This window comes from Veillonella nakazawae (assembly GCF_013393365.1).
Classification (GTDB): domain Bacteria; phylum Bacillota; class Negativicutes; order Veillonellales; family Veillonellaceae; genus Veillonella; species Veillonella nakazawae.
In genome coordinates this window covers 1,617,844-1,675,514 of the sequence record NZ_AP022321.1, presented here as the reverse complement: position 1 = coordinate 1,675,514, position 57,671 = coordinate 1,617,844, and the positions used below count along the sequence as shown (strand labels likewise).

The 57,671-nt window shown below is 40.4% G+C and carries 54 protein-coding genes and 8 tRNA genes (2 of these 62 only partly in view); 56 read left to right on the top strand and 6 right to left on the bottom strand.

Going from position 1 to position 57,671, the window contains the following annotated elements; translation table 11 throughout:
* The 16 genes from VEIT17_RS07775 to VEIT17_RS07700 form a co-directional block, all read left to right on the top strand.
* A protein-coding gene (locus VEIT17_RS07775) for a phosphoglucomutase (RefSeq protein ID WP_178885514.1) crosses the window boundary here: on the top strand, positions 1–411 show its 3' portion. It extends 1,227 nt beyond the left edge of the window; 411 of the gene's 1,638 nt are visible here — the last part of the coding sequence; the start codon falls outside the window, past its left edge; its stop codon occupies positions 409–411.
* Between the two features lie 134 nt (positions 412–545).
* Positions 546–821 carry an ACT domain-containing protein gene (locus VEIT17_RS07770; RefSeq protein ID WP_024065891.1) on the top strand — a complete coding sequence of 92 codons (276 nt, stop codon included), beginning with the start codon at positions 546–548 and terminating at the stop codon, positions 819–821.
* Between the two features lie 8 nt (positions 822–829).
* Positions 830–2,188 carry a PFL family protein gene (locus VEIT17_RS07765; RefSeq protein ID WP_024065892.1) on the top strand — a complete coding sequence of 453 codons (1,359 nt, stop codon included), beginning with the start codon at positions 830–832 and terminating at the stop codon, positions 2,186–2,188.
* A gap of 32 nt (positions 2,189–2,220) precedes the next feature.
* Entirely contained in the window at positions 2,221–3,372 is a 1,152-nt protein-coding gene (locus tag VEIT17_RS07760) for a glycosyltransferase family 4 protein (protein ID WP_178885511.1), read from the top strand.
* 57 nt (positions 3,373–3,429) lie between these two features.
* A complete protein-coding gene (wecB, locus tag VEIT17_RS07755; protein ID WP_156720008.1) occupies positions 3,430–4,572 on the top strand; it encodes a non-hydrolyzing UDP-N-acetylglucosamine 2-epimerase in 1,143 nt (380 codons plus the stop codon).
* A 1-nt stretch (position 4,573) separates the two neighbouring features.
* Positions 4,574–4,768 (top strand): AtpZ/AtpI family protein, encoded by a 195-nt coding sequence (locus VEIT17_RS07750; RefSeq protein WP_024065895.1) that lies wholly within the window; start codon positions 4,574–4,576, stop codon positions 4,766–4,768.
* 142 nt (positions 4,769–4,910) lie between these two features.
* The gene (locus VEIT17_RS09815; RefSeq protein WP_009352291.1) at positions 4,911–5,147 is read left to right on the top strand and encodes a hypothetical protein; all 237 of its coding nucleotides are present in this window, start codon (positions 4,911–4,913) and stop codon (positions 5,145–5,147) included.
* Between the two features lie 170 nt (positions 5,148–5,317).
* Positions 5,318–6,016 carry a F0F1 ATP synthase subunit A gene (atpB, locus tag VEIT17_RS07740; RefSeq protein ID WP_105094205.1) on the top strand — a complete coding sequence of 233 codons (699 nt, stop codon included), beginning with the start codon at positions 5,318–5,320 and terminating at the stop codon, positions 6,014–6,016.
* Positions 6,017–6,036: 20 nt separating this feature from the next.
* The gene (gene atpE / locus VEIT17_RS07735; RefSeq protein WP_004695064.1) at positions 6,037–6,264 is read left to right on the top strand and encodes a F0F1 ATP synthase subunit C; all 228 of its coding nucleotides are present in this window, start codon (positions 6,037–6,039) and stop codon (positions 6,262–6,264) included.
* Between the two features lie 18 nt (positions 6,265–6,282).
* A complete protein-coding gene (gene atpF, locus VEIT17_RS07730) occupies positions 6,283–6,780 on the top strand; it encodes a F0F1 ATP synthase subunit B (RefSeq protein WP_060924369.1) in 498 nt (165 codons plus the stop codon).
* Between the two features lie 4 nt (positions 6,781–6,784).
* Positions 6,785–7,336 carry an ATP synthase F1 subunit delta gene (atpH, locus tag VEIT17_RS07725; protein WP_105094204.1) on the top strand — a complete coding sequence of 184 codons (552 nt, stop codon included), beginning with the start codon at positions 6,785–6,787 and terminating at the stop codon, positions 7,334–7,336.
* 16 nt (positions 7,337–7,352) lie between these two features.
* Positions 7,353–8,891: a F0F1 ATP synthase subunit alpha gene (gene atpA / locus VEIT17_RS07720; protein ID WP_105094203.1), complete on the top strand. Its 1,539-nt coding sequence runs from the start codon at positions 7,353–7,355 to the stop codon at positions 8,889–8,891.
* A gap of 3 nt (positions 8,892–8,894) precedes the next feature.
* Complete coding sequence (atpG, locus tag VEIT17_RS07715) at positions 8,895–9,749, top strand: ATP synthase F1 subunit gamma (protein ID WP_105094202.1); 855 nt, start codon at positions 8,895–8,897, stop codon at positions 9,747–9,749.
* An 18-nt stretch (positions 9,750–9,767) separates the two neighbouring features.
* Positions 9,768–11,192 (top strand): F0F1 ATP synthase subunit beta, encoded by a 1,425-nt coding sequence (gene atpD, locus VEIT17_RS07710; RefSeq protein ID WP_105084942.1) that lies wholly within the window; start codon positions 9,768–9,770, stop codon positions 11,190–11,192.
* A gap of 3 nt (positions 11,193–11,195) precedes the next feature.
* Complete coding sequence (atpC, locus tag VEIT17_RS07705) at positions 11,196–11,603, top strand: ATP synthase F1 subunit epsilon (protein ID WP_178885508.1); 408 nt, start codon at positions 11,196–11,198, stop codon at positions 11,601–11,603.
* A gap of 148 nt (positions 11,604–11,751) precedes the next feature.
* Positions 11,752–12,108, top strand: coding sequence for a hypothetical protein (locus VEIT17_RS07700; RefSeq protein ID WP_005385439.1), 357 nt, complete (start codon positions 11,752–11,754; stop codon positions 12,106–12,108).
* 70 nt (positions 12,109–12,178) lie between these two features.
* On the opposite strand, the gene VEIT17_RS07695 is transcribed toward VEIT17_RS07700, so the two are convergent.
* From VEIT17_RS07695 to VEIT17_RS07680, 4 genes are all read right to left on the bottom strand, one after another.
* On the bottom strand, positions 12,179–13,087 hold the full coding sequence (locus tag VEIT17_RS07695) for a hypothetical protein (protein WP_178885506.1): 909 nt from the start codon (positions 13,085–13,087) through the stop codon (positions 12,179–12,181).
* A gap of 107 nt (positions 13,088–13,194) precedes the next feature.
* Positions 13,195–13,270 (bottom strand) — tRNA-Val (locus VEIT17_RS07690).
* A gap of 3 nt (positions 13,271–13,273) precedes the next feature.
* Positions 13,274–13,348, bottom strand: a tRNA-Glu gene (locus tag VEIT17_RS07685).
* Positions 13,349–13,352: 4 nt separating this feature from the next.
* Positions 13,353–13,428, bottom strand: a tRNA-Asn gene (locus VEIT17_RS07680).
* Positions 13,429–14,170: 742 nt separating this feature from the next.
* Here VEIT17_RS07680 and VEIT17_RS07675 point away from each other — a divergent pair.
* The 4 genes from VEIT17_RS07675 (at position 14,171) to VEIT17_RS07660 (ending at position 18,292) form a co-directional block, all read left to right on the top strand.
* Positions 14,171–15,013, top strand: coding sequence for a fumarate hydratase (locus VEIT17_RS07675; RefSeq protein ID WP_009660830.1), 843 nt, complete (start codon positions 14,171–14,173; stop codon positions 15,011–15,013).
* Positions 15,014–15,032: 19 nt separating this feature from the next.
* Positions 15,033–15,593, top strand: a complete 561-nt coding sequence (locus tag VEIT17_RS07670; protein WP_005385442.1) for a Fe-S-containing hydro-lyase — start codon at positions 15,033–15,035, stop codon at positions 15,591–15,593.
* 266 nt (positions 15,594–15,859) lie between these two features.
* Positions 15,860–16,411, top strand: coding sequence for a TIGR01440 family protein (locus tag VEIT17_RS07665; protein WP_105094198.1), 552 nt, complete (start codon positions 15,860–15,862; stop codon positions 16,409–16,411).
* 9 nt (positions 16,412–16,420) lie between these two features.
* Positions 16,421–18,292, top strand: coding sequence for an LPO_1073/Vpar_1526 family protein (locus VEIT17_RS07660; protein WP_178885505.1), 1,872 nt, complete (start codon positions 16,421–16,423; stop codon positions 18,290–18,292).
* A 162-nt stretch (positions 18,293–18,454) separates the two neighbouring features.
* Here the strand turns inward: VEIT17_RS07660 and VEIT17_RS07655 are convergent, their stop codons facing one another.
* Positions 18,455–19,180, bottom strand: coding sequence for a Crp/Fnr family transcriptional regulator (locus VEIT17_RS07655; protein WP_105094196.1), 726 nt, complete (start codon positions 19,178–19,180; stop codon positions 18,455–18,457).
* 274 nt (positions 19,181–19,454) lie between these two features.
* On the opposite strand from VEIT17_RS07655, the gene hcp reads away from it, so the two are divergent.
* The 26 genes from hcp to VEIT17_RS07525 all read left to right on the top strand — a co-directional run bounded on the left by hcp (position 19,455) and on the right by VEIT17_RS07525 (position 40,111).
* Positions 19,455–21,020, top strand: a complete 1,566-nt coding sequence (gene hcp, locus VEIT17_RS07650; protein WP_005377073.1) for a hydroxylamine reductase — start codon at positions 19,455–19,457, stop codon at positions 21,018–21,020.
* A gap of 296 nt (positions 21,021–21,316) precedes the next feature.
* Complete coding sequence (gene sdaAB, locus VEIT17_RS07645; RefSeq protein ID WP_005385446.1) at positions 21,317–21,979, top strand: L-serine ammonia-lyase, iron-sulfur-dependent subunit beta; 663 nt, start codon at positions 21,317–21,319, stop codon at positions 21,977–21,979.
* Between the two features lie 11 nt (positions 21,980–21,990).
* The gene (sdaAA, locus tag VEIT17_RS07640) at positions 21,991–22,863 is read left to right on the top strand and encodes an L-serine ammonia-lyase, iron-sulfur-dependent, subunit alpha (protein ID WP_178886035.1); all 873 of its coding nucleotides are present in this window, start codon (positions 21,991–21,993) and stop codon (positions 22,861–22,863) included.
* A gap of 68 nt (positions 22,864–22,931) precedes the next feature.
* Positions 22,932–24,350, top strand: coding sequence for a CCA tRNA nucleotidyltransferase (locus VEIT17_RS07635; RefSeq protein ID WP_178885503.1), 1,419 nt, complete (start codon positions 22,932–22,934; stop codon positions 24,348–24,350).
* Entirely contained in the window at positions 24,350–26,317 is a 1,968-nt protein-coding gene (locus VEIT17_RS07630; RefSeq protein ID WP_178886033.1) for a penicillin-binding transpeptidase domain-containing protein, read from the top strand. The genes VEIT17_RS07635 and VEIT17_RS07630 overlap by 1 nt, the downstream gene beginning before the upstream one ends.
* A 118-nt stretch (positions 26,318–26,435) precedes the next feature.
* Positions 26,436–27,263, top strand: a complete 828-nt coding sequence (locus VEIT17_RS07625; protein WP_060924355.1) for a bifunctional 5,10-methylenetetrahydrofolate dehydrogenase/5,10-methenyltetrahydrofolate cyclohydrolase — start codon at positions 26,436–26,438, stop codon at positions 27,261–27,263.
* Positions 27,256–27,597: a hydrogenase maturation nickel metallochaperone HypA gene (gene hypA / locus VEIT17_RS07620; RefSeq protein WP_005385455.1), complete on the top strand. Its 342-nt coding sequence runs from the start codon at positions 27,256–27,258 to the stop codon at positions 27,595–27,597. Before VEIT17_RS07625 ends, hypA begins: the two co-directional genes overlap by 8 nt.
* A gap of 14 nt (positions 27,598–27,611) precedes the next feature.
* Positions 27,612–28,265 carry a hydrogenase nickel incorporation protein HypB gene (hypB, locus tag VEIT17_RS07615; protein ID WP_005385456.1) on the top strand — a complete coding sequence of 218 codons (654 nt, stop codon included), beginning with the start codon at positions 27,612–27,614 and terminating at the stop codon, positions 28,263–28,265.
* The gene (locus VEIT17_RS07610; protein ID WP_105084933.1) at positions 28,262–29,677 is read left to right on the top strand and encodes a hypothetical protein; all 1,416 of its coding nucleotides are present in this window, start codon (positions 28,262–28,264) and stop codon (positions 29,675–29,677) included. Before hypB ends, VEIT17_RS07610 begins: the two co-directional genes overlap by 4 nt.
* 28 nt (positions 29,678–29,705) lie before the next feature.
* A complete protein-coding gene (brxF, locus tag VEIT17_RS07605) occupies positions 29,706–30,170 on the top strand; it encodes a BREX-3 system P-loop-containing protein BrxF (protein ID WP_005379848.1) in 465 nt (154 codons plus the stop codon).
* Between the two features lie 74 nt (positions 30,171–30,244).
* Positions 30,245–30,739 (top strand): undecaprenyl-diphosphate phosphatase, encoded by a 495-nt coding sequence (locus tag VEIT17_RS07600; protein WP_242013248.1) that lies wholly within the window; start codon positions 30,245–30,247, stop codon positions 30,737–30,739.
* Positions 30,740–30,847: 108 nt separating this feature from the next.
* Positions 30,848–30,923, top strand: a tRNA-Thr gene (locus VEIT17_RS07595).
* 9 nt (positions 30,924–30,932) lie between these two features.
* A tRNA-Tyr gene (locus tag VEIT17_RS07590) sits at positions 30,933–31,017 on the top strand.
* A 5-nt stretch (positions 31,018–31,022) separates the two neighbouring features.
* A tRNA-Met gene (locus tag VEIT17_RS07585) sits at positions 31,023–31,098 on the top strand.
* Between the two features lie 32 nt (positions 31,099–31,130).
* Positions 31,131–31,206 (top strand) — tRNA-Thr (locus VEIT17_RS07580).
* Between the two features lie 5 nt (positions 31,207–31,211).
* Positions 31,212–31,288 (top strand) — tRNA-Met (locus tag VEIT17_RS07575).
* A gap of 242 nt (positions 31,289–31,530) precedes the next feature.
* Entirely contained in the window at positions 31,531–32,718 is a 1,188-nt protein-coding gene (tuf, locus tag VEIT17_RS07570) for an elongation factor Tu (RefSeq protein WP_105084932.1), read from the top strand.
* A 177-nt stretch (positions 32,719–32,895) separates the two neighbouring features.
* Complete coding sequence (locus VEIT17_RS07565; RefSeq protein ID WP_178885501.1) at positions 32,896–35,133, top strand: nitric-oxide reductase large subunit; 2,238 nt, start codon at positions 32,896–32,898, stop codon at positions 35,131–35,133.
* Between the two features lie 208 nt (positions 35,134–35,341).
* Positions 35,342–35,491: a 50S ribosomal protein L33 gene (gene rpmG, locus VEIT17_RS07560; RefSeq protein WP_004693530.1), complete on the top strand. Its 150-nt coding sequence runs from the start codon at positions 35,342–35,344 to the stop codon at positions 35,489–35,491.
* Positions 35,492–35,532: 41 nt separating this feature from the next.
* Complete coding sequence (secE, locus tag VEIT17_RS07555; protein ID WP_060924347.1) at positions 35,533–35,754, top strand: preprotein translocase subunit SecE; 222 nt, start codon at positions 35,533–35,535, stop codon at positions 35,752–35,754.
* Positions 35,755–35,766: 12 nt separating this feature from the next.
* Positions 35,767–36,303, top strand: coding sequence for a transcription termination/antitermination protein NusG (gene nusG / locus VEIT17_RS07550; protein WP_005385471.1), 537 nt, complete (start codon positions 35,767–35,769; stop codon positions 36,301–36,303).
* Positions 36,304–36,406: 103 nt separating this feature from the next.
* On the top strand, positions 36,407–36,832 hold the full coding sequence (rplK, locus tag VEIT17_RS07545) for a 50S ribosomal protein L11 (protein WP_004693535.1): 426 nt from the start codon (positions 36,407–36,409) through the stop codon (positions 36,830–36,832).
* 76 nt (positions 36,833–36,908) lie between these two features.
* Complete coding sequence (gene rplA, locus VEIT17_RS07540) at positions 36,909–37,619, top strand: 50S ribosomal protein L1 (protein ID WP_005385473.1); 711 nt, start codon at positions 36,909–36,911, stop codon at positions 37,617–37,619.
* 174 nt (positions 37,620–37,793) lie between these two features.
* On the top strand, positions 37,794–38,300 hold the full coding sequence (gene rplJ / locus VEIT17_RS07535) for a 50S ribosomal protein L10 (RefSeq protein WP_060924345.1): 507 nt from the start codon (positions 37,794–37,796) through the stop codon (positions 38,298–38,300).
* Positions 38,301–38,370: 70 nt separating this feature from the next.
* A complete protein-coding gene (gene rplL / locus VEIT17_RS07530; protein ID WP_005385476.1) occupies positions 38,371–38,739 on the top strand; it encodes a 50S ribosomal protein L7/L12 in 369 nt (122 codons plus the stop codon).
* A 259-nt stretch (positions 38,740–38,998) separates the two neighbouring features.
* On the top strand, positions 38,999–40,111 hold the full coding sequence (locus VEIT17_RS07525) for an IS1249 family transposase (protein WP_105085552.1): 1,113 nt from the start codon (positions 38,999–39,001) through the stop codon (positions 40,109–40,111).
* Here VEIT17_RS07525 and VEIT17_RS07520 read toward each other — a convergent pair.
* Positions 40,083–41,750, bottom strand: a complete 1,668-nt coding sequence (locus tag VEIT17_RS07520; protein ID WP_178885499.1) for an ArnT family glycosyltransferase — start codon at positions 41,748–41,750, stop codon at positions 40,083–40,085. The genes VEIT17_RS07525 and VEIT17_RS07520 overlap by 29 nt on opposite strands.
* Before the next feature lie 261 nt (positions 41,751–42,011).
* Between VEIT17_RS07520 and VEIT17_RS07515 the strand changes: the two genes are divergently transcribed.
* The 10 genes from VEIT17_RS07515 to rplC form a co-directional block, all read left to right on the top strand.
* Positions 42,012–43,427 (top strand): aspartate ammonia-lyase, encoded by a 1,416-nt coding sequence (locus VEIT17_RS07515; protein WP_178885497.1) that lies wholly within the window; start codon positions 42,012–42,014, stop codon positions 43,425–43,427.
* A 329-nt stretch (positions 43,428–43,756) separates the two neighbouring features.
* Complete coding sequence (rpoB, locus tag VEIT17_RS07510) at positions 43,757–47,911, top strand: DNA-directed RNA polymerase subunit beta (protein WP_178885495.1); 4,155 nt, start codon at positions 43,757–43,759, stop codon at positions 47,909–47,911.
* A gap of 29 nt (positions 47,912–47,940) precedes the next feature.
* Positions 47,941–52,143 carry a DNA-directed RNA polymerase subunit beta' gene (gene rpoC, locus VEIT17_RS07505; RefSeq protein WP_178885493.1) on the top strand — a complete coding sequence of 1,401 codons (4,203 nt, stop codon included), beginning with the start codon at positions 47,941–47,943 and terminating at the stop codon, positions 52,141–52,143.
* 453 nt (positions 52,144–52,596) lie between these two features.
* Entirely contained in the window at positions 52,597–52,842 is a 246-nt protein-coding gene (locus VEIT17_RS07500; protein WP_005385487.1) for a ribosomal L7Ae/L30e/S12e/Gadd45 family protein, read from the top strand.
* A 76-nt stretch (positions 52,843–52,918) separates the two neighbouring features.
* Positions 52,919–53,293, top strand: a complete 375-nt coding sequence (gene rpsL / locus VEIT17_RS07495; protein ID WP_004693554.1) for a 30S ribosomal protein S12 — start codon at positions 52,919–52,921, stop codon at positions 53,291–53,293.
* Positions 53,294–53,345: 52 nt separating this feature from the next.
* Positions 53,346–53,816: a 30S ribosomal protein S7 gene (gene rpsG, locus VEIT17_RS07490; RefSeq protein WP_004693556.1), complete on the top strand. Its 471-nt coding sequence runs from the start codon at positions 53,346–53,348 to the stop codon at positions 53,814–53,816.
* A 15-nt stretch (positions 53,817–53,831) separates the two neighbouring features.
* Positions 53,832–55,907 (top strand): elongation factor G, encoded by a 2,076-nt coding sequence (gene fusA / locus VEIT17_RS07485; protein ID WP_005385490.1) that lies wholly within the window; start codon positions 53,832–53,834, stop codon positions 55,905–55,907.
* Between the two features lie 50 nt (positions 55,908–55,957).
* The gene (tuf, locus tag VEIT17_RS07480) at positions 55,958–57,145 is read left to right on the top strand and encodes an elongation factor Tu (RefSeq protein WP_105084932.1); all 1,188 of its coding nucleotides are present in this window, start codon (positions 55,958–55,960) and stop codon (positions 57,143–57,145) included.
* Between the two features lie 180 nt (positions 57,146–57,325).
* A complete protein-coding gene (rpsJ, locus tag VEIT17_RS07475) occupies positions 57,326–57,637 on the top strand; it encodes a 30S ribosomal protein S10 (RefSeq protein WP_004695100.1) in 312 nt (103 codons plus the stop codon).
* A 12-nt stretch (positions 57,638–57,649) separates the two neighbouring features.
* Positions 57,650–57,671: the beginning of a 50S ribosomal protein L3 gene (rplC, locus tag VEIT17_RS07470; RefSeq protein WP_004695102.1), read on the top strand. The gene runs 620 nt beyond the window's last position; only the first 22 of its 642 coding nucleotides appear in the window; its start codon is at positions 57,650–57,652; its stop codon lies off the right edge, out of view.

Below are 57,671 nucleotides of genomic sequence, written 5' to 3'. Positions count from 1 at the left end.
ATGGTAATGGCTTTATTGGCGATGGAAATATATGCCGTAATGGGAGCCACTGTTGATAGATTGTATAACAATATTGTTGAAGGTTGTGGAGATCCTCGCTTTGGTCGTATTGATGCGGCGTGCACAAAGGCGGCAAAGGCTAAGTTGAAGCAGTTGAATGCAAGCTCCATTACCGCTACTGAGGTAGACGGAAATCCTATTACTAATATACGTACTACTTCCTTGTATAAGGATATGCCAATCGATGGTGTTCGTGTAGAAACGGAAACAGGTTGGTTTGTAGCGCGTCCGTCTGGCACAGAAGATTTGTATAAAATCTATGGTGAAAGCTATAAAGGGGATAAAGGTTTAGTTGCGTTATTGACAGCAGGAGAGGCTATTGTAACGGCTGCATTATCCGACGAAGTATAAAATACCGTCTTCGGGTGAAAACTCATGAAGATTTCACCGTAGAAAAGTAATAAATATGATATAATATATTAATATAGTTTATTGAATACCCTATGGGGGTTAAATAGTTTGTAGTGCTCAGAAAAGGTGATGTTATGAAATTAGTTGTTACCGTTGTCGGCGTTGACCGCGTTGGTATCATTGCTGGGGTTAGTACAGTACTTGCTAATCACGGTGTAAATATTATGTCTATTAATCAAACCATTCTTGACGGCGTTTTCAATATGATTATGATGTGTGAAACAAAGTCTGAAGATATAAAAGATTTGACCTCCATTCAAGAGGCTTTAACTACACTTGGTAAAGAACTTGGTGTTGAAATCCGTGCACAACATGCTGATATTTTCTTAAGCATGCATCGTGTAGGATAGGAGGCACTATGTTATCTATCGACAATATTTTAGAAACGAATCAGATGATTCATGACAACAAGCTTGATGTTCGTACTATTACGATGGGCATTAGCTTGCTAGAATGCGCATCTAGTTCTGGTAAAGAACTATGTGATCGCATTTATGATCGCATTACAAAAGAAGCTGAACATCTTGTGTCCACTGGTGAGGATATTGAGCGCGAGTTTGGTATTCCTATCATTAATAAACGCATCTCTGTAACGCCTATCTCTCTTGTTGCAGGTGGTAGTGATTTAACATCCTATGTACCAATTGCAGAAGCGATGGACCGTGCTGCTAAAACAGTAGGTGTTAACTTTATCGGTGGTTACTCCGCTCTTGTAACAAAAGGTGCTACACGAGCTGATCGCATTTTGATTGATTCTATCCCAGAAGCATTGGCAACTACAGATATCGTATGTAGCTCTGTAGGTGTTGGTTCTACTAAAACTGGTATCAACATGGACGCAGTTCGCGACATGGGGATTATCGTTAAGAAAACGGCAGAACTTACAAAGGATAATGATGCTCTTGGCTGTGCTAAGCTCGTTATTTTCTGTAATCCTGTAGAGGATAATCCATTCATGGCAGGTGCTTTCTTTGGGGTCACTGAAGGTGATAGTGCTATTTCTGTAGGCGTATCTGGTCCAGGCGTTGTAAAACACGCACTTGAGTCTGTGCGTGGTCAGTCCTTTGACGTTGTAGCAGAAACGATTAAACGTACTGCTTTCAAAATTACTCGTGTAGGCCAATTAGTAGCACAAGAGGCATCTCGTCGTCTTGGTAAACCATTCGGCATTATCGATTTGTCCTTGGCGCCAACACCAGCGGTAGGCGATTCTGTTGCTCACGTTCTTGAAGAAATGGGCTTATCATCTTGTGGTTGTCATGGTACGACTGCGGCACTTGCATTACTTAATGATGCGGTGAAAAAAGGTGGTCTTATGGCATCCTCTCACGTAGGCGGCCTCAGTGGTGCATTTATTCCAGTGTCTGAAGATGCTGGTATGATTGATGCCGTATCTTGTGGCAGTTTATCCCTCGATAAATTAGAGGCTATGACATGCGTATGTTCTGTTGGCCTTGACATGATTGCTATTCCTGGAGACACAACAGCGGATACAATTTCTGCAATTATTGCTGATGAATCTGCTATTGGTATGATTAATAATAAGACAACTGCGGTTCGTGTAATTCCTGTACCTGGCAAAACCGTAGGTGAGGTTGTTGAATTTGGTGGCCTTTTAGGTTACGCTCCAATTATTGAAGTGAGTCCATATAGTGCAGCTGAGTTCATCGCCCGTGGTGGTCGTATTCCTGCACCTATTCGTAGCTTAACGAACTAATATTGTTTTAACCCAGTTGTTGGAGGTGTCTTATGAGTGATTATGTGCTCGATTATGTATGGGCCTTTGCTCTGGCGCTCGTCATAACCTTTGCACTTACCCCTTTGGTGAAACGCTTTGCCGTTGCTGTTGGGGCAATAGATAAACCTGATGCCCGCAAGGTACATCATGGTGCTATTCCACGACTTGGTGGGTTAGCAATCTTTCTCGGTTATGTCGGGTCGGTCCTCTTTAATGGATCTATCCCACATGACCATAAACTATTTGGCTTTGTACTTGGTACAGTTATTCTTGTGCTCGTTGGCATTTGGGATGATATTAAACAGATTGAGCCAAAGACTAAGTTAATGGGCCAAATCATAGCAGCTGCAATTTTGGTGGCTTATGATATTCGGGTGGACTTTATCAACCTTCCTTGGGGTGGTGTAGTGTACCTTAAATATTGGGCTGCTCCATTGACTATTTTCTGGATCGTAGGATTTACGAATATCGTAAATCTTATCGATGGCCTTGATGGCTTGGCAGCAGGGATTTCCTTCATTGCTTGTATTGCTGTTTGCGCTATGACATTACAACTTGGCCAAACTGACTTAGCATGTATATCTCTTGCACTGGCAGGTGCAACAGTAGGGTTCTTGCGGTATAACTTTAACCCAGCGAAAATTTTCATGGGTGATACGGGTTCTATGCTCCTCGGTTATACTTTAGCAGCTATTTCTGTAATGGGTGCTGTTAAAACGGCAGCTACTATTGCATTGGTAGTTCCTGCAATCGTACTTGGCTTACCAATTCTCGATACATTATTTGCTATCGTACGCCGTAAAATCAGCGGTCGTCCGATTTTCAAGCCTGATAAAGGCCATGTGCATCATCGTTTGTTAGCACAAGGCTTATCTCAAAAGCAAGCGGTGCTAATGATGTATGCCGTAACAGCTCTCTTTGGTGGCGTATCCGTCATCGTAGCAGAGGTCAATGCTTGGATTGGTATCGCATTAGTACTCGTTATCTTCTTAGGTAGTATTTATGTGGCTCGTCGCCTTGGTGTTATTACTCACAGTGATGCGGCAGGTCATCCACTACCACGTCCTACAATTGAACGCAGCGATTCAGATGAAACTATTTCCTTTGATCGTGAAGAATTGGCAAAAGCTTTAGAGGAATCCGAGGATTCCCATAAGAAATAACCATATGTGGGGCGCACGGCGCCCCATTTTTTCTATCCTACTATGTTGGAGGCAACTATGTTAAAAGTTATGACAATCTTTGGTACAAGACCTGAAGCTATCAAGATGGCTCCTCTTGTAAAAGCACTAGAAGCAGCACCAGATATGGAGCCGATTGTAACCGTTACGGCACAACATCGCGATATGCTCGATCAAGTACTAAACTTGTTCAATATTACCCCTGATTACGACTTAAATATTATGAGCCAAGGCCAAACATTGTACGATGTAACAAATCGTGCATTGATGGGCCTTAAAGATGTATTAGAAGAAGCTAAACCTGATGTAGTTCTTGTACATGGTGATACAACAACAACCTTTGCAGGTGCTTTGGCGTCCTTCTATCAAGAAATTCCTGTAGGTCACGTAGAGGCAGGTCTTCGTACTGGAGATATTTATTCTCCGTTCCCAGAGGAAATGAATCGTAAATTGACTGGCTCTATTGCAACCTATCATTTTGCACCAACAGCTAGTTCTGAAAGCAATCTTAAGAAAGAAAATATCAATACAGATCATCTATATGTAACAGGTAATACTGTTATCGATGCCCTTGATACAACAGTGCAAGATAATTATGTTTTTGATGATGCTGCTATCAATGCATTGGATCCTGAAAAACGTACAGTTCTTGTTACTACACATCGACGTGAAAACTTGGGTGAACCTATGCGCCACGTGTACCAAGCTATTCGCGATTTAATTAATGAATTTGAAGATATTCAAGTGGTCTTCCCTGTACATAAGAATCCTAAGGTTCGCCAAGTTGTACAAGAGGAACTTGGTTCTGTAGAACGTGTTACCTTAATTGATCCGCTTGATTATGAACCATTTGCGAACTTAATGGCTAAATCTTATTTGATTCTTACTGACTCTGGTGGGATTCAAGAGGAAGCACCAGCCCTTGGTAAACCGGTTCTCGTATTGCGGGATACCACAGAACGCCCTGAAGCTGTTGAAGCTGGTACGGTTCGCCTAGTAGGTACTGATAAAGATGCAGTACACGCAGCGGCTCATGAATTGTTGAGCAATGCAGCAGCTTATAAATTGATGTCGAATTCCGTTAACCCTTATGGTGACGGCAAAGCATCTGAACGCATTATTCAAGCGTTGCGCCATGAGTTCTTAGGCGATCCTAATCGTCCTGAACGGTTTGGTAAATAATATGGATAAGGACCTTGTGAAAGCCCTCGCCATGGCAACATCGGCGGGGCTCACACTCGTTTTCTGTATAGGTGGTTTCATTTGGATTGGATATACACTGGATGGTTGGTTTAGAACTGAACCGTTATGTATGATTGTATTTGGTCTTATTGGAGCTATAACAGGTTTTTATATGTTATATAAACAAGTTAAGTAGTGAGGTATATATGAATCAATATATTAAATTCATAGTGCGTGTGCTACTAACTTGTTTTTTTATTGCCTTTTTAGGCGGTATAATACAAGTTTTATGTGGCCTAGAACAGTATCTATGGGGATGGTTTTGGGGGATTTTTATAATGGTACTCTACTTGCTAAGTTTAGCTTTGCATGGTCAATCCATTGTATCAGGGGATCCTTACAAAGCCGTTCGTAAAGCTCGTAGACAGATGATTTGGCGCCTTATGTTAGTAGGCTCATTAGTAGTCTTAGGATTAAAGATTCCCGGCATAGAGGCTATTAGCATGTTTGTTGGTGTCGCACTTATTCAGCCCGCATTATATGTTGTTTACTGGTGGCTTAGTCGACATTTCTAAGCTTATGATGTGTTAAATTATAGATACATTCCAATAATGCATTATACACAATACATTCATGAGAAATTAGAATTGTTTACCTTTCAAGTGTTGATTATATATCTATAACGATGTATGATGATACATATATATTATATTTATATTTATTGTAAGTATATTAGTTTTTTATTATGTCTATGGAAGGGGTTGAGAACGTGGAATTACATGCGGGACACCATGAAGTCGTGCAGTGGTTAGGGTTGACATTTAATTTGGATACTCTAATTGCTACATGGGTTACTATGGCTATTGTAATACTGATAACAGTACTAGCCACCCGGGGACGAAAATTGGTGCCTGTAGGCTTGCAAAATATAGTTGAATCTATATTGGAAGGCTTAGAGGGGCAATTAGCTCCGAACTTAGGTCGTCATTGGCCGATGGTGAGTTCCTTGTTATTTACGTTTTTCTTATTTATTTTTGTAGGAAATGAATTAGGTTTAATGCCTACGCTTAAGGCTTTAACATCACCGACATCCGATATTAATACTACTGTTGCATTAGCTCTATGTAGCACATTGGTAGTATGGGTTATGGGGATTAAAGTTAAAGGCTTATCCTATTTCAAGCATTTCGTACGACCTTATAAGGCTTTGCTAATACTGAATATCTTTGAAGAGATTGCTAGACCTGTTACACTTGCCTTCCGTCTATTTGGTAATATCGTAGCTGGTGAAATTCTGTTAGAAGTATTGTACAATTTGCCTTGGTTTGTACCGGTACCATGGGTATGGATTGCTTTTAGTTTATTTATTGGTATTATTCAAGCCTTTATTTTTACCGTTCTTACTGCCTCCTACTTGGGGATGGCTCTTAGTGAGGAACATTAATTTTTTACGGAGGATATATTATGGAAGCTCAAGGTTTATTCGCATTAGCAGCAGCAATCGCAGTAGGTTGTGGTGCCATTGGTGCAGGTATCGGTGACGGTCTTGTATCTAGCAAAGTAATTGAAGGTATTACGCGTCAACCTGAATTGCGTGGTCAATTGATGTCTACTATGTTCGTAGCGATTGGCTTGATCGAAGCGATGCCTATCATCGGTGTAGTAGTAGCATTTATTTTGTTATTCAGATAATAACGAGGAGGAATAACCTTGGTTGACTTAAGCCTTGGAACGATTCTTGCTCAAATGTTGAACTTTTTTATATTAGTTTGGCTATTAGCTCGTTTTGCATATAAACCATTATTGGCTATGATGACAGAACGTAAAGAACGTATTGCTAAAGACTTAGAAGCTGCAGAAAAAGCTCGCGTAGAGGCAGAGGGCTTTAAAGCTGATTATGCTGCTCAAATTGCTAAAGCACGTCAAGAAGCACAACAAATTGTTGAAAAAGCAGTTCAAGAAGCAGAAAATACAACACGCGAACAATTAGCGACAGCACGCGAACAAATTGAACAAGAAAAAAATCGTGCTCGCCAAGATATTGCAATCGAACGTGATCGTGCTATGAATAGTTTACGCAATGAAGTTGTTTCTTTGTCTGTAGCTATGGCTGGTAAAGTTGTTGCTAAAGATATGAACAGCGAAACTAATACAAAATTGATCGAAGACGCTATTCGTCAACTTGATAGTAAAACGATAGGGTTGTGATACGATGAGCATAGAAATTGTAGCAGATAAATATAGTTCGGCTATGTTTGAATTAGCTCAAGAACAAAATAAGTTGGAACTCATGGAGGAGCAATTAGGTTATGTAGCATCCGTAATGGTTGATCAACCTGAGTTGCGTTCCTTTCTAGAGAATCCAATCGTTACAGAAGATGCAAAGATTAAGCTTATTGGTAAAATTTTTGACTCTAGTATCGATAAAGTTGCTCTACACTTTATTTATGTGATGATTAAGCGCGGTCGTTATCGCTATATAGCATCGACTATCGAAGCGTTTATTAAGAAATCACGTGCAGCACGTGGTATTTTGGAAGCTACTGTAACAGTAGCTGAACCAATTACAGCTGATGTAGAAGCATCTGTACAAGCTAAACTAAGAGAAGTAACAGGAAAAGATGTCATCTTATCTGTGCGTCAAGATCCATCCATTATGGGTGGTATCGTTATCCAAGTAGGGGATAAACGCATCGATGGCTCTGTAGCTCGCCGTTTAGAGGAATTAGAAAAATCTTTATTAAGAACGAACTCTATTAGATAGGGGTGAATGGGTATATATGAAAATGAAGCCTGAAGAAATCACTGCTATAATTAAACAGCAGATTCAGGACTATGATGTTGACCTCAATGTCGATGACGTAGGTACTGTTCTTGACGTAGGGGATGGCATCGCCCATATTTATGGTCTTGAAAGAGCCATGGCTGGTGAGTTGTTAGAGTTACCACACGGCGTATATGGCTTGGTTTTGAACTTAGAATTAGATAATGTTGGTGCCGTACTATTAGGTGACGACTTCTTGATTAAAGAAGGCGATGAAGTACGCCGTACTGGTAAAATTATGGACGTACCAGTAGGTGATGCTCTTATTGGTCGTGTAGTAAATCCATTGGGGCAGCCTATCGATGGCAAGGGTGCTATTCAAGCGACTGAACGTCGTCCTGTAGAACATCCAGCGCCTGGTATTGCGGATCGTCAATCTGTAAACGAACCATTGCAAACAGGTTTGAAAGCTATCGATGCGATGGTGCCAATTGGCCGTGGCCAACGTGAGCTTATCATTGGTGACCGTGGTACAGGTAAAACTGCAATTGCTCTTGATACAATTATCAATCAAAAAGGTAAAGATGTAATTTGTATCTATGTAGCAATTGGTCAAAAAGAATCTACCGTAGCTCGTGTAGTACAAAAATTGGAAGAAACAGGTGCGTTGGAGTATACAATCGTCGTTTCTGCTAGTGCTTCTACAGGGGCTCCACTACAATACATCGCTCCGTATGCAGGTGTTGCTATGGGTGAATACTTCATGTACAAAGGCAAACATGTACTTTGTGTATATGATGACTTAACTAAGCAAGCGGCTGCTTACCGTGCTATGTCTTTATTATTACGCCGTCCACCAGGGCGTGAAGCGTATCCAGGCGACGTATTCTACTTACACAGCCGTCTATTAGAACGTGCTGCGAAACTTTCACCAGAACTTGGTGGTGGTTCCATTACTGCGTTGCCAATCATTGAAACACAAGCAGGTGACGTATCTGCATACATCCCAACAAACGTAATTTCCATTACTGATGGTCAAATTTTCTTGGGTACAGATATGTTCTACTCTGGCATCCGCCCAGCGGTTGATGTAGGTTTGTCCGTATCCCGTGTAGGTGGTAGTGCGCAAACTAAAGCGATGAAACAAGTAGCAGGCCAATTGCGTTTGGACCTTGCTCAATATCGTGAGTTAGCTGCCTTCGCTCAGTTCGGTTCCGATCTTGATGCGGCTACTAAAGCACAATTAGACCGTGGTGAACGTTTGACTGAAATGTTAAAACAAGGTCAATATGAACCTATGAGCGTAGCAGAAATGGTTATTAATCTTTACGCTGGTACAAAAGGGTATTTAGCAAGTATTCAAGTGGATGATATTTTAGCATTTGAAGCTGAACTTTTACGTTATATAAAAGCTAACTATCCTGAAATCATCACAAATATTGAAACGTCTAAGAAAATTGACGAAGATACTGAAAATCTATTGAAACAAGCAATCCCAGAATGTGTAGAAGCATTTGGTTCTACGCATACATTAGTGTCTCATAAGGAGGCGTAATGTATGGCTAGTGCACAAGATTTGCGAAAACGCATAAAAAGTGTTACCAATACGCAACAAATTACAAAAGCGATGAAGATGGTAGCCTCTGCTCGTCTTCGTAAGGCGCAAACGAAAGCGGAAGGTACTCGTCCTTACGCAGAGAAGATTGGGCAAATCTTGCGTCATATGTCTAATAGTGATTTAGAAGGCTTTAGCAGCCCTTTGTTAGAGGTACGCCCTATAAAACGCACATGCTATATCGTAATAGGTGCCGATAAGGGCCTTGCAGGGGCATTCTCGTCTAATGTGTTGAAGTTTGCTATGGAACAATTGCATGGTAAATCTTCCGATACATACCGTGTTATCACGGCAGGTAAAAAGCCTAGAGACAGCATGAAATCTAGAGGAATTCATATCGATAAGTCCTATGCAGGCTTCTCTGATAAACCTTCTTATGAACATGCCCGTGCCATTATGCATGAAGCACTTTCACTATACGAACGTCATGAAGTTGACGAAGTCATCATGATCTATACACGTTTTGTAAATTCTATGACGCAAATTGCACAGGCTGAGCGCTTGTTGCCGATAGAGCAACCACAAGATGAGGTAAAGGGCGAAGAGTATGATTTCATGCCATCTGCTGTATCTGTCTTGGAGGCGTTGTTACCAAAATATTTAGAGATTACTGTTTATAATGGATTGTTGCAATCTGCAGCAAGTGAATTGGGTGCTCGTATGACAGCTATGACATCTGCTACAGATAATGCAGGGGAACTCATTGATTCCTTAGGTCTTGAATATAACAAGTTACGTCAATCTAGCATTACAAACGAAATTTCTGAAATCGTTGGTGGCGCTAATGCCTTGCAATAAATAAGGAGACATTTGTCGATGAGTAATAATATTGGTAAAGTTGTGCAGGTCATTGGCCCAGTTGTAGACGTGCGCTTCGATGCTGGTCATTTGCCAAGCATCTACAACGCCATCAACATCTACCATGATCATAAGGCACATGATAGACAAAAAATTGTAGTAGAGGTTATGCAACACTTAGGCGACGATACTGTACGTTGTGTTGCGATGAGCTCTACTGACGGTATGACCCGTAATATGGATGCCGAAGATACTGGTGCTGCAATTGCGGTTCCTGTAGGCGAAGGCGTGTTGGGTCGTATCTTTAACGTATTGGGTGAAACTGTAGACCATGATCCAGCTCCAGTTGTAGCTGATGAAAAATGGCCTATTCACCGTCCAGCACCTAAATTTGATGACCTTTCTCCAGATACTAAAATCTTGGAAACAGGTATTAAGGTCGTTGACCTTATCGCTCCATATGTAAAAGGTGGTAAAATCGGCCTCTTCGGTGGTGCCGGTGTAGGTAAAACCGTATTAATTATGGAATTGATTCACAATGTTGCCACAGAGCATGGTGGTTACTCCGTATTCTCCGGCGTAGGCGAACGTACTCGTGAAGGTAACGACTTGTGGAACGAAATGAAAGAGTCCGGCGTTATCAACAAAACAGCTCTTGTATATGGCCAAATGAATGAGCCACCTGGGGCACGTATGCGCGTAGGTCTTACAGGCCTTACAATGGCTGAATACTTCCGTGATGTGAAGAAACAAGACGTGCTCTTGTTCATCGATAACATCTTCCGCTTTATTCAAGCGGGCTCTGAAGTATCTGCCCTCTTAGGTCGTATGCCATCCGCCGTAGGTTACCAACCTACATTGGCTAATGACGTAGGGGCATTACAAGAACGTATTACATCTACTAAAGAAGGTTCTATTACGTCTGTACAAGCTGTATACGTACCTGCCGATGACTTAACTGACCCTGCGCCAGCGGCGACATTCGCTCACTTGGATGCGACAACAGTATTGTCTCGTTCCATTGCGGAACTTGGTATCTATCCAGCGGTGGATCCGTTAGATTCTACAAGCCGTATTTTGGACCCACATGTACTTGGTGAAGAACACTATGAAGTAGCGCGTGGCGTGCAAGAAGTATTGCAAAAATATAAAGATCTTCAAGATATTATCGCAATCCTTGGTATGGAAGAATTGTCTGACGAAGATAAATTGACTGTATCTCGTGCGCGTAAGATTCAACGTTTCTTGAGTCAACCGTTCTTCGTAGCTGAAGTATTTACTGGTTCTCCTGGTAAATACGTACCATTGTCCGAAACATTGAGAGGCTTTAGAGAAATTCTTGATGGTAAACATGATGATTTACCTGAAGGTGCATTCTACATGGTTGGTACCATCGATGAAGCCGTTCAAAAAGCAAAGGAAATGCAAGAGAAGGGGGAATAATCCATGGCGGAACCTATGACCCTACAAATAATCACACCTGATGCAATTGTCTTTGAAGGCAAGTCTACATTCTTTGTAGGTAAAGCTATCGATGGTCAATTTGGTATTTTGCCAAATCATGCACCTATGATTATCGCATTAGATTTAGCGCCATTACGCATAGACCAACCAGATGGAACATCTCGTGAACTTGCCGTATTTGGTGGCTTCTGTGAAATCGAACATAATAAGGTGAGTATTGTAACACCAGATTGCCAAGATCCAGAATCTATTGATGTGGAACGTGCTCAGCGTGCCAAAGAGCGTGCTGAAGGCCGTTTGGCTAATCCTACACCTGATATTGATGTAGAGCGAGCAGAAGCGGCATTGCAACGTGCATTATTGCGCTTGCATGTAACTAAACAACTATAAAGAAAAAGGCTAGCCATAGGGCTAGCCTTTTTCTATAGAATTTCATTTTGTTTATAGGAAACACTCATCTAACATTAAGGTCATCTGCTTATACTAAAATTTGTCATTTAAATTTAATGACTTATTGTGTTAATTTGGAGGTTTTCTAATGAACGTATCTAAAAAATCTTTCATTGCTTTTGCTGTATTAGCATGCTGTTTTGGTGCATCTACACTAGGAACACATGTAGACGCATCTTATGGTTATAAATATACTGACTCGGTTCGCCCACCAGTAGAAACTCCTACAAATGATGCTTTTAGAGCTAACATGGTTAAACAAAATGAAGCTAATAATGCTAAATATGCTGCGACTACTAATACAAGTACAGCAAGTGCAAAAGATGATGATTCAATTTATTACGTAAGCGATTTATCTGATTCCTTCCGTAGTTCATTTACTGCACTTTTAAGAAATGCTGGTTTTACAGAGCATCAACTTAGATTAATCGGCTTGATTCACTAAGTTATGTATCATTAATAGGTGAATACAAAAAGACCGTTAAGCAATTGCTTAACGGTCTTTTTATTGTCTCTTATAATACGCTAACACCTTTTAAGGAGTAAGCAGTATTTCTAGGTTGTTCTACTTGGAAATCAAGTACTACTGGAGACTCAGAGTTAATACCAGGTGCTTGATAGCGGTCGCGGTCTGTTGGAATACGTTTGTATGGTAATTTATCAAGTAATACAGTCATAACTTTGTTCCATACAGCCTTATGTGTTGGCATTGTTAAGGAATCATCAGTTTGATTGAATCCACTGCGTACAGTGTGAATTACTTGATCATTCACATCGTAATAATATAAAAGTGCATTTACCTTTGCGGCGATGTACATTTCACGATCATCATTATTATATGCATATGGGCTATTAACACCATTGATTTGTACATATACGTCTTGTAATGGTACAGGCATAATAACGATTTCAGAATTTTGTGCAGCTGCAATTTGTGCAAGGTCAACAGCTCTAATTTCAGCTGTTGGCGTATTAGTACTTACGATTGCTGTATCATAGTATGGATACTTAAGCGTATTAGATAGACGGTCTGTCATGTAACGACCTAATTGGGCTGTGTTTTCGTTGCGCAATTTTGCAGGTACAACAATTGTAACTTTGCGACTAGGGAAATTATCTAAGTGACCATCATAATTAGAATTAGAAGTATTGATAGTCGCTTTTTCAGGTGTTCTAACAATTGGAGTTGAAACAGGTGTATTTGCAACCTTCAAAATAGGTTGACCATTATTATCGGCTTGTAATGTAGGGGTAGTCGTATCTACATTGGATGGCATAGAGTTGATGACTACCGGTTGAGCGGTATTTGATGTTAACTGGCTCATATTAATAGTGGCAGCACTTGCTGTAGCGAGCGTAGATGCCAATAGTACACCTAGTACTGTAAGTAGCGAACGTTTATAGCGTCCGAATGTATAAAACATAATTCCTCCTCTAAATAAGACTCTTTAAAATTCACAAACAAAACAACTGGTACTATTATATCACATATACAAAAAAAAGAAGCAAGCTTTATGCTTGCTTCTAGGTTTGGTGGACGATGACAGGATCGAACTGCCGACATCCTGCTTGTAAGGCAGGCGCTCTCCCAGCTGAGCTAATCGTCCATATGGTGACCCGTCCGGGAATCGAACCCGGGATACCGCCGTGAAAGGGCGGTGTCTTAACCGCTTGACCAACGGGCCAGAATGGCTCCTCGAGTAGGACTCGAACCTACGACCGATCGGTTAACAGCCGATTGCTCTACCAACTGAGCTATCGAGGAATGGTACGATTGTTATTATATGTTAGATTAATTATAAAAGCAAGCGTTTTTTTTAAAATTACTATAAATCAAAAGACGTTAACTATGACTAAAACACATAACGTTATACAAAAAATCAATTATTAAAAATTTTGATAAGTAAGTCATTAAAATTAATATAATCTATATAAATGAATAAACACAGATAAATACTGTGTTTATAGAGATATCTTGAGGGATATTTTACTAAGAGTTAGCAATATAAGTATATTGAATATAATCGGTATACATATGCATTACAAAAAAGTTTAAACCTTTTATTTGAAAAATAATATCAAGTAGTCTGAAAGTGTATTTATCATCTTAGATATACTCTGCATTTATACGGTGATTTCAACCTAATTTTGGCCTCTAAAAGTGGATTAATATATAGGGTATAAAAATTCTTTCAACCTATGATTAACTATGACTTTTATCACATTGAAAATATAGTTTTTATAGTCGAAAATATGATGAAAAAGAACTATTGAAATACCGAAATATATACAGCGATATTCATGAAAATAATTCTCAAAACATGAAAAAGCATTGAGAAAACTGTATAGTTAAGCCGTTGAAAGCATGTATGTTGTGTGTTACGATTGATGCATAGAGTTAATCTCGATGTGTATGAGAAACATATGTCTTATACACTTGAGAGTTAAAAGTTATCTCACGGTAATTTAGAATTAATATTCAACTATGTTCCTGAGGAGGGATTATCTTGCGCGAGATTCAAGTATCTGAAATCACAAAAACAGTCCGTCAAATGTGTATGGACGCAGCTTACCACTTGCCAAAAGACATCTATGAAGGCTTGAAAAAAGGCCGTGAAACAGAAGAGTCTCCAGTTGGTTGCATCGTTCTCGATCAAATCATCAAAAATGCAGAAATTGCTGATGCTGAAGATCGTCCATACTGCCAAGATACTGGTATGACATTGGTATTCGTAGAAGTAGGTCAAGATGTTCATTTCGTTGGTGGCGATCTTAAAGAAGCTATCAATGAAGGTGTTGCTCAAGGTTATGTAGAAGGTTACCTTCGTAAATCCGTTGTAGCAGAACCATTGTTCAACCGTAAAAACACTCAAAACAACACACCTGCAATCATCTACATCGATATCGTTCCTGGCGATAAAGTAGAAATCAACGTAGAACTTAAAGGCTTCGGTTCTGAAAATAAATCTGACGTAGCTATGTTGGTACCTGCAGATGGCGTTGAAGGCGTTAAAAATGCAGTTCTTGAAATCGTAAAACATGCTGGCCCTAACCCATGCCCTCCAATCGTACTTGGCGTTGGTATTGGTGGTACTATGGACCAAGCAGCTGTTATGTCCAAAAAAGCTTTGCTTCGCGATATTAGCACTCCTCACAAAGATCCTGAGTATGCAAAATTGGAAGAAGAAATTTTGGAAATGGTTAACAAAACTGGTATCGGTCCACAATTGGGCGGCACAACAACTTGTATCGGTGTAAACATCGAATGGGGTGCAACTCATATCGCCGGCCTTCCTGTTGCTGTTACTATTATGTGTCATGCTGCTCGTCATAAACACGTAGTACTTTAATCGGTAGGAGGTAATTACAATGGCTGAAACAATTCGCATTAATACTGAAGAATATAATGAAGAGTTTTCCCGTAAATTAAAAGTTGGTGATAGTGTTCTTATCACTGGCAAAATTTACTCCGCTCGTGACGCTGCTCATAAAGTTATGACTGAAGCTTTAGCACGTGGCGAAAAATTACCAATCGATTGGACTAACAAATTCGTTTACTACCTTGGCCCAACACCTGCAAAACCTGGTGACCCAATTGGTTCCGCTGGTCCTACAACTTCTGGTCGTATGGATGCTTATACACCAACAATGCTTGATCAAGGTATCAAAGGCATGATCGGTAAAGGTTCCCGTAAACCAGCAGTAGTTGAATCCATGAAGAAAAATGGTTGCACATACTTCGCAGCAGTTGGTGGCGCTGCAGCATTGATTGCAAAATCCATCAAAAAATACGAAGTACTTGCTTATGGTGAACTTGGTCCAGAAGCTTTGGCTGAATTGACAGTTGAAGATTTCCCTTGCATCGTAGTTGGCGATACTGAAGGTAACAACTTCTACGAACAAGGCCAAAAACCTTATAGAAAAATCTAATATCACCGTTGAGTGATTGAAAGAGGCTTGCTAATGCAAGCCTCTTTTTTATCTACAGAGATTCAATAATTATCACTGTACATGTATATATTTAATGATTATTACATTGTTTATTAGTATGATAGTAATATATGAAATTACTTTTATAGTTTATATATTATTATGTTAGATTCACTTTTGTTTAGTAGAGTAAAGTCTACCGATTCTGTCCATTTTGTGATAATATACATATAGATTTATACATTCAAAGTGAGTGAGGCGATATCATGACTTCTGTAGAAACTATTCGTCAGTCAGTGCGTACAGCGATGGCTGAATTGCTAGATTTGGCAAAGGTTCGAGAAGGTCAATTATTCGTGGTGGGTTGTTCCACTAGCGAAGTTATGGGTAAGAAAATTGGCACTGATTCCCACATTGATGTGGCTCAGATCCTATTTGATGAAATATATAAAGCTGTTAAAGCTAAAGGTCTTAATTTGGCCGTTCAATGCTGTGAGCATATTAATCGAGCTCTTGTTATGGAACGTAGTGCAGTAACATGGGAGGAAGAGGTTAATGTAGTACCTCAACGTCATGCAGGTGGAGCCATGGCTGTTACTGCCTATGAACGTTTTGACGATCCAGTGATGGTTGAATTTATTAAAGCTGATGCAGGTATCGACATCGGGGACACTTTCATAGGTATGCATATGAAGCATGTTACTGTACCAGTGCGCCTCAGTATTAAAGAAATTGGTGAGGCTCATGTAACTGCTTGTCGTGTTCGACCTAAGAGCATTGGTGGTGAACGTGCTGCATATAATGAAGCGTTGATGTAGGGGGATAGTATGTCAAACGTAATACCATATTTTGTATTAGCTGTTGTAGCGCTTGGATTTTTTGCCATTTGTTACGCCGTTTTTAATCGTAATGATAGTGAAAGCCAAGCTAAAGATGAGCACCATGATAGATCTGTTACTAAATTTGATGGTGAACATCATAGAGAAAAGTCCGTTAATGAATCTAGGGTAGGCGATGTGACTGTTACACATGAAGGTGGAACCAATGTGTATACGGCCTCTGTGTTAGAGAATAATGAGGATTCTAATGCTTCTGAACCTGTGGAAGCTCATAAAGATACATCTTATAACCGACGAGATGGTAATCAATTACATGTGGAAAACTCCGAAATAGGATATTCCTTGGCCTTAGGTCATCATGCAGGCGAGACTGAGACTAAATCAAGTCAAGCTGACTTAAAAGGACAAGAACCTGTTCAAGATACATCTGTTTCTGCTGATTCTATTCCGCATGAATCTGTTTCACATGAATCTATTCAAGTAAATTCTGGTTCTCTAGAGAAGACAGAATCTGCTCCAACAGAACATAGTAATGATGAAACTATTATAATGCCTGCAGTTTCTGATGGTAAACGCTCTAATAGTGAGCATCATTCCACTCCATTGATGGATAAGACTATTGTTCTTGATGCTGTTACAGATGAACTTCGCAATCGCGCTAATTCTGTAGAGGATACGATTGCTATGGGCGAATCTGTAGAGGCTCTTGAAGCTGATGAAGCAGAACATATTGAGGCTACACAAATGATTGGTGGTGTCGATGAGATTAAAACAGCAGAAGGCCCATCTGTATTGGATGAAACACGCTTGTTTGATGCTTCAGAAATAGAGGCTCAATTGGCAGCCGCTAGTATGGTTGAAGAAGAGGTACCAACAGGGCAATGGGCTAAAGCGGCACATGAAGATAAATGTATTGAATTGGCAATCGCACCATTTGTTCATGCCTTCGGCGTGTTGCATGGAGATACACAACATTATGTGGAATCCATTACAAGAGATGCATTAGCAGCTCTTAATATTACAAAGTTAGCTGAAGTCAACGCACTTCTTGATAATATTGTTATTCAAGAAGCCTTGATGAGTATGCAAAAGGCCTATGCTGCTACGAATACAGAGTGGATGAAATCCGCCGCCTTAGGTGCGTTCTTAGATGTGGTGCAATCACCTAAGTCTAGCACCCCGTACCTTGTAGCCTTTGATGCGTTACGTGTATTGCCACATTTGACATTAGGTCATTTCCAAGTCATGGCATTGACCCTATTGCTACAATATTCTAGAAACTCTAATAACTATGGATTAATTCACTTCCAACATTATGTAGAAAAATATATTGAGCCATTCATTTCTGATTTGCCTCAAAACAATTCTTTCTACCGTCAGCTAGACTATTTACGCTGTACACAAGAGGAACGTGAACCGATTACATTAGCTCAAGTATTATCCAATTCTTATCCATTCGTGTTCAACTATCGTGGTTTCTCCAAGGAGGAACTCTTCCGTGCTACCGATGGTCATGGTGTGGATCCGCGCTATGTAGTGCGTAGCTTGAACTCCAATCTATATAAATTGGCATTGGTTGATGAGTCTTTAGCACCACGATTCTTTAGACAAACTCGCATTTCTGATTCTATGGTACAACGAGATCTCATCGCTCTTATGAAGAGTAAACCGACTGCTTTCAGAGGTCAAGAAGCACGTGATATTATGGATGATATTTCTCCAGTTCTCTTAGATTTAGCAGATGTATTTGATCATACGCCTATGTCTAAAATCAGTTTAACATTACTTGGCCTATATTTAGGCCGTGCTCATGTGAAAGCTACGATTGGTGAAGAATTCGATTTATCTCATTGGTTCTAATGTGTAAAATTAATTGTAAAGAATTAATACTAAAGAACTAATACTAAAGAACTAATACTAAAGAAATAATAACTGTATACTAAAAGGTCTCCCTAGATTATATAGGGAGACCTTTTTACGTTTATTGTATATTTTTAGTTTTATTATAGGTTAAAAGATATGCTAGAAGCTATTAAAACCGAATTCTTCGATTCCTTCCACGTCTTTTAGTGTTACTGTACGGCCTGTAATATCGATAATGCCTTCATCTCTTAGGCGCCCGAGTTCGCGGCTAAGTGCTGTGCGAGATACATTGAGTACCTCTGCCATTTGCTCGCGGTTATGTGGTAAATGGATTGTTGTAGACTGCTGACGTTTATAAATGTCTGTTAAGTACGCGAAAATCTTCTCGCGCATACCTTTCAAGGTAAGATAATGAACCTTTCTTGTGAGGAGAATAGCTTTTTCAGACAAATCCTCCAATAGGTTGGACAAGATTTTGGTTTGGCATTGTTGGCAATCTGGCAATGTATCAATAAATGTTTCAAGAGGAATGAACATAATTTTACTAACCTTTGTAGCTTTAATCGTAGCAGGCCATAATGGTTGTTTACTAAATAGTAATGCTTCACCAAAAATATCAGATTGTTCAAGGTTAGCCATAATAACGCGTTGGCCCATAACATTTTCACGTGTCAGTAACGCACTGCCTTCGAGAATGACCCCAATGCCTTCCATCGGATCCCCAGAGAGGGCAATAAAATCATTTTTCTTATAGCTATGCACAATAACCTTCGCATTATGTAAATAGCTGCGTAGTTCAGGTTCGCCCAACTTATTAAATAAAGGGCATTTAATTAGGGTAGGTAGATATTGGTTGATAATGTCATTTGAAAGTATTTGTTTCATGGTCGCCTCCGATGTGACGAAGTCTATAGTAAATTAAATTGATTATTGTATAATAATAATATAAGGTCAAATGACCTACCTGTTCCGAAAGGGGAGCCAGGTAAAAATTTTGAAAAAGTTTTTTATTTGTTGCTCAAGCTACAGAAATTGTATCATCTTTACGTTATACTTTCAAATGTAATCAATCAGACACCTGATAATTCATCAGTGTAATGTATAGGTTTTATATTATCTAGCTTGAATGCGAGGAAGTCTCGCAAAGGAGGATTTTTAAATGAGCATGTTCTGTTATCAATGCGAACAATCTGCAGCACCAGGCGGCTGTACTGTACAAGGTGTATGTGGTAAAACTGCACCAGTTGCTAACTTACAAGACGAATTAACTGCTGCTTTAGTTGGTTTAGCACGCGCTTTAGACGTAAAAGGCCAAACTAAAGAAGGCGTTGACTATTTAATGCGTGGTTTGTTCATGTGTGTAACAAACGTAAACTTCTCTGAAGACCGCGTTCAAGAATTCATCGACGAAGTAAACGCTTATCATGCAAAAATCGATAGCGCAGCTCAAAACTTCGATTGGGAACAATTGTGGAAAGGTGAAGAAGATATCGTATCCCTTCGTTCCACATTATTGTTAGGTATGCGTGGTATGGCTGCTTATGCATGGCATGCTGCACGCCTTGGTTTCCATGATCCTGAAGTTGATGCTTGGTTCATCAAAGGCATGGTAGAATTCGCTAAAGACCACAGTGCTGAAGAATGGTTGAACTTGTTGATGGAATTCGGTCAAATCAACTTGAAATGCATGGCTATTCTTGATAAAGCTAACACTGAAACATATGGTACTCCAGTACCAACTACAGTACCTTTGACTGTAGAACCAGGTCCTTTCATCGTTGTAACTGGTCATGACCTTCACGACTTGAATCAATTGTTGGAACAAACTGATGGTAAAGGTGTAAACATCTATACTCATGGTGAAATGTTACCTTGCCACGCTTACCCTGAATTGAAAAAACATCCTCAATTGAAAGGTAACTTCGGTACTGCATGGCAAAACCAACAAAAAGAATTCGTTGACGTTCCTGGCGCATTCTTGTTCACTACAAACTGCATTATGCCACCAAAAGAAAACTACAGAGCTAATATCTTCACTACAGATATGGTAGGTTTCGACGGCTGTGCACACGTAGAAGAAAAAGCTGATGGCACTAAAGACTTCTCCGCTGTTATTGAACGCGCAATCGAATTGGGCGGCTACAAAGAAGCTCAAGAATTCACTGGCATCAACGGTGGTCACGAAGTAACTACTGGTTTCGGTCACGGTACAGTATTGGGTATTGCTGATAAAGTAATCGACGCTGTAAAAGCTGGCGCAATCAAACACTTCTTCTTAGTTGGTGGTTGTGACGGTGCTAAAGTAGGCCGTAACTACTACACAGAATTCGTAAAACAAACTCCAGATGATACTGTAGTATTGACATTGGCTTGTGGTAAATTCCGCTTCAACGACCTTAACATCGGTGAAATCGGTGGTATCCCTCGTATCCTTGATATGGGTCAATGTAACGATGCTTACTCCGCTATTCAAGTAGCAGTAGCTTTGGCTGGTGCATTTGAATGTGACGTAAACGACTTGCCATTAACATTGGTATTGTCCTGGTACGAACAAAAAGCAGTATGTATCTTGTTAACATTGTTGGCATTGGGTATCCGCAACATCTACATCGGACCTTCCTTGCCTAAATTCTTCTCCAGCAATGTATTGAACATTTTGGTAGAAAAATTCCAATTACATCCAATTACAACTCCAGAAGCTGACATGAAAGCTATCTTGGGCTAATAGGATCCATTAACTTATTAACTACAGTCCTACTTCCCCTCTCTTTTATGATTTAGGACTGTTGTTATAAATAACGCACCTAGGGTTATCCTTAGGTGCGTTTTTTACTATTTTTGTGAAAGCTATCTATCGAGTGTTTGTATATTGATGGGGCCCAGTTTTCTATCTACAACTTAGTCCTCCGTATGTGTACAAAAATACTGCTAATGTGCATATAGACATTGATCAATATCGATTGTTATACTATAGGTAAAGTAAGATTTTTTCACATTATTTATGTGTATATAGAGGCGTGTATGAATAGTATTTTTGATATTATAGGGCCTGTCATGATTGGCCCGTCTAGTTCGCATACAGCTGGTGCTGCGCGGCTAGGTAAGATGGCGCGGTGCATATTCCGTTCCACACCTAAAAAGGTAGATTTAACCTTATATGGCTCTTTTGCTAAGACTTATAAAGGCCATGGTACAGACCGTGCCTTGATTGGGGGCTTATTAGGTTTTAAAGAGGATGATACGAATATTCGTGTTGCTCATAAATTAGCTGAAAAAGAGGGCATGGAGTATAATTTTATCGAGTCTCCTCTTGATGTAGGTCATCCTAATGTAGTTCGTTTTGATATGTACGATGAACATAATCGTCATATGACTGTGATTGGTCGATCTCTTGGGGGCGGTCAAATTATGATTACCGAAGTAGATGGCAATGATATGTCTATTACTGGCGATGAGTTTACTCTTGTTGTATTCCATGAAGATAGACCTGGCGCCATCTCTTTGGTGAGCCAAGCATTGAGTGAGTCTGATATTAATATCGCTACCATGCGCGTGTTTCGGAAGGGTAAGCACAAGGATGCAGTGATGGTCATTACTACAGATACAGTAGTAAATCCTATTACCGTTCAGTTTATGCGCGAGTGTCCAGGCATTCAAGATGTGATGACCTTTGAAGCGTTATAGGAGGGCGAATGATGAGTTATGCATATGATACAATTGCAGATATTATTCGCTTAGCTGAGGAAAATAACATTTCCTTTGGCGATGTAGTACTGCGCTATGAATTAGAGAATTATGATCGCAGTGAAGAAGCGGTTATTCGTGAAATAGAGCATCGTTTAGATATCTTTGAAGGTTCTATTCAGGATGGTATAGACTATGCAGAAAAAACGGCCTCTGGTATGTCTGGTGGCCAGGCGGCACAGCTTAATGGCCAAGCACCAAGATTTATGAGTGATATTGCGTACAAGGCTATGACCTATGCTATTGCTGTTAATGAAGCAAATGCAAAGATGTTCCGCATTGTTGCGTGCCCTACGGCTGGCTCTTGTGGTGTTATGCCTGGCGCGGTGAAAGCAGTAGCGGACCATTACAAGCTAGATAGAGCAACTATGGTAAAGGGCTTCTTGGCTGCCTCTGGCATTGGCAATGTCGTAGCGAATCGCGCTTGTGTGGCCGGTGCCGTTGGCGGTTGCCAAGCAGAAATTGGTACGGCCGCTTGTATGGCTGCCGGTGCCATTGTAGAAATGATGGGTGGTACGCCTCGTCAAGTAGGACATGCTATTGCATTGTGTATGAAAAACTTATTAGGCCTTGCTTGTGATCCAGTAGCAGGACTTGTAGAGGTACCGTGCGTTAAACGTAATGGTTTCTATGCAGTTCATGCCATTACTGCATCTGAATTGGCTTTGATGAATATTGAAAGTCAAATTCCACCAGATGAAGTTATTGAAGCAATGAATAATATCGGTCGCGCTATGCCAGCAGCCTTGCGTGAAACAAGTGATGGCGGCCTTGCGGTAACACCGACGGGTACAGCTATTGCAGAACGAGTGCAATCCTTATAGGATTGCACTTTTTTCATGCTTTCATTTGTAGTAAAATAAAGGTTAGACTAGTTCAGAAAGGAGTGTGCATGATGGAACAAGCCAATCGAATATTGACTGTATTGGAAGAAGCAGGTTATGAAGCCTATATCATTGGCGGAGCAGTGCGTGATATTTTGATGCATCAAAAGCCTCATGACTTTGATATTGTGACGTCTGCACGCCCTGATACGGTAATTGAAGTCCTACGCGGTCAAGATATTCAAACGACAGACTTAGTAGGAAAATCCTTTGGTGTAGTAGTAGCTACACTAGAAGGAAAGCAATATGAAATTGCAACGTATCGCACTGAACGATATGGAGCGGATAGTCATCGACCAGAAGAAATCGCTTATGCCGATACCTTGGAGGAAGACGTGTTGCGTCGCGACTTTACGGTCAATGGCATGGCGATGAATCGTTTTGGTGAGGTCATAGACCTAGTAGGGGGACGTCGAGATATCAAGCATAAGACATTGCGAACCATTGGCAATGCACAGCAACGCTTCGAAGAAGACGCATTGCGATTATTTAGAGCATGCCGCTTTGTGGCAAAGCTAGATTTCTTACCTACCGAAGATTTATTAGAAGCTATGCCAAAGGCATTCCATCGTGTGCCTGGGTTATCTCTCGAGAGAGTTCGTAGTGAACTGGACCGACTCATGTTAGAGCCTGCTGTGGCTAAGGGCCTTGATGTATTAGTACAATCTCGCTTGGCCGAGTGCTCTTGTCGCGTTGTAGAAAATGGCATCGCTCGTGAAGTGCCTATTTTACCAGAGCTATACCATCTTGTGAATTTACCACAAGAAAAAGACTTTCACGAATTTGATGGTTGGTATCATACATTAGCCGTTGTATCTCATACAGAACCAGATTTAATATTACGTTGGGGTGCACTGTTACACGATGTAGCAAAGGGGATGCCGGCGGTACGAGCTGTTATTAACGGACGTTTAACGGATCGTGGCCATGATACATTAGGTGCTGAAATGACAGAAACCTTGCTTACTCGTTTAGGTTACCCTAAGGCTTTTGTGCGCCGTGTAGCTTGGATTGTAAAAAATCATATGCGCTTTCACTATTTTGTACAAAATGGGGAAGCTAATGAGAAAAAGTGGATCCGTAAAGAGGCTCGCAGCGGTGAGTTTCGAGATAGTCAAATTATGCGAATTGCATGGGAGCAATTATCTAAGGTTTGCGCTGCCGATGTGTTAGGCTGTGGGAAGCCTTATGCATCGACTGATGGCACCTTAGCCTTTGGTGAATGTATGGCAGATCTTAGCCTAGAGATGCCTATTCATACAAAGGATTTAAATTATGACGAACGAGTTATTAAGCTTGCAGGGAAAAAAGTGGGAGAAGGATTGCAGTATTTATTAGGTCAGGTACAAAATGGGGTGATTCCCAATGAACCAGATGCATTATATGATGCATTAGACCATAAGTTACGCCGTCCAGTGGAGAAATGATGAAGTTATTAAATAAAGCGTTATTACGCATGAGTGATTGGAGTCGCACTACATGGTGCCTTGCCATACTCATGACCGTTGCTTTCGTCCTTATCGGTCGTTTAGCACAGTTACAGGTCTTTGATACCTTTGACCTAGAGAAGAAAAACTTATTACAAGTTCAAGTAGATAGAAAATTACAATCGCCGCGGGGTACAATCTATGACCGTAATGGCAAGCCATTGGCGATGAGTGTAGTTACAAAATCTTTATATGCGGATCCGAAGATGATTAAACAGTCTCCTCAAGAGATTGCGGAGCTCATCTCACCGTATGTAACGATGTCAAAAGAGAATATTGTAAAAGCTTTGCAAGAGGATACCGCCTTTGTCTGGTTGAATCGTATGATGGATGCAGACAAATCAAAAGCGGTACAACAAGTTATTAAGGATAATAATATTGCAGGCCTTAATTTCGTTGAAGAATCTAAGCGCTATTATCCAAATGGTGTCTTAGCGGCACAAGTATTAGGCTTTGTCGGCACTGATGATAAAGGGCTTGATGGTCTAGAAATGGTTCTCGATGACGAATTAAAGGGGGGCGTACAACAAGAAATTGTAGCTACTGATAATAAAGGGAATGCCATCTTTGGTTCCGTACTATCTAAATTTTTACCAGATAAGGGTAAAAGCGTAACCTTAACCATCGATGCAACAATTCAATTTATTGCAGAACGCGCTCTTGATAAGGCGATGGTTGATACAGGAGCTAAGCATGCCAGCGTTATCGTTATGGATCCAAAGACCGGTGAAATATTAGCGATGGCCAATCGTCCAAGTTATGATCCTAATAACTACAACCAAAGTGGTGAAGAGGCTTTCAAAAATATTGCGGTTACCAATTTATATGAACCAGGTTCTACATTCAAACCTATCATTGCATCTGCAGCTCTTGCAGCAGGCAAATGGAAGTTAGACACTGTGTATAACGATAAAGGGGCCTTCGCTGCCAATGGACATATCATTAGAAACTGGAATGGTGAGGGATATGGTCCTGTTCGTTTGCTAGATATTTTGAAGTACTCTATTAATACTGGTATGGCTGAAATTGGTACATTAACAGGTGCAGATATTCTCTCGAAATATATACGTGATTATGGCTTTGGCTCTGAAACAGGTATTGAATTGCCTGGTGAAGGAGCAGGTATTTTGTATAATCCAGAGGATATGAGTAAGCTAGACGTTGCGACTATGTCCATCGGTCAAGGTATTGCGGTTACACCATTACAAATGGTTCGCGCCTTTGGTGCACTTTCTAATGGTGGGGCTATGATGAAACCACATATCATCAAGTCTTATAGTAACTCTCAAGGCGATGTTACAAGTACGACTGAAACATCTGTTGTGGGACAACCAGTTCCGGCGGAAACCGCTAAAACCATTGTAGATATTCTAGAAAAAGAAGTATCCGAAGGTGGCGGTACAAAAGCGATGGTAGAAGGTTATCACTTCGGCGGTAAAACTGGTACGGCGCAAAAACTAGATACCAAACATGGCGGTTATCTCGACGGACAATACATTGCGTCCTTTATTGGCTTTGGCCCTGTAGAGGATCCAAAATTTGTAGTTCTTGTCGTTATTGATGACCCACAAAAGGGTTCTTATTATGGTAGTCAAATTGTAGCCCCTGTATTTAAGGACATCGTATCTCAACTTGTACGGTATTACCAAATGAGTCCGTATGTTAAAGAAAGTACACCAGTAGCTGTTAAAGCTGCTAATACATTACCTGAACCAAAACCGGGAAGTGATGGTTCTGTTACATTGCCTAACTTTACTGGTTTTACCTATGGTGAAGTGCGTGATTGGTTACATAAGGCGGGACTTGCCTTTAAACCGGATGGAACTGGTACGGCTACATCTCAAGATGAAAGTAGCGGTACAACTGTTCAGGCTGGTACAGCAATTACTGTTCATTTCCGTAGATAAAACGAATTCGGTCATAATTAGAAATTATAGACAGTTCGTTATATAATAGAATAAGAGACTTAGGTGCCTCTCCGGAGGCACCTTATTTTATAGATAGTTTGAATGAATGGAGATACTTATGATCGAATTACGCGGTAAAGCAGTAGCAGACGCTCACAAGGCGATTTTACAAGAAAAAGTTGCAGCAGTTGGCGACTCTGTAATTACTATGGCAGTATTACTCGTTGGTGAAGACCACGGTGCTCATATGTACGCTACATTTATGGAAAAGACAGCCAAGAACTTTGGCTATGGCTTTGTGTTAAAACAATTACCTGAAACGGCTACACAGGATGAAGTAGTTACAGCATTGCAAGAATTAAATAATGATGCGGCTGTTCATGGGATTTTACCGTTAATGCCGATGCCTAAACACATTGATACAGAGGCTCTTATCGATATGCTAGATCCTAAAAAAGATATCGATGGTCTAACTACGTATAATATTGGTCTTGTAACTGCCGGTAAAGGTGGCTTTGCCCCTTGTACTGCCAAGGCGTGCATGGCGATTTTAAACCACTATGATATTCCTGTAGAGGGTAAACATGTGGTAGTAATCGGTCGTAGCCAAGTGATTGGTAAGCCGGTAGCTCTTATGACACTTGGTGCACATGGTACGGTTACAATGTGCCATTCCAGAACCCCTGATTTGGCAGAACAAGTAAAACGTGGCGATATCGTTATTGCTGCAGCGGGTCGTGCTCATATGATTACAGCAGATATGATTAAGCCAGGTGCTGTTGTTATCGATGTAGGCATTAATGAACTAGAAGGTAAGACGGTAGGCGATGTTGATTATGAAGCGGTAAAAGATATTGCGTCTGCAATTACTCCAGTGCCTGGTGGTGTAGGCTCTGTAACGACTACTATGATGCTTGAAGCTGTATATGAGGCATACCATGCATGAGATGTCTATAGCAGAAGGTATACTTGATGTAGCCCTCGATACATTGCGCCAACACGATGCATCTGTGATTCATTCCGTTCAACTCGATTTGGGCCTTATGAGTGGAGTAGAGCCAGATTCTCTCCTATTTTGCTGGGAAGCCGTTACAAAGGGGACTGCAGCAGAAGGTTCGCGTATAGAAATTAATACGATTCCTATTGAAGGAAAGTGCTTGGATTGTGATAAAACATTTCCTGTAGAAAATTATAAGTTTATCTGTCCCTATTGTGACAGTCATTTCGTACAAACCATTGGTGGCCGCGAACTACAAGTGACCTCCATGGATATCGATTGATAGAAAGGTTAGGCATGCAAGTTCAAGTTAAAACTAATGTATTGGCAAAAAATGATGCCATTGCAGAGTCCTTACAACAGTTGTTTAAGGAAAAAAATATTTTTGTATTTAATCTATTAGGTTCTCCAGGGGCTGGTAAAACATCTCTATTGGAGGCAACTTTACATGATTTGAAAAAAGATTACCGCCTTGCTGTTATTGAAGGTGATTTATTTACTGCTAAGGATGCGGAACGGATTCATGAATTAGGCGTTCCTGTTATTCAAATCAATACAGTGGGAGGTTGCCATCTTGATGCACAAATGATTCAAGATGCACTAGGTGATTTAAATCTTGATGAACTCGATATGATCATTATCGAGAATGTAGGTAACCTTGTATGCCCTGCAGAATTTGAGATTGGTGAAAGCATGAAGGTAACTGTATTATCTGTTACTGAAGGTGAAGATAAGCCTCTTAAATACCCATTAATCTTTAAAGAGTCAAAGGCTATTCTCATTAATAAGATAGATTTATTGCCTTATGTACCATTTAAAAAAGACAAGGCAATACAAGATATACGTAATTTGAATCCAACAGGAGAGATTTTTGAAGTAAGTTGCACGGCCCATAATGGGTTAGAGCCATGGTTGACATGGTTGCGTGCGCAATTGGAGAGTAATCGATGAATCATTCTATTAAGAGCCGTATCGTAGCGGCACTTTTAGTTGGCCTATCTGCTACAACGGTAGGGTATGCGGCAGAACCGGCTATTTCGACTGTGAAACAAACTGCGGTGGAATCTACAGAGAATGCAAATGATGTTGCACATACGGATGATAAGACAACTGTAGAAGCAGCGGGAACTGATGCGGCTGAGTCTGTTGCGTATATAGATAATGCACCGATTAAAGCTGTTAAAATCGATACAAAGACAAAAAAGGAAAGCACTAAAACAGGATGGCTAGCTGAACAAATGGCAGTTACCGAGTTTGGTGATTCCATACAGTTTTGGCAAGCAGCTAGCGAAAATGAAGGTCCATTGCCTAGCGTAACGCAAAATAACTTGGCTGATATTGGTAAGTCTTATACGGCTAATAATTTGCCAGCTTTAGGGTCTGAAGATGATTATGCTATTGATGGGTATCGCTTAGGAGATCAGTTTGTAGCGCCTAAAGATGTAGAAAAAACAGTGGTTCGTGATAACTTTACGACGTACTATATGAAAGACTTGGAGGTGACCGTTTACACGGGACCTGCTCAAGAGCGTTTAGTAAATAATCAATTGCGCGGTCAAGGTGCTACTTATTTCTTTGAACCGAATACTATTACTAATATTCATAGTACGAAAAAAGGCGTCCACACTGTACGCGATATTGGTGTTGGTAGCACGCGCATGGAATTGGTATTTGCCTATGGTAGCCCTATTGCGATGTGGCGTGATTTGAAAAATGAAAGTTATATCTTCCTATATGAAGGTCATTCCGAAAATTCATGGTCTCGAAAAAAGGAATTTAATAGCTCGATAGAGAATACAAATAATAATAGCCAACAACAATCTATGCTAGGACAACAGAAAGAATATATTGCTTTCACCATCAAACAAAGCAATGTAGAGGCTGTTGATATGATTAGTGGTCAAGTATGGCCAAGATTTGGATTGCCTAAAGCTCCAGTATATGATTTTCAAGCAGGTAAATTGACTGCTGATGATTTTGTGTTGCGTGGCTATAAATTAAATGATTATTTTGTTAATGATCCCAATAATGATTGGAAACATCAAGGTATGTTGTTTGGGTCCACATTTATTGGATATAACGAATATGGCGTGAGTGTTGATAAAAAAAATCTCATCAATCGTGTTCTATTAAATATTTACACGCCTACTCGTCGCGGTATTGCGATGGGGGATACTAAATACTTATTGCTCTTTGTATATGGTATGCCTACTCGTATTGTTGAATCTACAACAAATGCGGGCACATCTACTGTATATGAATATAAAAATCCAGCGGCAAGCGACTCATATTTACAGTTTGCCCTAGATGATAAAAACCAATATATCAAATCCGTTATGTTATCTGACCGTCCAGTTAAGTAGGAACGGTTACAGCGAGGAGGCAAGGGATATGGTTACAGTTCAAGATGTAAGAGAACGTTGGGAACAAATTCAAGGTGATGATGAACGTATATTGTTTATCGTTGGTGGTCCTGGTTCTGGTAAAAGTTTGTTGATTCGTGAATTATCTGAACAAAAAGGTTGGAAGTACTTAGAGGCAAAACAACTTATTGAAGAAGAGTTTTTATTAGTACCTCGTGATGAAAGACCACAACTTGCAGAAGAAGTAATTCGTCGTGCATTAAGTCGCAGTGATACAGAAGTTGTTCTTATCGATGGTATTAATGTATTGTTTGCACCGATATTAAATTTAAATCCTCTTGAACTATTAAAGACTATTAGTAAAACATATCCGATTGTTGTAGGTTGGCGTGGTCATCTCGAAGGTGATCAATTATACTTAGAACACAATAATGATCCAAAACATGCGGTAGTGACAATCACTAAACCTGATCGTGTTATGGTTATTGATTAATAGAGTTATATTGATTGTTGAGGGCATTATATATTGCCATGAGTTATGACCGCATATAAAAGGCAGGTGATATCATGGACCAATATGTAATTGCCCTCATTTTAGGTATTATAGAAGGAATAACAGAATGTATACCTGTATCTAGTACAGGGCATATGATTATTATTGGGCCGATTCCTGTGATAATAGGTCTTTTGGTAGGCGCCCTTTTTATGATTTATGCAGAAAAAAGACGAGTGACTACAAGACTGGTAGATTCTGTAAATAATTTATCTATATACCAATGCTTCCAGATTGGGCTCTATCAAATGCTCTGTTTGTGGCCTGGATTTTCGCGGTCTGGCGCTACCATTGCAGGGGGCATGTTAATCGGTTGTACTCGAAGAGCTGCTGCTGATTTTTCGTTTATCATGGCTGTACCAGTCTTTATCCTCCTTTGGGTATTATCGGATAATAGTGGCTATATTAGCAATTATCTATCTTTATCTATGATTGCCAATGAGGAAAAAATGAAGTTTAAAAAGTTTAGAAAAAATACTTGCATAGGGTATCGTTTCATGTTATTATGATTAAGCACTAAGGGATACCGCAGTGAACGAAAAAAACTTCAAAAAAGTTTTTAAAAAGTTCTTGACACTTAGTGGGACGGATGATAAAATACATCTTGTCGTAATGATGCTGGCGTAGCTCAATTGGTAGAGCAGCTGACTTGTAATCAGCAGGTTGTGGGTTCAATTCCTATCGCCAGCTCCATTTTATTTTGGAGGGATTCCCGAGCGGCCAAAGGGAGCAGACTGTAAATCTGCCGTCTTCGACTTCGAAGGTTCGAATCCTTCTCCCTCCACCATTTATAGCGGGGTGGAGCAGTTGGTAGCTCGTCGGGCTCATAACCCGAAGGTCGCAGGTTCAAGTCCTGTCCCCGCAACCACAAAAATTCACAGTGAAATGATCGTTCATTGTGCTGGTGTAGCTCAGTCGGCAGAGCGTATCCTTGGTAAGGATAAGGTCACCGGTTCAATCCCGGTCACTAGCTCCATACATGGCGGCATAGCTCAGTTGGCTAGAGCAATCGGTTCATACCCGGTGTGTCCGCGGTTCAAATCCGTGTGCCGCCACCATTAAACCTCACATTGATGAGGATTTTTTTATTTCTCCATAAAATATAAATTGAAGCTGATGAGTGTAAGGATTACATTTGTCAGTTTTTTTATTTTAGAAGAATATTTGTATTTTTAGAAGTTTTTCTATATATGGTATAATAATGTATAAGGGAATCTTATATTCCATTGATAAATTAGGGTTAATATATTATATTAATACTAGAATGTAATTTGTTTTTGTGAAGGAGGATACAATCCTAATGGCAAAAGAAAAATTTGAACGTACGAAACCGCATGTTAACATTGGTACAATCGGTCACGTTGACCATGGTAAAACTACTTTGACAGCTGCAATCACTAAAGTATTGGCTGAAAAAGGCCAAGCTGATTTCCAAGATTACAGCATGATCGATAAAGCTCCAGAAGAACGTGAACGCGGTATCACAATCAACACTGCACACGTTGAATACGAAACTGAAAACCGTCACTATGCACACGTTGACTGCCCAGGCCATGCTGACTATGTTAAAAACATGATCACTGGTGCGGCTCAAATGGACGGCGCTATCTTGGTATGTTCCGCAGCTGACGGCCCTATGCCTCAAACTCGCGAACACATCTTGTTGGCTCGCCAAGTTGGTGTTCCTGCAATCGTAGTATTCTTGAACAAAGCTGACATGGTTGACGATGAAGAATTGATCGAATTAGTAGAAATGGAAGTTCGTGAACTTCTTTCCTCCTACGAATTCCCTGGCGACGAAGTACCTATCGTTGTAGGTTCCGCTTTGAAAGCTTTGGAAGGCGACGCTCAATATGTAGCTAAAATCGACGAATTGATGGCAGCTGTAGACTCCTACATCCCAACTCCAGTTCGTGATACTGACAAACCTTTCTTGATGCCTGTGGAAGACGTATTCACAATCACTGGTCGTGGTACAGTAGCAACTGGCCGTGTTGAACGTGGTCAAGTAAACGTAGGCGACACAGTAGAAGTTGTAGGCTTGAAAGAAAAAGCTGAACAATACGTAGTAACTGGTCTTGAAATGTTCCGTAAAACTTTGGATTCTGCAGTAGCAGGTGATAACGTTGGTGCATTGCTTCGTGGTGTAGACCGCAAAGACATCGAACGTGGTCAAGTATTGGCTAAACCAGGTTCCATCAAACCACATACAAAATTCAAAGCAGAAGTATACGTATTGACTAAAGAAGAAGGTGGCCGTCATACTCCATTCTTCTCCAACTACCGTCCACAATTCTACTTCCGTACAACAGACGTAACAGGTGTTGTAAACCTTCCTGAAGGTGTAGAAATGTGTATGCCTGGCGATAACGTAACAATGGATATCGAATTGATCACTCCAATCGCTATCGAAGAAGGTCTTCGTTTCGCGATCCGCGAAGGTGGCCATACAGTAGGCGCTGGTGTTGTAACTGAAATCGAAGGTTAATTCATAATCTTTGTAGTAAATAGGACCCCAATTGGGGTCCTATTTTTGTATTAATTTATATATTGTTTATTGTATTTGTAACCAAAGATACAGAATTATTCTACTAATAGTGCTATTATTACCTCAAGGAGAGCAAAGGCTCTCCTTTTGTGTTTTTATAGAAAAGGAGGTAATGTGATGGGTGAATACAAAAAGTATTGGATAGCCGTAGTAGCCGTTCTTATTATTGGTTTTTCTATTCTTGGTTATCTAGGTACTGATGTGTATCATCAAGCACCGCCAGTGCCGACTGCGTATGTATCTCAAGATGGACAGGTCTTGTTCACTAAGGAAGATATTTTACATGGTCAATCGGCATGGCAATCTACAGGTGGTCAATCGGTAGGGACCGTTTTAGGTCATGGCGCATATCAAGCGCCTGACTGGACAGCAGATTGGTTACATAAAGAAGTATCCGTGATGTTGGATATTAAATCTCAAGAGGCCTTTGGAGCTCTTTATGACCAATTGGGACCTGTACAACAAGCAGCTGTTAAAGAAGTTGTGAAAAAAGAGTATTTAGGTAGTGCAGTCCGTGAAGATGGAACTGTTGTTTTATCTCCAGAACGAATTACGGCAATGAATTTAACTGGTCGTTATTTTGTTGAGTTGTACGGTGATAATCCTGATTTAACATTGACTCGTGATCATTTTGCGATGAAGGATAACACGTTACCTGAGTTACAAGATCGCATTGATATGGCACGCTTCTTCTTCTGGACTACGTGGATGGCATCTACCCAACGTCCTGGTACCGATGCGACATACACTAATAACTGGCCACATGAACCTTTATTGGATCACAATCCGACACCTGAAAGTGTTGCCTGGTCTGTTGTGAGTGTCATCATTTTATTATGTGGCATAGGTGTAGTTGTATGGTTATGGGCCTTTGGTAAAAAGGACGACGAACATGCATTGGTTCCGCCAGCAGAAGATCCAATTAGCAAGATTACCTTAACTCCATCTCAACGTTCATTAGGAAAATATTTATTTACAATCCTAGCATTATTCTTATTCCAATTGGGGATGGGTGGTATCATTGCTCACTATACTGTAGAAGGTCAAGCGTTCTATGGTATTCCTTTAGCTCAATATTTCCCATATTCTATTGCCCGTACATGGCATATTCAGGCATCTTTGTTCTGGATTGCGATGGCATTCTTGAGTGCTGGTCTATTCTTGGCACCAATCATTAATGGTGGTAAAGATCCTAAATATCAAAAGCTTGGGGTGAACATCTTATTCTGGGCTCTTGTAGTTCTTGTAGTAGGTTCCTTCGCTGGTACATATTTAGGCGTAGCACATCAAATTCCAGCAGCGTGGAATTTCCTTCTCGGACACCAAGGTTACGAATATATCGAGTTAGGTCGTATTTGGCAGTGGATTGAATACATTGGTATTTTATTCTGGCTTGTACTCATGATACGTAGCATTATTGGTGCCTTCAAGCAAAAAGGGGATAAAAACCTCATTGCAGCCTTCATATTCTCCGTTATCATGGTAGGTATCTTCTATGGTCCAGGGTTATTCTATGGTGAACATAGCCATTTGGCGATTATGGAGTATTGGCGTTGGTGGGTAATCCATCTTTGGGTTGAAGGCTTCTTTGAAGTATTCTCCACTACATTGATGGCATTTATCTTTGTTACATTAGGGCTTGTATCGTACCGTGCTGGTACAGTTGCGGCCATCTCTTCTGGGGCTATTTATCTCATCGGTGGTATCCCTGGTACATTCCATCATCTATACTTCACAGGTGTTACATCCACTATCGTGGCAACAGGCGCATCCTTCTCTGCGTTAGAAGTAGTACCACTTGTACTCTTAGGTTATGAAGCTTTTGAAAACTATACACGTCTTCATAGTGCTCCTTGGATGCATCGTCTAAAATGGCCTGTGTATTGTTTCATTGCCGTGTCCTTCTGGAATCTAGTGGGGGCAGGGGTATTTGGGTTCTTGATCAACATGCCTGTATCCTTGTTCTACATCCAAGGTCTTAATACAACTGCAGTACATGCCCACACAGCATTGTTTGGTGTGTATGGTTTCTTAAGTCTAGGATTTGTATTCCTTATTGCTCGCTATATCCGACCTGAAGTAGAATTTAACGATAAGCTAATGAAGTTCGGTTTCTGGGCTCTCAATATAGGGCTTGCATTGATGGTGCTTATTAGCTTATTGCCAATCGGTCTTATCCAATCCTGGGCTAGTATCACACATGGCTTATGGTTTGCGCGCAGTGAAGAATTTATGCAACAACCATTGTTACAAAACTTGCGGTGGGCTCGTCTCATCGGCGATACGATACTAATTGTTGGTGCTGTAGCATTCTTCTGGCAAATTGTAAAAGTTCTATTTACGAAGAAATCTTAATTTAGTACCATATTAATGGCGTTCCTTTATAGACAAGGAACGCCATTTTTTGTTATACTATCCATGTCAGGTACATGTGCCTGGCTTTTTTGAGTTGCTCAAAATTCTTGACATAGCTTGCTACGTATGATATATTTCTTTAGTATGTAGTCGAGCGTTTTCGAGTACAAGAGACAGATTTAGTAAATACAAAGCGAGGTGTATCCGGATGCGTAATGCCATTACTTTAGCTTGCACAGATTGCAAACAACGTAACTATCAAACGAACAAGAACAAAAAGAACAATCCTGATCGTATTGAAATGATGAAATATTGCAAATTCTGCGGTAAACATACATTACACCGTGAAACAAAATAATTCTTATCATTCATTACCTGTTGATTTGAGGATGTGAAACAATGGCAAAGTCTAACTCAGCAGTGCAGCAGCGTGGTGGATTTGGAAAATTCTTCCGCGGTGTGAAAGCTGAACTTAAAAAAGTAGTCTGGCCAACAAAAAAAGAACTCATCAATTATACAATAGTAGTATTTTTAGTGACGATTTTTATCGCCTTTATTATCTATATACTTGATGCAGTCTTTGCCCAACTTTTTAATACGTTGTTGCACTTTGTTGGATAAGGGGGCCATTTCATGGAAGCAGATAAGAAGTGGTATGTAATTCATACCTATTCAGGCTACGAAAATAAAGTTAAAACCACTCTTGAACTTAAAGTTCAGTCTATGGGTCTACAAGATGTGATTAGCCGTATTTTGGTACCTCTTGAAGACGAAATAGATGAAAAAGATGGGGTTAAAAAAGTAGTAAAACGTAAGATATTTCCTGGGTACGTATTGGTTGAAATGGAAGTTAACGACCGCTCTTGGTATGTTGTGCGCAACACACCAGGTGTAACAGGTTTCGTTGGCTCTGCCACTAAACCAGTTCCACTTTCTGATTCCGAAGTAGAACATATACTTAAGTCTCAGGGCTTGGATAAGAAACCAAGCATCAACATCGATGTAGAAGTTGGTGAAACGGTACGCATTACGTCCGGGGCCTTTGAAGATAAACTAGGTGTTATTACCGAACTTAACCCTGAAAAAGGAACATTGAAACTTAATGTGGAAATGTTCAACCGAGATACCGAGGTAGAGGTAGAGTTCTCTCAAATTGAGAAAGCTCTTTAATATATATATTATAACTCTAAAAAAGAGCAATCGATTTTGGTTGCCAGTGGGAGGATATATATCCGTTACCACCACAGTATAAGCATAGGAGGTTTAATTACCCATGGCTAAGAAATTAGTTAAACAAGTAAAACTACAAATTGAAGCCGCTAAAGCTACTCCAGCACCACCAGTTGGTCCTGCACTAGGTCAAGCAGGTGTTAACATCGTTGCTTTCACAAAAGAATTCAACGAACGTACTGCTAAACAAGCTGGCTTAATTATCCCAGTAGTTATTAACGTATATGAAGATCGTAGCTTCGACTTCATCACTAAGACTCCACCAGCTGCAGTATTATTGAAAAAAGCTGCAGGTATCCCAAAAGGTTCTGGTGTACCTAACCGTGATAAAGTAGCAAAAGTAGGTCGCGATAAAGTTCGTGAAATTGCTGAATTGAAAATGCCTGACTTGAATGCTAATACCGTAGAACAAGGTATGCGCATGGTAGAAGGTACTGCTCGCAGCATGGGCATTGAAATCGTTGACTAATAAGCGTACGACTTGCGCATAAGGCGCAAATCGGTGGGAGGGAATTCCCGTTTGACCACATAAGGAGGATATTATAATGGCAAAAGTAGGTAAGAAATACGCTGAGGCAGTAAAACTTATTGAAGCTGGTAAGTTCTACGAACCAGTAGAAGCAATCGAGTTGGTTAAGAAAACTGCAACTGCAAATTTCGATGAAACAGTTGAAATCGCTTTCAACTTGAATGTCGACCCTAAATACGCTGATCAACAAGTTCGTGGTGCAGTAGTATTGCCTCATGGTACTGGCAAAACTAAACGCGTTCTTGTATTCGCAAAAGGCGACAATATTAAAGCAGCTGAAGAAGCTGGTGCAGATTTCGTAGGTTCTGAAGAGTTAGTAGCTAAAATCCAAGGTGGTTGGAGCGACTTCGACGTAGTAGTTGCTACACCAGACATGATGGGTCAAGTTGGCCGTCTTGGTAAAATCTTGGGTCCTAAAGGCTTGATGCCAAACCCTAAAGTTGGTACAGTAACTCCAGACGTTGCTCGTGCAGTAAACGAAATCAAAGCTGGTAAAATCGAATACCGTACTGATAAAGCAGGTATTATTTCTTGCTCCATCGGTAAAGCGTCCTTCGATGAAGAAAAATTACTTGACAACTACCGTACAATCGTTGATACTATTATCAAGGCTAAACCTGTAGCAGCTAAAGGTCAATACATTAAATCTGTAACCTTGTCCGCTACAATGGGCCCTGGTGTGCCTTTGAACGTGTTCAAATTGAGCAACGTTACAAAAGAGCAATAATCACATATGTCTCTTAGCTGTAGACGGCTGGTATGTATAATGGATGAAAATCCGCCCGCTGAGGCTGACACTAGAACAATCTAGGACTAGTTCGACCTCATCGCGTGCGATGGGGTCGTTTTTTACGCTAAGATAGTACATAGAGCACCAAAAAATCTACAAGGAGGTAATCTAATGGCTGTCACTGAACAAAAGAAAGCAATCGTTGCTCAAATGAAAGAAACTCTTTCTGAAGCAAAAGGCGCTGTATTGATTGGTTACTCTGGTTTGACTGTTGCGCAAGCAACTGATCTTCGCCGCAAAATGTTGGCTGAAGGTGTTGAATACAAAGTAATCAAAAATACTTTGACTCGCATTGCTGCAAATGAATTGAATCTTGAAGGTTTCGCTGAGCATTTGGAAGGTCCAACTGCATTGGCTACTTCTAAAGAAGATGCTGTTGCACCTGCGCGTGTAATTGAACAATTCATCAAAACTACTGAGAAAGAAGTTGTAACAGTTAAAGCTGGTATCGTTGAAGGCGAAGTTATGGACGCTGCAGGCGTTAAAGCAATTGCATCTCTTCCAAACCGCGAAGGTATGCTTTCCATGTTGCTTTCCGTATTGCAAGCACCTGTTCGCAACGTTGCATACGCTGTCAAAGCTGTTGCAGAAGCTCAACCTGCAGAAGCTGCAGAATAATAATTTCTGCGCATTATCAATTGGTCGCTTAAGACTGATACAATAAACTATTTTATGGAGGAAAACTAAAATGGCATTGAACATTGAAAACATCGTTGCTGAATTGAAAGAAGCAACTATTCTTGAACTTAATGATCTTGTAAAAGCAATTGAAGAAGAATTTGGCGTAACTGCAGCAGCTCCTGTAGCTGTAGCAGCTGCTGGTGGTGCTGAAGGCGGCGCTGCTAAAGATTCCTTCGACGTAATCTTGAAAGATGCTGGCGCATCCAAAATCAACGTAATCAAAGTTGTTCGTGAAGCAACTGGTCTTGGCTTGAAAGAAGCTAAAGCTATCGTTGACGGCGCTCCTGCACCTGTAAAAGAAGGCGTAGCTACTGAAGCAGCTGAAGCTTTGAAAGCTCAATTGGAAGAAGCTGGCGCAACTGTAGAATTGAAATAATTCTAGCCATAATAAAAGGCGTACCCTCGGGTACGCCTTTTTTGTTTAGTTACTGAATTTGAGGCTTATAGGACAAAAAGTGTGTGTAAAAACCCTTATAACACTAGATATTTACTAGTGTTATAAGGGTTTAATCTTTTTTTGGAGAAGTTTGAGGGTGGACAAAAAGTGTGGGTGAAAACATCAATTAACCCTTGTAATTACTGACTAAAATGAGGTTATATCTTCCTATATATAAACAAATATGGAGGAAGAGTTTATGCGACAAATAAAATGTCCTGATTGTAATGAAACATGTATTAAACACGGTGTTTTAAAATCTGGTTCTCAGCGTTGGTTTTGCAAACATTGTAAGGTGGCATTTACCGTTAAAATTAATAATTTAAGTAAAGAGTTAAGCCTATTCTTGAATTGGTTATTCAGCACCAATATTCAAGCTGATATGCCTGGTAAAGGTCGTACATTCAGGCGTAAAACCGCTAAATTTTGGTCCATATGGCCATTGCCACCAAAAGTGGAAGAAGTACATGATGTGGTATATCTTGATGGAATTTACTTAGCTAGGAATTTATGTGTTTTGATTTGTTGCAATGATACTCATGTTCTAGGATGGTATGTCTGTCGTTATGAGCATGCTAGAGCTTGGCAGTGTTTAATGGAACGGATTGCCGAACCTAAAGTTGTTGTGTCTGATGGTGCTAATGGTTTGCCTAAAGCATTACGTAAAGTTTGGCCTCATAGCAGTCACCAAAGATGCTTGTTTCACATTTTTTGTCAGGTTAGACGATATACGACAAGTAGACCTAAAACGTTAGCAGGAAAGGATCTTTATACTCTGGCTAAAGATTTATTTAATGTGAAAACAATGGATCAAGCTCTTGTATGGATTAATGAACTTTCAGCGTGGCGAATGACATATTCTGATTTTTTACGAGAAATGACGATTGATGAATTCGGGAACAAACGCTCTACACATGAGCGTTTGCTTAAAGCCGAATCATCATTATGGCGTCTGATTAGGCAACAAACTTTATTTACATTTTTGGAATGTATTGATATTACAGTACCTACAACAAATAATCGTATTGAAGGTGGAGTAAATGCTCAACTAAGAAGTATGTTACGATCTCATAGGGGCCTTTCACTTGAAAGAAGACTAAAAGCGGTCTATTGGTGGTGCTATATGCACTCACCAAGACCGCTTTCTATTTCAGATATATTAAATTGTATGCCTACAGATGAATCGATTGCTGCTATCTACAAACGGTTATCTGATTATTGCCAAATAGATCGCTCAATACCTCAATGGGGTGATGCTCCTGTTTGGAATGAGCTACATATGTCTACAGATTTTCCAACTTATTGGGATTAGTCACACACACTTTTTGTCCTATAACCCGAATTTGATAAATTCTAGCTGATCCATTTTTACCAATTTCTGTGGCCATTATATTTGTTGGAGAATTAGTAAATTCTTTACTATATTTGTTCGGTACAATAATGATAGCACCTTTTTCTGCAGATACTCTTCTGTCAAATTCCTCCAGTGTTATGGTTGGCATTAATGTTTTGCCTGCTGTCCATAGGGGGTTATCTGTAGTATGTACAAATACTTGTGTTGGTGTATTTTCGGTATAATACAAAATCGATGTATAGTATGTACCATATATATAAGTATGCTGTGTAGTAGATTTAATATATGGTTTGAATTGAAGGCCTGATTGGTCATATAAAATAGGGGTTACCGTTATAGTAATAGCTGTATACAAAATGATTAACGGTGTAGCTAAACCTATAGATAATGGTAACTTCTTGTTTCTATACTGTTTTGCTAATAGTGTAAATAATACTATTGTGATTAATGCAATGATTAGTGGTATTGGATTTAATTCAGGTGTTGCAATGCTGGCAGTTACAAATAAGACGGTATATATGCCTAATGGAATAGTAACAATATACTTAAAACTATTAGCCTTATTATTGAAGCTACTAGTAATAGCTTCAGCACCCCAGATGATACAAGGAATTATGGCTGGTAAAGTATAGGTTATATATTTCGTCGCTACTAATGAATAAAATAATACAATAATTATAAACCAGATGGCACCAATTAGATAAAAATCATTTTTCCATTTTATACTTTTGAGTCTGTAAATTACGGCTGGTGTCCAAGGTAACAGTGCAAGAGGAACAATGATTAAGTAATAATACCAAACGTTAAATTTCGGATGTTCTGATACTAGTGCTCGTTCCATATTATGCAGACCTAAGAAACCAGATATGAATTCTTGACCGTGAATCGAGTACATAGCGATGTACCATGGACTGGCAAGAACTATAAATAAGAGAATTCCCAAAGGATTAAATAATAATGTAATATCCTTAGCAAGTGAGTAATCATCCTTATCTTTTTTGGTGAACCATCGTGCAGCAATGAATAGTAATAGTATTAATCCAGGAAGAACAATACCAACGGGCCCTTTAGTTACGACCGCTAAGGCTGCTGCCCCATAGGCTTTCACCATGGAATGTTTATCGTTCTTGGTGAAAGCTAGATAAGAATAGCCGAAGATGGCTAGTGAAAAGAAGAATAGGAAGCCGTCTGTTATGACTGCGTGAGAAATGTACCAGAACTGTAAGGCACCAAACAAAAGTATGGCACTCGTAATTGCTATATGCGTGGACTCTTTAATGCGATACACAAGATGGTACATAAGCGCAACACTGCCACCAGCAATAAGTGTATTTGGTATGCGCGATGTAAAGTCAGATATGCCAAATAGTTTATAGCTTATCATGAGAGCCCAATAGGTGAGGGGCGGTTTATCATACCAGACTTGGTCATATATCATGGGGGATATCCATGAGTTATGTTTTAACATTGTAATAGCAGATAATACATAGTTAGATTCAACCGGATCGGTTATGGGTAGATAGGCATTATAGAAACCGTAACTTAGTACGGTCAATAAAAATAGCGCACCTATGCGCAGCATGTGATTGTTAATCATAATTACTCCTTACTTACATAGTTTATATTATTGTACTATAGGGCGTGTAATAATTAAACCAATGAAAGATAAAGCTTTTATCAATATGGAAATAGTTACAAAAAAATATTTATGAAATAATATATTGTATAGAATATTGTTTGTACAGAATACATGAAATGACTTTTATGTATACAAAATACATGCTATAATGAGCGCGTAAGATAAAACCGTTTCATTGAAATACTATTTTGTATAAAAATAGTAGAAAGAGGATTTATTATGAGAAAAGAACATGATTTCTTAGGTGAATTAGAAGTAGCTGATGAATTATATTACGGTGTACAAACAATTCGTGCATTAGAAAACTTCCATATTACAGGAAAACACTTGGACCAAGATTTTATCAAAGCCTTGGCAATGGTAAAAAAAGCATCTGCGTTAGCAAATATGAAAACTGGTCGCTTAAATGTATCTATTGGTAAAGCTATTGTACAAGCTGCGGACGAAGTAATTGAAGGTCAATTTGCTGACCAATTCCCTGTTGATCCAATTCAAGGTGGTGCAGGTACTTCTGTAAATATGAATATGAACGAAGTATTGGCTAACCGTGCTTGTGAAATTTTGGGTCATCCAAAAGGAAGCTATGATATTGTAAGCCCTAACAACCATTGTAATATGGCACAATCTACAAATGATGCTTTCCCAACAGCTATCAAGGTATGTGCGATCTTAAAATCTAAACCTTTACTTGAAGCATTACAACGCCTTGTTGACGAGCTTGAGAAAAAGGCTGATGAATATAGCGAAATTTTGAAGATGGGGCGTACTCACTTACAAGATGCGGTGCCAATTACATTAGGTCAAGAAATGGGTGCTTATGCATCCGGTGTTCGCCGCGGTATTAAACGTATTAAATCTGCCGTTGAAGGTGCACATGTAATTAACATGGGTGCTACTGCAGTTGGTACAGGTCTTAATGCGGAACCTAATTATATTCATGATGTAGCATACGAACTTAGTGAAGTAGTAGGCGAACCATTCTACACTGCGGAAAACTTAATTGATGCTACAAACAATACAGATATCTTTGCAGATATCTCCAGTGGTTTGAAAGTTACGGCTCTTGTATTGATTAAAATGGCTAACGACTTCCGCTTGATGGCATCCGGTCCTCGTTGTGGTATTGGGGAATTAAAATTGCCTGCTCGCCAACCTGGTTCTTCCATCATGCCAGGCAAGGTTAATCCTGTTATCGCCGAAGTATTGAACCAAGTATGTTACCAAGTTATCGGTAATGACCTTACAATTACATTGGCTGTAGAAAATGGTCAATTTGAATTGAACGTAATGGAACCTGTATTGGCTTACAATTTGTTCAATAATCTTTGCTACCTCAAAAACGGCGTAAATACATTCGTTGATAAATTACTCGTGGATCTTGAAGTGGATCGTGAACAATGCGAATACTGGTTGAATCGTTCCGTTGGTATCGTAACAGCATTGTTGCCACATCTTGGCTACGAAACAGCATCTTCTCTTGCAAAAGAAGCTTATACTACTGGTCGTGCTATCCGTGATATCATCTTGGAAAAAGGTTTATTGACTGAAGATGAAATTAATCATATCCTTTCTCCTAAAGAAATGACTCGCCCTGGTATTGCTGGAGCTAATCTTTTAAAACAAAAAGGCAACTAACATAGTCAGTTGTTTTGATACATGAATAAAGCATGAAAATGAAAGACTGTCAACCCTTTTGGTTGACAGTCTTTTTTAATACTGATAGAATTATATATTGCAAAAGTAGCGTTTCCTGCTTTTGGATATAAAACTATAACTTGAATAGTGATGAGGTTTTCTTCCAAGGTTGTGCTTGGTTAATGGAAAGCAAGGTTATTTTAAAAATAAAATGGGCCTTGCTTTATTTGGCGTTATCTGAGCAGGAAAACTGAGACCTGTAAGATGTCTTTTCCGTGCCGTTATAGAAAATGGTAGACCAGTGTGTTTTGATAGGGGTGAAAGCAAATATGTTCAAACCTGAACAGGTAGGCAAACGAACTCGTTATACGTACGCTAAAATTAACGAAGTTATCAAGATGCCGCATTTATTGGACATTCAGCGTAAATCGTATGAGTGGTTCTTGGAGAGTGGTTTACAAAATATTTTCAACGATATTTCTCCGATTAAAGACAATTCAGGTAATCTAGTACTTTCTTTCGAAGGTTTCAGCTTAGGTGAACCTAAGTATGATATTAATGAATGTAAAAACCGTGATGCTACTTATGCAGCACCACTTCGTGTAAATGTTCGCTTGGTAAATAATGATCCAGAAAATATGGATATTAAAGAACAAGAAGTATTCATGGGCGATTTCCCATTGATGACTGATACAGGTACTTTCATCATCAATGGTGCAGAACGTGTAATCGTATCCCAATTGGTACGTTCTCCAGGCGTTTACTACAATAAAGAAATCGATACAATGGGTAACCGTTTGTACGATTCCACAGTTATTCCTAACCGTGGCGCATGGATTGAACTTGAAACTGATGCTAGCGAAGTTGTGGCTGTTCGTATTGACCGTAACCGTAAATTACCAGCTACTGTATTGGTACGTGCATTAGGTTGGGATACTAATGAAAGCATCCTTGACCTCTTCTGGAATGGTAAAACTGATGAAGATGGTTTACCAGTATATGATGAACGCATCGTTCGTACATTAGAAAAAGATACAACTCAATCTGCCGATGAAGCATTGGTTGAAATCTATAAAAAATTACGTCCAGGCGAGCCTCCTACTGTAGAGTCCGCTCGTAACTTGTTCGATAACTTGTTCTTCGATGCACGTCGTTATGACTTGGCGCGCGTTGGTCGTTACAAATTGAACAAAAAACTTGGCTGGCGTCAACGCATGTTGGGTCAAACATTGGCACAACCTATCGTAGATCCAGAGACTGGCGAAATTATCCTTGATGCAGGTGTACAAGTTGGGGAAGAACAACTTGATATCGTAGCAAATAGCCATGTATTTGATGGCGAAGGTTTCGCTGAATTCTACATCGTAAATAACGATGGTGTAGAGTCCAAAGTTATTTGCAACAACTGCAACTTGCCATTCGATCACCGCACAGTAACTCGCGAAGATATGATCGCTAACATCTCTTACTTGCTCAACCTTATGGATGGTGCAGGTCATACAGATGATATCGACCATTTGGGTAACCGTCGTCTTCGTTGCGTAGGTGAATTGTTGCAAAACCAATTCCGTATTGGTTTAACTCGTATGGAACGTGTTGTTCGTGAACGTATGACAATTCAAGAAATCGAATCTATCACGCCTCAAGCGTTGATTAATATTCGTCCTGTAGTGGCAGCAATCAAAGAATTCTTTGGTTCTTCCCAATTGTCTCAGTTCATGGACCAAACAAACCCATTAGCAGAATTGACTCACAAACGTCGTCTATCTGCCCTTGGCCCTGGTGGTTTATCTCGTGAGCGTGCAGGCTTCGAAGTTCGTGACGTGCATCACTCTCACTATGGCCGCATGTGTCCAATCGAAACTCCAGAAGGTCCAAACATCGGTTTGATCAACTCCTTGTCTAACTATGCGAAAGTAAATGAATTTGGTTTCATTGAAGCTCCATACCGTAAGGTTGAAAAAATCTATGGTACAGGTGAAGATGCAGACAAAGTTATCAAGGTTCGTGTATCCGATTCCGTTGTATATATGACAGCTGATGAAGAAGAAGGCATGACAATTGCCCAAGCGAACTCTCCAATCGATGCTGAAGGTTACTTTACTAATGAACACGTAGCTTGTCGTCGTGGTCATGATGTATTAGAAGTTACACCTGATAAGGTTGACTACATGGACGTTAGTCCAAAAGAAGTTGTATCCATCGGTACAGCTATGATTCCATTCCTTGAAAATGACGATGCTAACCGTGCCTTGATGGGTGCGAACATGCAACGTCAAGCGGTACCACTTTTGCGTGCGCAAGCTCCACTTGTTGGTACAGGTATGGAATATACAGCAGCTACTGACTCCGGTGTTTGCGTACTTGCCCGTGAAGCTGGTAAAGTTGTACGTTGCTGGGGTAATGAAATCCACGTTCTTCGCGATAGCGATGGTCGTGTTGATGTATACCGTATGAATAAATTCCTTCGTTCTAACCAATCCACATGCTTTAACCAAAAACCAATCGTTAATCGTGGCGACCATGTTGTAAAAGGTCAAGTATTGGCTGATGGTCCTGCTACTGATGGCGGTGAATTGGCGTTAGGTTATAACGTTCTTGTAGCGTTCATGCCTTGGGAAGGTTATAACTACGAAGATGCGATCTTGCTTAGTGAAGAGCTTTGTAAAGAAGATATCTATACATCCATTCATATTGAAGAGTACGAATGTGATGCGCGCGACACTAAATTAGGTGCTGAAGAAATCACTCGTGAATTACCTAATACTGGTGATGACACACTTAAAAACCTTGATGAAGATGGTATCATCTGCATTGGTGCAGAAGTACATCCTGGCGACATTCTCGTAGGTAAAGCTACACCAAAAGGTGAAACTGAATTAACACCTGAAGAACGCTTATTGCGCGCTATCTTTGGTGATAAAGAACGCGAAGTTCGCGACACATCCTTGCGCGTACCTCATGGCGAATCTGGTAAAGTTGTAGACGTTAAAGTCTTCACTCGTGAAAACGGTGACGAATTACAACCAGGTGTAAATAAACTTGTTCGCGTATACATCGCTCAAAAACGTAAGATTCATGAAGGCGATAAAATGGCGGGCCGTCATGGTAACAAAGGTGTCGTTTCTCGCGTTATGAGAAAAGAAGATATGCCATTCCTTCCAGATGGTACTCCAGTGCAAATCGTATTGAACCCATTGGGCGTACCTTCTCGTATGAACATCGGTCAGGTTCTTGAAACTCACTTGGGTTGGGCTGTTCAAGGCTTAGGTATGAAAATCAAAGCTACAGACCTTCACATCCAAAACGTGTTGAAAGAAGCTCGTACAGATGCATCTTATTGGGAACAAATTGACGCTATTCGCGGCTTATATGCTGAAATTGAAGAATTAGAAGCAAAAGCTAAAGAAGATGTGACTGTTCCTCATTTCGACATCGATGAAAAAATCATCGACTTGAAATCTCAAATTCTTGGTCATGTAGAATCTGCAGCGCAAAAGAAACTTGAAGCTCTTGGCGGCGAAGCTCGTTATCAAGAACTTAAAGCTATTGAAGCTAAATACAATGCACTTCATGTAGAATTCTTTGACTCTGAAGAAGATGCTCCAGAAATGGATCCAGCTCTTGTAGAAGAATTAGAAGCTATTAATAAAGTTAAAACTACATTGAACCATATTGAATCTGCTCGTGCTAAACGCGTTGAAATTCGTCATGAACTCGAAGGCCTTGGTTACGATTATGAAACATATGGCATGCCAAAACCAGATGTAGCTGGTATTCACATTGCTACACCTGTATTTGATGGTGCGCATGAAAAAGACGTATTTGAAACATTAGGCATTGCTGGTCGTTCCGATGATGGTAAAACAGTATTGTACGATGGTCGTACTGGTGAACCTATGGATAACCGTGTAACTGTTGGTTACGTATACATGCTTAAACTCCATCACTTGGTTGATGATAAAATCCATGCTCGTTCCACAGGTCCGTACTCCCTTGTTACACAACAACCATTGGGCGGTAAAGCTCAATTCGGTGGTCAACGTTTCGGGGAAATGGAAGTTTGGGCTCTCGAAGCATATGGCGCAGCTTATACACTTCAAGAGCTATTAACTGTTAAGTCTGACGACGTTGTTGGTCGTGTGAAAGCATACGAAAAAATCGTTAAAGGCGAAAACATCCCTGAACCAGGTGTACCTGAGTCCTTCAAGGTATTGCTCAAAGAACTTCAAAGTATTGGTCTTGATGTAAAAATCTTGAATGAAGATCAAGAAGAAGTTGTTATGAAAGAACTTGATGACGAAGATGAAGTGGTAGAAACTGGCATTGAAGAAGTTATGGATGGCAGTGCAGTAGAAACTGATGAAGTAACTGTAGTAGAGCCAGAAGTAGAGGAAGAAGCACCTGCTGATAACGGCGGTGAAGATGATATCCTTAGCCAATTGGCATTCCCAATGGGCGATTCCTCTAACGATGAAGACTAAAACTATCTATAAGGAAGGGAGCGATAGTAGTGCTAGACGTAAATGAATTCGATTCCATGCGAATCGGTTTAGCCTCTCCAGAGCAGATCTTAGCTTGGTCTCATGGGGAAGTTAAGAAACCTGAAACTATTAACTACCGTACGTTGAAGCCAGAACGTGATGGTCTATTCTGCGAACGCATTTTTGGACCAACAAAGGACTGGGAATGTCACTGCGGCAAATATAAACGCATTCGCCATAAAGGCGTAGTCTGCGATAAATGTGGTGTAGAGGTTACACGTGCAAAAGTACGTCGTGAACGTATGGGCCATATCCAATTGGCTACTCCTGTATCTCACATTTGGTACTTCAAAGGTATCCCATCCCGTATGGGCCTTATCCTTGACGTATCCCCACGTTCCTTGGAACGCGTATTATACTTTGCTTCCTACATCGTAGTAGATCCAGCTGGTACTCCATTGGCAAAACGCCAATTGTTGTCCGAGCAAGAGTACCGCGAATATGAAGCTCAGTTTAACGAAGACGGTTATACTATCGGTGGTAAATCCGTTGTAATCGAAACAGTAGCTCAACGTAACGAACGTTTAGCTATCGTTCGTGAAGCACAACGCAAAGAGCGCTATAATGCTGCTCTTCGCGATGATGCAACAATCCCAGAAGCAGATAAAGAATACGAAGAACTAACTCGTGAAGAGCGTTATGAATTAGGCGCTGCTGAAGAGGTTCTCTTCGCATGTATCGACATGGGTGCTGAGGCTGTAAAAGCTCTTTTATCAGAACTTGATCTCGAAGCATTGAATGCTGAATTGCGCGAAGAATTGAATACTGCAAGTGGTCAACGTAAAATTCGTGCGGTTCGTCGTTTAGAAGTGGTAGAAGCATTCCGTCAATCTGGCAATCGCCCAGAATGGATGATTATGGATGTTGTTCCTGTTATCCCACCTGAATTGCGCCCTATGGTTCAATTAGATGGTGGTCGTTTCGCTACATCTGACCTCAATGATTTGTACCGTCGTGTTATCAACCGTAACAACCGTTTGAAACGTTTGTTAGATTTAGGTGCTCCTGATATCATTGTGCGCAACGAAAAACGTATGCTTCAAGAAGCTGTTGACGCATTGATCGATAATGGTCGCCGTGGTCGTCCTGTAACAGGCCCTGGTAACCGTCCATTAAAATCCTTGTCCGATATGCTTAAAGGTAAACAAGGTCGTTTCCGTCAAAACTTGCTTGGTAAACGTGTTGACTACTCCGGTCGTTCCGTTATCGTAGTAGGTCCTGAACTTAAAATGCACCAATGTGGTTTGCCTAAAGAAATGGCATTGGAATTGTTCAAACCTTTCGTTATGAAACGTTTGGTAGAGCGTGGTCAAGCATCCAATATTAAGGCTGCTAAACGCCAAGTAGAAAGAATCGGTCCTGGTGTATGGGAAGCCTTGGAAGAGGTAATCAAAGAACATCCAGTTCTCTTGAACCGTGCCCCTACATTGCATAGACTTGGTATCCAAGCCTTCGAACCAATCCTTTGGGAAGGCCGTGCTATCAAATTGCATCCATTAGTATGTACAGCCTTCAACGCCGACTTTGACGGTGACCAAATGGCATGTCATTTACCATTGTCCGTAGAAGCACAAGCGGAAGCTCGTACATTGATGCTTTCTAGCCATAATATCTTGTCCACTAAGGACGGTAAGCCAGTAGCAGTACCATCTCAAGATATGATCTTGGGTACATACTACTTAACAGTTGTACGTGAAGATACTCGTGATAAAGCAAAAACATTTGCTACTTATGATGAAGTAATGCTTGCATACGAATCTCATATTATTGGCTTGCAAGATATTCTTTATATCCGTTTACCTGACCATGGCCGTGTAGAAACAACGGCAGGTCGCTTGATCTTCAACAATGCGCTATTCCCAGAATTGTGGCAATATGAAAAACGTGAAGATGGCACTTACTCTTTAGGTAAGGTTATGGATAAGAAAACAGTTGGTAAATTGGTTGACCAATGCTTCCAATTGTTTGGCAATGAAAAGACTGCAGAACTCTTGGACCGTATTAAATCCTTGGGTTACTCCTTCGCACGTCGCGCAGGTATGACTGTAGCTATTGCAGATATTAAAGTACCAGAAGTAAAAACTGGCTTGTTAGACACAGCGGAACAAGAAGTAGAAAAAGTATCTCGCTTGTATCGTCGTGGTCTTATTACAGAAGAAGAACGTTACCGTAAAACTATCCAATTGTGGACTCAAGCAACAGAAGATGTTACTGATGCCATGATGGATAATATGGCGCGCGATAAAGATGGCTTCAACCCTGTTTACATGATGGCTATCTCTGGTGCCCGTGGTAATAAACAACAGATCCGTCAGCTTGCTGGTATGCGTGGTTTGATGGCCGATCCATCTGGTCGTATTATCGACTTGCCAATCAAAGCAAACTTTAAAGAAGGCTTGACTGTATTGGATTACTTTACATCCTCTCATGGTGCTCGTAAAGGTTTGGCCGATACGGCGCTTCGTACAGCTGACTCCGGTTACTTGACTCGTCGTCTTGTTGACGTATCTCAAGACGTTATCGTTCGCGAGGACGATTGTGACGTTGTAGGTATCGATCTCGTTCGTGAACGCGCTCGTTTGGCTACATCTCCACGTCAAGCATTGGAATTGTTAAAAGATAAACTTATTGGTCGTGTATTAGATAAAGATGTTGTGAATGTAGAAACAGGGGAACTTGTTGTACCTTCCGAAACTATCTTAGACGAACAATGTTTAGCTGATATTGCTGAATCCGGTGTAACATCTATCGCATTGCGCGGTGTACATTTAGGTTCTGACAGCGATATCAACCATACTAACTTGGTTCAAAAAATTATTCTTGGTGAAAGCGATGACAGCATCCGTGCAACATTAAAAGAAACTATGGTTCAAAATATGTTGAATAAGGACACTGTACATGCTATCGTTGACAGCGAAGGTGTAGAAATCTTCCCTGCTGATACACGTCTCACTGAAGAAGGCATCGAAGCTATCCTTAACTCCGATGTAAAAGAAGTACAAGTACGCAACAACGAAATCCACGGTATCGAAGTGGAGGCAATCGTTGAGGGTACTGGCGTTATTGAACCATTAAAAGATCGTATCGTAGGTCGTATTGCAGCTGAAGAATTGGTTAATAAAGAAACTGGCGAAGTTATCGTTCCTCTTAACGGTGAAATCACAGAACCATTGGCTGATGAAGTTGTAAAACACTATGAAACAGTTAAAATCCGTTCCGTATTAACTTGCCGCAGCCCTTATGGCGTATGTCGCAAGTGCTATGGTCGCGACCTTGGTACAGGCGGTCAAGTTCAAGTTGGTGAAGCTGTAGGCATTATTGCAGCGCAATCCATCGGTGAACCTGGTACTCAGTTGACAATGCGTACATTCCATACAGGTGGTGTCGCTGGTGACGATATTACACAAGGTTTGCCACGTGTCGAAGAATTGTTCGAGGCGCGTAAACCAAAACGTAATGCTATCATCGCAGAAAATGAAGGTACAGTTCGCGTTGTACCTAACGAAGGTAAAAAAGGTACTAATACAATCTTCATTACTGGCGAAGACGGTATTGAACTTGATTACCTCATCCCTTATGGTTCTCGCATTATCGTTAAAGACGGTGATGTTGTATCCTTAGGCGCACGTTTGACAGAAGGTTCTATTAACCCTCATGACATTATGCGTGTAATGGGGACTGAAGCAACTCAACGTTACCTCGTTTACGAAGTACAAAAAGTATATAAATCTCAAGGTGTAGAAATTAACGATAAACATATCGAAGTTATCGTTCGTCAAATGCTTCATAAAGTAAAAGTTGAAACAGCTGGCGATGCAGATATGCTTCCAGGGGATATGGTCGACGTTAATACCTTTGACGAAGAAAACCGTCGTCTTACTCTTAATGGCCGTGAAAATGCTACAGGCAAACGTACATTGTTGGGTATTACTAAAGCTGCATTGGCTACGGATTCCTTCTTGTCTGCTGCGTCCTTCCAAGAAACAACACGTGTTCTTACAGATGCCGCTATCAAAGGTAAAATCGATCCATTATTGGGCTTAAAAGAAAACGTAATCATCGGTAAATTGATCCCTGCTGGTACTGGCATGAGCCGTTACCGTAAGATTGAGGTTGTTAAAAACACACCTGAAATCATCGATATTACAGAAGAAGCTGCTGTAGAAGAATAATCTATTGCAATAGAAGAGAGCGTGCCTTAGGGCACGCTCTTTTTTATAGATACTAAATTTCTCTGTTAAGATGTAATTGTCAGAAAGAATAAATAAACCTATACGTTTAATAATATAGATATATTGAATATGGTTAATAAAATTGAAATAAAAAATGACTATTTATTTTTCAGTTATATCAATTATGCATACATGAAATGTGATTAATTAAAATAATATGAAAATCATGTATAAAAATGAGAATAAAATAGCTGTTTTTGCATAAAAATTACATATATTGTTATATGATTCGCTATTATGAAACGCACGGAAACGTGTACACATAAAATGCAGTTGTATAGCGGTGTGGAGCGTCGAAAAACGTTTGACATGTGATTGTGTAATTGGTATACTTACATAGTGCTCAGGGGCAAGTATGCCTAAGTAGCATAATTTCGTAAGGAGAATTTTACTATGGACATTGCCCATCTGAAGTCGATGAACAAAACAATCGGTGCCAAGCAAACGTTGAAAAACATTGCACGAGGGACTGTGAAGTATGTGTTCGTAGGACATGATAGTGATGAAAGTGTAGTTGGACCTATACGAAATGCTTGTGCTGAACAGGGAATACCTGTGAATGACAAGCACACTATGGATGACCTTGGTCGTGCGTGTCGCATTAAGGTGCGGGCCACAGCGGTAGGTATCCTACGTTAATCTTGGTAATATCCGATGTAACAATTTGTTATGACGGATCAATTATAAATCTCAAATTTGGAAAGGAGGTGCCCAAATGCCAACAATTAATCAGCTAGTACGCAAAGGTCGCATGAGCTTGACTAAAAAATCTACAGCTCCAGCACTTCAAGAATCTCCACAAAAACGTGGTGTATGTACTCGTGTGTACACAGCTACTCCAAAGAAACCAAACTCCGCGCTTCGTAAAGTTGCCCGTGTACGTTTGACAAACGCTATTGAAGTAACTGCTTACATCCCAGGCATTGGTCACAATTTACAAGAACACAGTGTTGTACTTATCAGAGGCGGTCGTGTAAAAGACCTTCCAGGTGTGCGTTATCACATCGTTCGTGGTGCATTGGATACAGCTGGCGTACAAAACCGTATGCAAAGTCGTTCCAAATACGGCGCGAAAAAAGCTAAAAAATAATTTTAGCCGTTAAACGAAACTAACACACATCATTATAAAGGAGGAATTGAACATGCCAAGAAAAGGCCCTGTTCCGAAACGTGATGTACTTCCAGATCCGGTGTACAACAGCAAATTAGTAACACGTTTCATTAACAAAGTTATGTACGATGGCAAAAAAGGCATTGCTGAAACTATCGTATATGATGCATTCGAAATTATTCGTTCCAAAATGGGTCAAGACCCAATGGAAGTTTTTGATCAAGCATTGAAAAATGTTATGCCTGTACTTGAAGTACGTGCTCGCCGTATCGGTGGTGCGAACTACCAAGTGCCAGTTGAAGTTCGTGCTGATCGCCGTCAAACACTCGGTATTCGCTGGGTTGTAAACTATGCTCGTCTTCGTGGTGAACGCACTATGAAAGAACGCTTAGCAGGCGAATTGATGGACGCTTTCAACAATGCAGGCGCTGCAATCAAGAAAAAAGAAGATACTCATAAAATGGCAGAAGCTAATAAAGCATTTGCTCATTATCGTTGGTAATAAGAGGTGACAACTGTGGCAAGAGAGTTTTCCCTAGCAAAAACTCGTAATATCGGTATCATGGCTCACATCGATGCTGGTAAAACAACAACTACAGAACGTATCCTCTACTATACAGGTATTGTTCACAAAATCGGCGAAGTACATGAAGGTGCTGCTACGATGGACTGGATGGCGCAAGAACAAGAACGTGGTATCACAATCACTTCTGCTGCGACAACATGTCACTGGAAAGATCATCGTATCAACATCATCGATACTCCTGGTCACGTTGACTTTACTGTAGAAGTAGAACGTTCTCTACGTGTACTTGACGGTTCTGTTGCGGTATTCAGTGCTAAAGGCGGCGTTGAACCACAATCCGAAACAGTATGGCGTCAAGCTTCTAACTACGGCGTACCTCGTATCGCTTATGTAAATAAGATGGATACTGTAGGTGCTGACTTCTTCAACGTAGTTGATATGATGAAATCCCGTTTGGGTGCAAATTCCGTAGCTATTCAAGTGCCAATTGGCGCTGAAGATACTTTCGAAGGCATCATCGATTTGATGACTATGAAAGCGGAAATTTACAAATCCGATGACGGTAAAGAATATGAAATCACTGATATCCCAGCAGAATATCAAGAAGTAGCTGAAGCTCGTCGCGAAATGATGATCGATGCTATCGCTGAAACTGATGACGATATTATGATGAAATATTTGGAAGGTGAAGAAATCTCCATTGAAGAATTGAAAACAGCATTGCGTAAAGCAGTTATTGCTAACCAATTGTTCCCAGTTCTTTGTGGTTCTTCCTACAAAAATAAAGGTGTACAAATGTTATTGGACGCTGTTGTAGATTACATGCCAGCTCCTATCGACATTCCAGCTATTAAAGGTGTCGTTCCTGGTACCGAAGAAGAAACTACTCGTCCTTCTTCCGATGATGAACCATTCTCCGCATTGGCATTCAAAATCATGGCTGACCCATATGTTGGTAAATTAGCGTTCTTCCGTGTGTACTCCGGTACATTGGAATCCGGTTCCTACGTTTTCAACTCCACAAAAGGTAAGAAAGAACGTATCGGCCGTATTCTTCAAATGCACGCTAACACTCGTAAAGAAATCGACATGGTTTACGCTGGCGACATCGCTGCAGCTGTAGGCTTGAAAGATACTACTACTGGTGATACTCTTTGTGATGAAAAGAATCCTGTAATTCTTGAATCCATGGAATTCCCTGAACCAGTTATCTCCGTTGCTGTTGAACCTAAAACAAAAGCTGACCAAGAAAAAATGGGTACAGCTCTTGCTCGTTTGGCAGAAGAAGATCCTACTTTCAAAGTTCGTACTGATGAAGAAACAGGTCAAACTATTATCTCCGGTATGGGCGAACTTCACTTGGATATCATCGTTGACCGTATGAACCGTGAATTCAAAGTAGAATGTAACGTAGGTAAACCTCAAGTAGCTTATCGCGAAACTATCCGTAAAGCTGTTAAATCTGAAGGTAAATTCGTTCGTCAATCTGGTGGTCGTGGTCAATATGGTCACTGCTGGTTGGAATTAATTCCTCAAGAACCAGGTGCTGGCTTCGAATTTGAAAATAAGGTCGTAGGTGGTGCAATTCCTCGTGAATACATCGGACCTGTTGAAAATGGTGTTAAAGAAGCTATGGAATCCGGTGTTATCGCTGGTTATCCAATGGTTGACATCAAAGTTATCGTATTTGACGGCTCCTACCATGACGTTGACTCCAACGAAATGGCCTTCAAAATCGCTGGTTCCATGGGCTTTAAAGAAGGTGCTCGCAAAGCAGACCCTGCATTGCTTGAACCATATATGTCCGTAGAAGTAGACGTTCCTGAAGAATACATGGGCGACGTTATCGGTGACTTGAACTCCCGTCGTGGTCGCATGGACGGCATGGAAGCTCGTAATGGTAACCAACATATCAAAGCATATGTTCCATTGAGCGAAATGTTCGGTTACGCAACTGACCTTCGTTCCAAAACTCAAGGTCGCGGTAACTACTCCATGACATTCGATCATTACGAAGAAGTTCCTAAGAAAATTGCTGAAGAAATTCAAGCAAAGAAAAACGGTTAATCTTACATTAGATTAATAGAATTACTATTTTCCTCGGAGGATAATTTAAAATGGCTAAAGAAAAATTTGAACGTACGAAACCGCATGTTAACATCGGTACAATCGGTCACGTTGACCATGGTAAAACTACTTTGACTGCTGCAATCACTAAAGTATTGGCTGAAAAAGGCCAAGCTGATTTCCAAGATTACAGCATGATCGATAAAGCTCCAGAAGAACGTGAACGCGGTATCACAATCAACACTGCACACGTTGAATACGAAACTGAAAACCGTCACTATGCACACGTTGACTGCCCAGGCCATGCTGACTATGTTAAAAACATGATCACTGGTGCGGCTCAAATGGACGGCGCTATCTTGGTATGTTCCGCAGCTGACGGCCCTATGCCTCAAACTCGCGAACACATCTTGTTGGCTCGCCAAGTTGGTGTTCCTGCAATCGTAGTATTCTTGAACAAAGCTGACATGGTTGACGATGAAGAATTGATCGAATTAGTAGAAATGGAAGTTCGTGAACTTCTTTCCTCCTACGAATTCCCTGGCGACGAAGTACCTATCGTTGTAGGTTCCGCTTTGAAAGCTTTGGAAGGCGACGCTCAATATGTAGCTAAAATCGACGAATTGATGGCAGCTGTAGACTCCTACATCCCAACTCCAGTTCGTGATACTGACAAACCTTTCTTGATGCCTGTGGAAGACGTATTCACAATCACTGGTCGTGGTACGGTAGCAACTGGCCGTGTTGAACGTGGTCAAGTAAACGTAGGCGACACAGTAGAAGTTGTAGGCTTGAAAGAAAAAGCTGAACAATACGTAGTAACTGGTCTTGAAATGTTCCGTAAAACTTTGGATTCTGCAGTAGCAGGTGATAACGTTGGTGCATTGCTTCGTGGTGTAGACCGCAAAGACATCGAACGTGGTCAAGTATTGGCTAAACCAGGTTCCATCAAACCACACACAAAATTCAAAGCAGAAGTATACGTATTGACTAAAGAAGAAGGTGGCCGTCATACTCCATTCTTCTCCAACTACCGTCCACAATTCTACTTCCGTACAACAGACGTAACAGGTGTTGTAAACCTTCCTGAAGGTGTAGAAATGTGTATGCCTGGCGATAACGTAACAATGGATATCGAATTGATCACTCCAATCGCTATCGAAGAAGGTCTTCGTTTCGCGATCCGCGAAGGTGGCCATACAGTAGGCGCTGGCGTTGTAACTGAAATCGAAGGTTAATTTAACCTTTTATGCTCATCGTAGTGATGCGTTGAGCACAATACATGCAGCATTCAGAGCGGCAGTAATGCCGCTCTAGTGTTGTGTTTTTAAACTATGAAGTAGAAGGTTGCCTCTGCGGAGGAGAATTTCTATGGAGCAGCCCATTCATGAAATGGACGACAGGAGGAATTATTAATAATGGCTAAACAGCAAAAAATCCGTATTCGCCTTAAGGCATACGACCACAAAGCTCTCGATCAAAGCGCTGCTAAGATCGTAGACACTGCAAAAAGAAATGGCGCTATGGTATCTGGTCCGATTCCATTGCCAACAGAAAAGAATATCTTCACAATTCTTCGTTCTGTACACGTAAACAAAGATTCTCGTGAACAATTCGAAATGCGTACACATAAACGCTTAATCGATATTCTTGAACCAAATTCGAAAACAGTAGATGCTATCACTCGTTTAGATTTACCAGCTGGTGTATCTATTGAAATAAAACTATAAGGAGGTGCGATAATGTCTAAAGCTATTTTGGGTA

What these genes read in the sequence shown, in the direction of transcription:
- VEIT17_RS07635 (WP_178885503.1), top strand. Translation starts at nt 22,932, where the DNA reads ATGATGGAACAAGCCAATCGAATATTGACTGTATTGGAAGAAGCAGGT.
- rpsL (WP_004693554.1), top strand. Translation starts at nt 52,919, where the DNA reads ATGCCAACAATTAATCAGCTAGTACGCAAAGGTCGCATGAGCTTGACT.
- atpE (WP_004695064.1), top strand. Translation starts at nt 6,037, where the DNA reads ATGGAAGCTCAAGGTTTATTCGCATTAGCAGCAGCAATCGCAGTAGGT.
- atpD (WP_105084942.1), top strand. Translation starts at nt 9,768, where the DNA reads ATGAGTAATAATATTGGTAAAGTTGTGCAGGTCATTGGCCCAGTTGTA.
- VEIT17_RS07670 (WP_005385442.1), top strand. Translation starts at nt 15,033, where the DNA reads ATGGCTGAAACAATTCGCATTAATACTGAAGAATATAATGAAGAGTTT.
- hypA (WP_005385455.1), top strand. Translation starts at nt 27,256, where the DNA reads ATGCATGAGATGTCTATAGCAGAAGGTATACTTGATGTAGCCCTCGAT.
- VEIT17_RS07765 (WP_024065892.1), top strand. Translation starts at nt 830, where the DNA reads ATGTTATCTATCGACAATATTTTAGAAACGAATCAGATGATTCATGAC.
- VEIT17_RS07700 (WP_005385439.1), top strand. Translation starts at nt 11,752, where the DNA reads ATGAACGTATCTAAAAAATCTTTCATTGCTTTTGCTGTATTAGCATGC.
- VEIT17_RS07750 (WP_024065895.1), top strand. Translation starts at nt 4,574, where the DNA reads ATGGATAAGGACCTTGTGAAAGCCCTCGCCATGGCAACATCGGCGGGG.
- VEIT17_RS07525 (WP_105085552.1), top strand. Translation starts at nt 38,999, where the DNA reads ATGCGACAAATAAAATGTCCTGATTGTAATGAAACATGTATTAAACAC.
- VEIT17_RS07600 (WP_242013248.1), top strand. Translation starts at nt 30,245, where the DNA reads ATGGACCAATATGTAATTGCCCTCATTTTAGGTATTATAGAAGGAATA.
- VEIT17_RS07760 (WP_178885511.1), top strand. Translation starts at nt 2,221, where the DNA reads ATGAGTGATTATGTGCTCGATTATGTATGGGCCTTTGCTCTGGCGCTC.
- secE (WP_060924347.1), top strand. Translation starts at nt 35,533, where the DNA reads ATGGCAAAGTCTAACTCAGCAGTGCAGCAGCGTGGTGGATTTGGAAAA.
- rpoB (WP_178885495.1), top strand. Translation starts at nt 43,757, where the DNA reads ATGTTCAAACCTGAACAGGTAGGCAAACGAACTCGTTATACGTACGCT.
- VEIT17_RS07565 (WP_178885501.1), top strand. Translation starts at nt 32,896, where the DNA reads ATGGGTGAATACAAAAAGTATTGGATAGCCGTAGTAGCCGTTCTTATT.
- VEIT17_RS07655 (WP_105094196.1), bottom strand. Translation starts at nt 19,180, where the DNA reads ATGAAACAAATACTTTCAAATGACATTATCAACCAATATCTACCTACC.
- nusG (WP_005385471.1), top strand. Translation starts at nt 35,767, where the DNA reads ATGGAAGCAGATAAGAAGTGGTATGTAATTCATACCTATTCAGGCTAC.
- atpH (WP_105094204.1), top strand. Translation starts at nt 6,785, where the DNA reads ATGAGCATAGAAATTGTAGCAGATAAATATAGTTCGGCTATGTTTGAA.
- atpG (WP_105094202.1), top strand. Translation starts at nt 8,895, where the DNA reads ATGGCTAGTGCACAAGATTTGCGAAAACGCATAAAAAGTGTTACCAAT.
- VEIT17_RS07630 (WP_178886033.1), top strand. Translation starts at nt 24,350, where the DNA reads ATGAAGTTATTAAATAAAGCGTTATTACGCATGAGTGATTGGAGTCGC.
- tuf (WP_105084932.1), top strand. Translation starts at nt 31,531, where the DNA reads ATGGCAAAAGAAAAATTTGAACGTACGAAACCGCATGTTAACATTGGT.
- wecB (WP_156720008.1), top strand. Translation starts at nt 3,430, where the DNA reads ATGTTAAAAGTTATGACAATCTTTGGTACAAGACCTGAAGCTATCAAG.
- sdaAA (WP_178886035.1), top strand. Translation starts at nt 21,991, where the DNA reads ATGAGTTATGCATATGATACAATTGCAGATATTATTCGCTTAGCTGAG.
- atpB (WP_105094205.1), top strand. Translation starts at nt 5,318, where the DNA reads ATGTCTATGGAAGGGGTTGAGAACGTGGAATTACATGCGGGACACCAT.
- VEIT17_RS07695 (WP_178885506.1), bottom strand. Translation starts at nt 13,087, where the DNA reads ATGTTTTATACATTCGGACGCTATAAACGTTCGCTACTTACAGTACTA.
- VEIT17_RS07610 (WP_105084933.1), top strand. Translation starts at nt 28,262, where the DNA reads ATGAATCATTCTATTAAGAGCCGTATCGTAGCGGCACTTTTAGTTGGC.
- VEIT17_RS09815 (WP_009352291.1), top strand. Translation starts at nt 4,911, where the DNA reads ATGGTACTCTACTTGCTAAGTTTAGCTTTGCATGGTCAATCCATTGTA.
- rplK (WP_004693535.1), top strand. Translation starts at nt 36,407, where the DNA reads ATGGCTAAGAAATTAGTTAAACAAGTAAAACTACAAATTGAAGCCGCT.
- VEIT17_RS07500 (WP_005385487.1), top strand. Translation starts at nt 52,597, where the DNA reads ATGGACATTGCCCATCTGAAGTCGATGAACAAAACAATCGGTGCCAAG.
- rpmG (WP_004693530.1), top strand. Translation starts at nt 35,342, where the DNA reads ATGCGTAATGCCATTACTTTAGCTTGCACAGATTGCAAACAACGTAAC.
- rplA (WP_005385473.1), top strand. Translation starts at nt 36,909, where the DNA reads ATGGCAAAAGTAGGTAAGAAATACGCTGAGGCAGTAAAACTTATTGAA.
- VEIT17_RS07515 (WP_178885497.1), top strand. Translation starts at nt 42,012, where the DNA reads ATGAGAAAAGAACATGATTTCTTAGGTGAATTAGAAGTAGCTGATGAA.
- hcp (WP_005377073.1), top strand. Translation starts at nt 19,455, where the DNA reads ATGAGCATGTTCTGTTATCAATGCGAACAATCTGCAGCACCAGGCGGC.
- VEIT17_RS07665 (WP_105094198.1), top strand. Translation starts at nt 15,860, where the DNA reads ATGACTTCTGTAGAAACTATTCGTCAGTCAGTGCGTACAGCGATGGCT.
- atpA (WP_105094203.1), top strand. Translation starts at nt 7,353, where the DNA reads ATGAAAATGAAGCCTGAAGAAATCACTGCTATAATTAAACAGCAGATT.
- sdaAB (WP_005385446.1), top strand. Translation starts at nt 21,317, where the DNA reads ATGAATAGTATTTTTGATATTATAGGGCCTGTCATGATTGGCCCGTCT.
- rplJ (WP_060924345.1), top strand. Translation starts at nt 37,794, where the DNA reads ATGGCTGTCACTGAACAAAAGAAAGCAATCGTTGCTCAAATGAAAGAA.
- VEIT17_RS07520 (WP_178885499.1), bottom strand. Translation starts at nt 41,750, where the DNA reads ATGATTAACAATCACATGCTGCGCATAGGTGCGCTATTTTTATTGACC.
- brxF (WP_005379848.1), top strand. Translation starts at nt 29,706, where the DNA reads ATGGTTACAGTTCAAGATGTAAGAGAACGTTGGGAACAAATTCAAGGT.
- hypB (WP_005385456.1), top strand. Translation starts at nt 27,612, where the DNA reads ATGCAAGTTCAAGTTAAAACTAATGTATTGGCAAAAAATGATGCCATT.
- rpsJ (WP_004695100.1), top strand. Translation starts at nt 57,326, where the DNA reads ATGGCTAAACAGCAAAAAATCCGTATTCGCCTTAAGGCATACGACCAC.
- rpsG (WP_004693556.1), top strand. Translation starts at nt 53,346, where the DNA reads ATGCCAAGAAAAGGCCCTGTTCCGAAACGTGATGTACTTCCAGATCCG.
- VEIT17_RS07625 (WP_060924355.1), top strand. Translation starts at nt 26,436, where the DNA reads ATGATCGAATTACGCGGTAAAGCAGTAGCAGACGCTCACAAGGCGATT.
- tuf (WP_105084932.1), top strand. Translation starts at nt 55,958, where the DNA reads ATGGCTAAAGAAAAATTTGAACGTACGAAACCGCATGTTAACATCGGT.
- atpC (WP_178885508.1), top strand. Translation starts at nt 11,196, where the DNA reads ATGGCGGAACCTATGACCCTACAAATAATCACACCTGATGCAATTGTC.
- VEIT17_RS07660 (WP_178885505.1), top strand. Translation starts at nt 16,421, where the DNA reads ATGTCAAACGTAATACCATATTTTGTATTAGCTGTTGTAGCGCTTGGA.
- rplL (WP_005385476.1), top strand. Translation starts at nt 38,371, where the DNA reads ATGGCATTGAACATTGAAAACATCGTTGCTGAATTGAAAGAAGCAACT.
- VEIT17_RS07770 (WP_024065891.1), top strand. Translation starts at nt 546, where the DNA reads ATGAAATTAGTTGTTACCGTTGTCGGCGTTGACCGCGTTGGTATCATT.